Annotated in this window: 55 protein-coding genes, 1 tRNA gene and 1 pseudogene (1 of these 57 running past the window's edge); 24 read left to right on the top strand and 33 right to left on the bottom strand. The window is 59.6% G+C overall.

What is annotated here, in order from left to right; genetic code table 11:
* Positions 1-17: 17 nt before the first annotated feature.
* Positions 18-94, top strand: a tRNA-Met gene (locus BUC08_RS18520).
* A gap of 118 nt (positions 95-212) precedes the next feature.
* On the opposite strand, the gene BUC08_RS18525 is transcribed toward BUC08_RS18520, so the two are convergent.
* From BUC08_RS18525 to BUC08_RS18555, 7 genes are all read right to left on the bottom strand, one after another.
* On the bottom strand, positions 213-908 hold the full coding sequence (locus BUC08_RS18525; RefSeq protein WP_037932104.1) for a DUF1989 domain-containing protein: 696 nt from the start codon (positions 906-908) through the stop codon (positions 213-215).
* Positions 905-1804 (bottom strand): polysaccharide deacetylase family protein, encoded by a 900-nt coding sequence (locus BUC08_RS18530; RefSeq protein WP_037932107.1) that lies wholly within the window; start codon positions 1802-1804, stop codon positions 905-907. Before BUC08_RS18530 ends, BUC08_RS18525 begins: the two co-directional genes overlap by 4 nt.
* Complete coding sequence (locus tag BUC08_RS18535) at positions 1801-3051, bottom strand: amidase family protein (RefSeq protein WP_073194361.1); 1251 nt, start codon at positions 3049-3051, stop codon at positions 1801-1803. Before BUC08_RS18535 ends, BUC08_RS18530 begins: the two co-directional genes overlap by 4 nt.
* On the bottom strand, positions 3051-4151 hold the full coding sequence (locus tag BUC08_RS18540; RefSeq protein ID WP_037928244.1) for an ABC transporter ATP-binding protein: 1101 nt from the start codon (positions 4149-4151) through the stop codon (positions 3051-3053). Before BUC08_RS18540 ends, BUC08_RS18535 begins: the two co-directional genes overlap by 1 nt.
* Complete coding sequence (locus BUC08_RS18545; RefSeq protein ID WP_037928247.1) at positions 4148-4969, bottom strand: ABC transporter permease; 822 nt, start codon at positions 4967-4969, stop codon at positions 4148-4150. The genes BUC08_RS18540 and BUC08_RS18545 overlap by 4 nt, the downstream gene beginning before the upstream one ends.
* A gap of 1 nt (position 4970) precedes the next feature.
* Positions 4971-5837, bottom strand: coding sequence for an ABC transporter permease (locus BUC08_RS18550; protein WP_037928249.1), 867 nt, complete (start codon positions 5835-5837; stop codon positions 4971-4973).
* A 78-nt stretch (positions 5838-5915) separates the two neighbouring features.
* Entirely contained in the window at positions 5916-7028 is a 1113-nt protein-coding gene (locus BUC08_RS18555; protein WP_037928252.1) for a polyamine ABC transporter substrate-binding protein, read from the bottom strand.
* A 108-nt stretch (positions 7029-7136) separates the two neighbouring features.
* On the opposite strand from BUC08_RS18555, the gene BUC08_RS18560 reads away from it, so the two are divergent.
* Entirely contained in the window at positions 7137-8054 is a 918-nt protein-coding gene (locus BUC08_RS18560) for a LysR family transcriptional regulator (RefSeq protein WP_037928256.1), read from the top strand.
* A gap of 479 nt (positions 8055-8533) precedes the next feature.
* Here the strand turns inward: BUC08_RS18560 and BUC08_RS18565 are convergent, their stop codons facing one another.
* The 5 genes from BUC08_RS18565 to BUC08_RS18585 all read right to left on the bottom strand — a co-directional run bounded on the left by BUC08_RS18565 (position 8534) and on the right by BUC08_RS18585 (position 13177).
* A complete protein-coding gene (locus BUC08_RS18565; RefSeq protein ID WP_037928259.1) occupies positions 8534-9475 on the bottom strand; it encodes a fumarylacetoacetate hydrolase family protein in 942 nt (313 codons plus the stop codon).
* 13 nt (positions 9476-9488) lie between these two features.
* Positions 9489-10259, bottom strand: a complete 771-nt coding sequence (locus tag BUC08_RS18570; protein WP_037928261.1) for a cyclase family protein — start codon at positions 10257-10259, stop codon at positions 9489-9491.
* 13 nt (positions 10260-10272) lie between these two features.
* Positions 10273-11574, bottom strand: coding sequence for a TRAP transporter large permease (locus tag BUC08_RS18575; protein ID WP_037928266.1), 1302 nt, complete (start codon positions 11572-11574; stop codon positions 10273-10275).
* A gap of 2 nt (positions 11575-11576) precedes the next feature.
* Positions 11577-12050, bottom strand: a complete 474-nt coding sequence (locus BUC08_RS18580) for a TRAP transporter small permease subunit (RefSeq protein ID WP_051694538.1) — start codon at positions 12048-12050, stop codon at positions 11577-11579.
* Between the two features lie 62 nt (positions 12051-12112).
* The gene (locus BUC08_RS18585) at positions 12113-13177 is read right to left on the bottom strand and encodes a C4-dicarboxylate TRAP transporter substrate-binding protein (protein WP_037928272.1); all 1065 of its coding nucleotides are present in this window, start codon (positions 13175-13177) and stop codon (positions 12113-12115) included.
* A gap of 136 nt (positions 13178-13313) precedes the next feature.
* On the opposite strand from BUC08_RS18585, the gene BUC08_RS18590 reads away from it, so the two are divergent.
* Entirely contained in the window at positions 13314-13991 is a 678-nt protein-coding gene (locus BUC08_RS18590) for a TetR/AcrR family transcriptional regulator (RefSeq protein WP_037928275.1), read from the top strand.
* Positions 13992-14181: 190 nt separating this feature from the next.
* On the opposite strand, the pseudogene BUC08_RS24385 reads toward BUC08_RS18590, so the two are convergent.
* Together BUC08_RS24385 and BUC08_RS18600 are read right to left on the bottom strand one after the other, a co-directional pair.
* Positions 14182-14262 (bottom strand): annotated as a pseudogene (locus BUC08_RS24385) (ATP-binding protein); the annotation flags it as partial.
* 107 nt (positions 14263-14369) lie between these two features.
* Positions 14370-15743 carry a DHA2 family efflux MFS transporter permease subunit gene (locus tag BUC08_RS18600; RefSeq protein WP_037928278.1) on the bottom strand — a complete coding sequence of 458 codons (1374 nt, stop codon included), beginning with the start codon at positions 15741-15743 and terminating at the stop codon, positions 14370-14372.
* An 80-nt stretch (positions 15744-15823) separates the two neighbouring features.
* Between BUC08_RS18600 and BUC08_RS18605 the strand changes: the two genes are divergently transcribed.
* A complete protein-coding gene (locus tag BUC08_RS18605; protein WP_037928280.1) occupies positions 15824-16453 on the top strand; it encodes a TetR/AcrR family transcriptional regulator in 630 nt (209 codons plus the stop codon).
* A gap of 27 nt (positions 16454-16480) precedes the next feature.
* On the opposite strand, the gene BUC08_RS24210 is transcribed toward BUC08_RS18605, so the two are convergent.
* Together BUC08_RS24210 and BUC08_RS18620 are read right to left on the bottom strand one after the other, a co-directional pair.
* A protein-coding gene (locus BUC08_RS24210; RefSeq protein WP_143186781.1) for an IS5 family transposase occupies positions 16481-17238 on the bottom strand; the annotation gives its coding sequence in 2 pieces (ribosomal slippage) (positions 16481-16902 and positions 16902-17238; 759 coding nt in all).
* A gap of 119 nt (positions 17239-17357) precedes the next feature.
* On the bottom strand, positions 17358-18569 hold the full coding sequence (locus BUC08_RS18620) for an MFS transporter (protein ID WP_051694562.1): 1212 nt from the start codon (positions 18567-18569) through the stop codon (positions 17358-17360).
* A 56-nt stretch (positions 18570-18625) separates the two neighbouring features.
* Here BUC08_RS18620 and BUC08_RS18625 point away from each other — a divergent pair, with 56 nt between their 5' ends.
* The gene (locus BUC08_RS18625) at positions 18626-19627 is read left to right on the top strand and encodes an AraC family transcriptional regulator (protein WP_203219094.1); all 1002 of its coding nucleotides are present in this window, start codon (positions 18626-18628) and stop codon (positions 19625-19627) included.
* Between the two features lie 575 nt (positions 19628-20202).
* Positions 20203-20412 carry a hypothetical protein gene (locus BUC08_RS24390; RefSeq protein WP_143186782.1) on the top strand — a complete coding sequence of 70 codons (210 nt, stop codon included), beginning with the start codon at positions 20203-20205 and terminating at the stop codon, positions 20410-20412.
* A gap of 458 nt (positions 20413-20870) precedes the next feature.
* Here BUC08_RS24390 and BUC08_RS18630 read toward each other — a convergent pair whose 3' ends face one another.
* The 5 genes from BUC08_RS18630 to BUC08_RS18650 form a co-directional block, all read right to left on the bottom strand.
* The gene (locus tag BUC08_RS18630) at positions 20871-21344 is read right to left on the bottom strand and encodes a GrpB family protein (RefSeq protein WP_073194372.1); all 474 of its coding nucleotides are present in this window, start codon (positions 21342-21344) and stop codon (positions 20871-20873) included.
* Positions 21345-21608: 264 nt separating this feature from the next.
* On the bottom strand, positions 21609-23399 hold the full coding sequence (locus tag BUC08_RS18635) for an SLC13 family permease (protein ID WP_037928289.1): 1791 nt from the start codon (positions 23397-23399) through the stop codon (positions 21609-21611).
* A gap of 180 nt (positions 23400-23579) precedes the next feature.
* Positions 23580-26039: a protein translocase subunit SecD gene (gene secD / locus BUC08_RS18640; protein ID WP_051694540.1), complete on the bottom strand. Its 2460-nt coding sequence runs from the start codon at positions 26037-26039 to the stop codon at positions 23580-23582.
* Positions 26040-26084: 45 nt separating this feature from the next.
* On the bottom strand, positions 26085-26423 hold the full coding sequence (locus tag BUC08_RS18645; RefSeq protein WP_037928292.1) for a hypothetical protein: 339 nt from the start codon (positions 26421-26423) through the stop codon (positions 26085-26087).
* Between the two features lie 17 nt (positions 26424-26440).
* Positions 26441-27361, bottom strand: a complete 921-nt coding sequence (locus BUC08_RS18650) for a calcium/sodium antiporter (protein WP_037928579.1) — start codon at positions 27359-27361, stop codon at positions 26441-26443.
* A gap of 356 nt (positions 27362-27717) precedes the next feature.
* Here BUC08_RS18650 and BUC08_RS25175 point away from each other — a divergent pair, with 356 nt between their 5' ends.
* Together BUC08_RS25175 and BUC08_RS18655 are read left to right on the top strand one after the other, a co-directional pair.
* The gene (locus tag BUC08_RS25175; protein WP_327194709.1) at positions 27718-27867 is read left to right on the top strand and encodes a hypothetical protein; all 150 of its coding nucleotides are present in this window, start codon (positions 27718-27720) and stop codon (positions 27865-27867) included.
* Positions 27864-29558, top strand: a complete 1695-nt coding sequence (locus BUC08_RS18655) for an acetolactate synthase large subunit (protein ID WP_318173656.1) — start codon at positions 27864-27866, stop codon at positions 29556-29558. Before BUC08_RS25175 ends, BUC08_RS18655 begins: the two co-directional genes overlap by 4 nt.
* Before the next feature lie 38 nt (positions 29559-29596).
* Here BUC08_RS18655 and BUC08_RS18660 read toward each other — a convergent pair whose 3' ends face one another.
* From BUC08_RS18660 to BUC08_RS18675, 4 genes are all read right to left on the bottom strand, one after another.
* On the bottom strand, positions 29597-30853 hold the full coding sequence (locus tag BUC08_RS18660) for an NAD(P)/FAD-dependent oxidoreductase (RefSeq protein WP_037928297.1): 1257 nt from the start codon (positions 30851-30853) through the stop codon (positions 29597-29599).
* Positions 30854-30865: 12 nt separating this feature from the next.
* Positions 30866-31597, bottom strand: coding sequence for an amino acid ABC transporter ATP-binding protein (locus BUC08_RS18665; protein WP_037928300.1), 732 nt, complete (start codon positions 31595-31597; stop codon positions 30866-30868).
* Entirely contained in the window at positions 31594-32250 is a 657-nt protein-coding gene (locus BUC08_RS18670; RefSeq protein WP_037928304.1) for an amino acid ABC transporter permease, read from the bottom strand. Before BUC08_RS18670 ends, BUC08_RS18665 begins: the two co-directional genes overlap by 4 nt.
* Before the next feature lie 67 nt (positions 32251-32317).
* A complete protein-coding gene (locus tag BUC08_RS18675) occupies positions 32318-33055 on the bottom strand; it encodes an ABC transporter substrate-binding protein (protein WP_037928307.1) in 738 nt (245 codons plus the stop codon).
* Between the two features lie 244 nt (positions 33056-33299).
* Between BUC08_RS18675 and BUC08_RS18680 the strand changes: the two genes are divergently transcribed.
* Positions 33300-33911 carry a cupin domain-containing protein gene (locus tag BUC08_RS18680; protein WP_037928310.1) on the top strand — a complete coding sequence of 204 codons (612 nt, stop codon included), beginning with the start codon at positions 33300-33302 and terminating at the stop codon, positions 33909-33911.
* A 507-nt stretch (positions 33912-34418) separates the two neighbouring features.
* Here the strand turns inward: BUC08_RS18680 and BUC08_RS18685 are convergent.
* A complete protein-coding gene (locus BUC08_RS18685; RefSeq protein WP_037928311.1) occupies positions 34419-35048 on the bottom strand; it encodes a GntR family transcriptional regulator in 630 nt (209 codons plus the stop codon).
* A 2-nt stretch (positions 35049-35050) separates the two neighbouring features.
* A complete protein-coding gene (locus BUC08_RS18690) occupies positions 35051-35968 on the bottom strand; it encodes an isocitrate lyase/PEP mutase family protein (protein ID WP_073194375.1) in 918 nt (305 codons plus the stop codon).
* Positions 35969-36049: 81 nt separating this feature from the next.
* Here BUC08_RS18690 and BUC08_RS18695 point away from each other — a divergent pair, with 81 nt between their 5' ends.
* The 12 genes from BUC08_RS18695 to BUC08_RS18750 all read left to right on the top strand — a co-directional run bounded on the left by BUC08_RS18695 (position 36050) and on the right by BUC08_RS18750 (position 47427).
* Complete coding sequence (locus tag BUC08_RS18695) at positions 36050-36634, top strand: VOC family protein (protein WP_318173655.1); 585 nt, start codon at positions 36050-36052, stop codon at positions 36632-36634.
* A 27-nt stretch (positions 36635-36661) separates the two neighbouring features.
* Positions 36662-37825 (top strand): alpha/beta hydrolase family protein, encoded by a 1164-nt coding sequence (locus BUC08_RS18700; RefSeq protein ID WP_037928317.1) that lies wholly within the window; start codon positions 36662-36664, stop codon positions 37823-37825.
* Positions 37826-37852: 27 nt separating this feature from the next.
* Positions 37853-38875 carry a TRAP transporter substrate-binding protein gene (locus BUC08_RS18705; protein ID WP_037928319.1) on the top strand — a complete coding sequence of 341 codons (1023 nt, stop codon included), beginning with the start codon at positions 37853-37855 and terminating at the stop codon, positions 38873-38875.
* Positions 38838-39428 (top strand): TRAP transporter small permease, encoded by a 591-nt coding sequence (locus BUC08_RS18710; RefSeq protein ID WP_159436705.1) that lies wholly within the window; start codon positions 38838-38840, stop codon positions 39426-39428. The genes BUC08_RS18705 and BUC08_RS18710 overlap by 38 nt, the downstream gene beginning before the upstream one ends.
* Positions 39418-40725, top strand: coding sequence for a TRAP transporter large permease (locus BUC08_RS18715; RefSeq protein ID WP_037928325.1), 1308 nt, complete (start codon positions 39418-39420; stop codon positions 40723-40725). The genes BUC08_RS18710 and BUC08_RS18715 overlap by 11 nt, the downstream gene beginning before the upstream one ends.
* Positions 40726-40729: 4 nt before the next feature.
* Positions 40730-41263 carry an NADPH-dependent FMN reductase gene (locus BUC08_RS18720; protein ID WP_073194379.1) on the top strand — a complete coding sequence of 178 codons (534 nt, stop codon included), beginning with the start codon at positions 40730-40732 and terminating at the stop codon, positions 41261-41263.
* Positions 41264-41712: 449 nt separating this feature from the next.
* Complete coding sequence (locus tag BUC08_RS18725; protein WP_037928328.1) at positions 41713-42936, top strand: branched-chain amino acid ABC transporter substrate-binding protein; 1224 nt, start codon at positions 41713-41715, stop codon at positions 42934-42936.
* A gap of 39 nt (positions 42937-42975) precedes the next feature.
* The gene (locus tag BUC08_RS18730; RefSeq protein WP_037928331.1) at positions 42976-43923 is read left to right on the top strand and encodes a branched-chain amino acid ABC transporter permease; all 948 of its coding nucleotides are present in this window, start codon (positions 42976-42978) and stop codon (positions 43921-43923) included.
* Positions 43923-45149 (top strand): branched-chain amino acid ABC transporter permease, encoded by a 1227-nt coding sequence (locus BUC08_RS18735; RefSeq protein ID WP_051694548.1) that lies wholly within the window; start codon positions 43923-43925, stop codon positions 45147-45149. Before BUC08_RS18730 ends, BUC08_RS18735 begins: the two co-directional genes overlap by 1 nt.
* Positions 45146-45904, top strand: coding sequence for an ABC transporter ATP-binding protein (locus BUC08_RS18740; RefSeq protein WP_037928335.1), 759 nt, complete (start codon positions 45146-45148; stop codon positions 45902-45904). Before BUC08_RS18735 ends, BUC08_RS18740 begins: the two co-directional genes overlap by 4 nt.
* Positions 45901-46599, top strand: coding sequence for an ABC transporter ATP-binding protein (locus BUC08_RS18745; RefSeq protein WP_037928338.1), 699 nt, complete (start codon positions 45901-45903; stop codon positions 46597-46599). Before BUC08_RS18740 ends, BUC08_RS18745 begins: the two co-directional genes overlap by 4 nt.
* A gap of 45 nt (positions 46600-46644) precedes the next feature.
* Complete coding sequence (locus tag BUC08_RS18750) at positions 46645-47427, top strand: SDR family oxidoreductase (protein WP_037928341.1); 783 nt, start codon at positions 46645-46647, stop codon at positions 47425-47427.
* Between the two features lie 301 nt (positions 47428-47728).
* Here the strand turns inward: BUC08_RS18750 and BUC08_RS18755 are convergent, their stop codons facing one another.
* From BUC08_RS18755 to BUC08_RS18775, 5 genes are all read right to left on the bottom strand, one after another.
* Complete coding sequence (locus BUC08_RS18755; protein WP_037928344.1) at positions 47729-48775, bottom strand: L-idonate 5-dehydrogenase; 1047 nt, start codon at positions 48773-48775, stop codon at positions 47729-47731.
* Positions 48776-48785: 10 nt separating this feature from the next.
* Positions 48786-50063, bottom strand: a complete 1278-nt coding sequence (locus BUC08_RS18760; protein ID WP_028956971.1) for a TRAP transporter large permease — start codon at positions 50061-50063, stop codon at positions 48786-48788.
* A 4-nt stretch (positions 50064-50067) separates the two neighbouring features.
* On the bottom strand, positions 50068-50571 hold the full coding sequence (locus tag BUC08_RS18765) for a TRAP transporter small permease (protein WP_037928347.1): 504 nt from the start codon (positions 50569-50571) through the stop codon (positions 50068-50070).
* An 82-nt stretch (positions 50572-50653) separates the two neighbouring features.
* Positions 50654-51625 (bottom strand): TRAP transporter substrate-binding protein, encoded by a 972-nt coding sequence (locus BUC08_RS18770; protein WP_037928350.1) that lies wholly within the window; start codon positions 51623-51625, stop codon positions 50654-50656.
* On the bottom strand, positions 51622-52368 hold the full coding sequence (locus BUC08_RS18775) for a GntR family transcriptional regulator (RefSeq protein WP_037928354.1): 747 nt from the start codon (positions 52366-52368) through the stop codon (positions 51622-51624). Before BUC08_RS18775 ends, BUC08_RS18770 begins: the two co-directional genes overlap by 4 nt.
* Positions 52369-52470: 102 nt before the next feature.
* On the opposite strand from BUC08_RS18775, the gene uxuA reads away from it, so the two are divergent.
* Together uxuA and BUC08_RS18785 are read left to right on the top strand one after the other, a co-directional pair.
* Positions 52471-53679 (top strand): mannonate dehydratase, encoded by a 1209-nt coding sequence (gene uxuA / locus BUC08_RS18780; RefSeq protein ID WP_037928356.1) that lies wholly within the window; start codon positions 52471-52473, stop codon positions 53677-53679.
* Positions 53676-55127, top strand: coding sequence for a mannitol dehydrogenase family protein (locus BUC08_RS18785; RefSeq protein ID WP_037928357.1), 1452 nt, complete (start codon positions 53676-53678; stop codon positions 55125-55127). Before uxuA ends, BUC08_RS18785 begins: the two co-directional genes overlap by 4 nt.
* 463 nt (positions 55128-55590) lie before the next feature.
* On the opposite strand, the gene BUC08_RS18790 is transcribed toward BUC08_RS18785, so the two are convergent.
* Positions 55591-56628: a zinc-dependent alcohol dehydrogenase family protein gene (locus BUC08_RS18790; protein ID WP_037928361.1), complete on the bottom strand. Its 1038-nt coding sequence runs from the start codon at positions 56626-56628 to the stop codon at positions 55591-55593.
* A gap of 140 nt (positions 56629-56768) precedes the next feature.
* On the opposite strand from BUC08_RS18790, the gene BUC08_RS18795 reads away from it, so the two are divergent.
* Positions 56769-56783, top strand: the 5' end (the start) of a protein-coding gene (locus BUC08_RS18795) for an Lrp/AsnC family transcriptional regulator (RefSeq protein ID WP_037928364.1). It continues 462 nt past the right edge of the window; the window shows 15 of its 477 coding nt (coding positions 1-15); the start codon lies at positions 56769-56771; the stop codon falls past the right edge of the window.

Below are 56783 nucleotides of genomic sequence, written 5' to 3' on the forward strand. Positions count from 1 at the left end.
CACCAAAAACCATCTGGCGCGGGATGGAGCAGCCCGGTAGCTCGTCAGGCTCATAACCTGAAGGTCGTAGGTTCAAATCCTACTCCCGCAACCAAATTCCAGCATAGATTACAACACCTTACGCCTCGCTTCACGCGGGGCTTTTGCGTTGCCGTGCGCCAACTGGAAGCACTCTGGAAGCAACACAGGTAAACTCAGACAGCTAAGCTGAATCAGGCAGCTGAGACGGTCAGCGACAGGCTGCGCGGCACCGCATCTGCGCCATTGATCGGCAACAGATCCATCGGACAGGCGGAGACCACGGCGATCAGGTCCATCTCAGCCCGGAACATCACCGCGTCACCGGCCCGCGAAACCGGCGGCAGCCAGACCATCTCGCCCCCTGCGCGGGCGGGCGTATTCATCCACAGGTTGAACGGGCAGGGCACCTGCGGCAAGGTCACGCCAATCGCCGCCATTGCCATGCGCAGATTGTCGGTGCAATTGTCATGATACCCCTGATGGCCCAACTCGTGATACCGGTGAATGTCGCAGGAGGCGACAAGCGTGTCATGCACCCCCTCGGAACTGTCAGAGGCCAGGGTCAGGATCGCCCGCCTGCGGTTGGTCACCAGCGCATCACCGGCAGAAGGGCAGAGTTTGCGCAGGTTCGGGCGCATATGTTCCATCGACAGATGCTCGCCGGGGTCGGCGGCGCTGAAGGCCCAGAAATCCGCCACCTGACTGCCGTGGGTGTTGGTAACGGTCAGCATCTGCCCGCGTTCCACGCGGACGGCACGGCCCTGACGTGCGGGCACATCATAGGCAGTGTCCAGATGCGGCCGACCCAGATCACCCAGAGTTTCAATGGCCGAAGGGTTGCTGCCATCGGGGCGGGCGGGGTCAAAGGGAAGGGAGAAATCGCTCATCTTGATACTCCTTGAAAGACGGCCGAGGGATAGGGCGCTGCCGGTTCCACATGCGGTATCCAAGCACCGCTGTCGCGCAACTGCAGTACATGTGCGGCAATGTCTTCCAGAGGGGCGAACCAGACATCGGGGCGGGACAGAACACGTTCCAGCCAGCGTTCGACCACACGCCAGCGCGCCAGCCGCCCGGTCAGGAACGGGTGCCAGATCCCGACCCACAATCCACCCGCTTCATATTGCGCCTCGAACTCGGCAAAGGAGGCTTCCAGCCCCTGCTCGGGGCTCATCACAGGCATCATATAGCCGATCTCGGCATAATGGGCGAAGGGGGGCCAGTCGTCGCTGCCCCAGTGGACGGGGACTTCGATCAGATCCCCTTTGGCCGCGGACAGGACATAGGGCAGGTCGTCGGCCATCATGGATGAATCATAGGTCATCCCATGGGCGATGGCCAGGTCGATCACCTTTGGCGTGACGTTGTAGACTGGCGCGCGGTAGCCGCGCGGGCTCTGGCCGGTGGCGCATTTGTGAACATCAAGCGCGCGTTCGAACCAATAGCTCTGCTCGGCATCGGACATCTCTGCAGGGTCCTCGTGCAGATAGCCATGCAGCCCGATTTCATGGCCGTCTTTCAGAATCGCCTCGACGGTTTCGGGATAGGTTTCCATCACCCAGCCGGGCATGAAAAACGACTGTTTCAATCCCAGCCTGCGATAGGTTTCCAGAATCCGCGGCACCCCGGCGTTGGGGCCATAGCGGCCCATGCTGATGGGGTACAACCGCCGGTGACTGTCGGTCGGGCGCGCGATGTGGATCAGGCTGTCGGCATCGACGTCAAAGGTGATGGCACAGGCGCAGCGCGCGCCATTGGGCCAGGGGATCGGGTTGCGGATCATGGGCAAAGTCCTTTCAAGCCTAGGGCGCGTTCCAGCCTGCAGGCGGCCATCAACAGCGCACGGTCACAATGGGGCGCGCCGACCAGTTGCAAGCCGATCCACTGCCCCACAGCGCTCTGCCCGACAGGCAGCGTGACAGCGGGCAGGTCCAGCAGGCTGGCGGGCATGGTCAGGCTCAGCACCTGTTGATTAATGCGCGCATAGGTTTCGGGATCGGACAGCAAGGGTTCAGCAAATGGCGCGCCAAAAGGCACGGTTGGCAGGGCGATGAGGGTATCGGGGGCGGGCCAGAGTCTGCGCAGATTTGCCGCGCTGACGCGGAGCCTTGCCATTTCGTCAGGTGCCAGCCGCGCCGCCCTCTGCAGCCGCGCGGCCACCAACGGGTCAACCAGCGCAAAGGCCTCGGACCGGCGCAGGTCGTGGTAAAGTGCTGCGGCATCGGCCCCACCGGGCCAGCCGTGGTGGGCAATCAGCTCCATCGCATCCGACAGCAGGCTTCGCGGCTTTTGTGCCATGGCAAACCCCTGGCCGCGCGCGGTTTCCACGGCATTGCGAACCGCAGCGGCAACTTCCGATGTGGCCTGCGCCGTCGCAAATTGGTCCAGCCATATCTGCGGCGCGCTTTCGGGTTCATCCGTCTCGGCACTCAGCACCGCATCCAGATCAAGCAGATCACGGGCAGTGCAGGTCATCAGCCCAACGGTGTCATAATCCGGCGCCAGCGGCAGCACGCCTGTCATCGGATACCGCCCGCGCGTGGGGCGAAAGCCGAATAGCCCGTGAAACGCTGCCGGAACGCGGCAGGACCCGGCAGTATCGGTCCCTACTGCCAGCCGCACCAAGCCACGCGCCACCGATGCCGCCGCCCCGGAAGAGGACCCGCCCGGCACCCGCCCCGCGATCAGGGGAGTGCCGAAATGCGGGTTCTGGCCGATGCCGGAGAAGGCGAATTCCGACAGGTTCGTGGTGCCGATGGTGATCAACCCCGCCGCCGCCGCACGGCGCACAACCTCGGCGTCTTCGGATGCGGCGGGTGTGTTCAGGCGGGTTTTCGACCCCGCCGTGGTCACGACACCTGCCAGTGCGATCATGTCCTTCCATGACACCGTGGCCCCATAGAGCGCCCCTTGCCGGCTTGGTGCTGCGAGGCGGTCGGCCTCGCGCCTTGCGCGTTCCCCGGTGACCGTCAGAAAGACATCGGGCGCAGCCCGCGCCGCCGCCAGCGCCCGGTCAACCGGCAGGGCCATCACGCCACCGCCTTCAACGCAGGGGCCCCCAGCAGCACCCCGTCCTCGGGGTGCCATGAGGCATAGACCTGCTGCCCCGCCCGTGCCGACAGCCGCTCAAGATCGCGCTGCTGAAGCTGGGCGACAATCCCGGTGCCTGCCGCCGTTTCCAGATGCAGGTTGACGACGGCCCCCGCAAATTCTTCCGACATCAGGGTGCAGGGCACCTCGTTGGTGCCCCAACCGGGCTGGGTGGTCACATTGATCCGGTCGGCGCGCACCGCGAGGTCGCATCTGGTGCCACTCTGCGCGCTGGCCGGGTCCGCGATCTGCAGCAACCCATCCGCGCTGTCGATCCCGATCTTGCCCTCTTTGGTGGTTTTCAGCATGCCGCTGAAAAGGCTGATACCGCCGACAAACTGCGCAACGAACCGCGAGCGGGGCCGCAGGAAGATGTCCTGCGGGGTGCCCAATTGCTCGATCCGGCCCGCGTTCATGATCACCACGCGGTCAGCCAGCGAAAAGGCCTCTGAATGGCTGTGGGTCACATAGACAAAGGTGATGCCCAGCTCGCGCTGCAACCGCTTCAGCTCGCCCTGCATGCGGATCGACATATGCGCATCCAGCGCCGACAGCGGCTCATCCAGCAGCAGCACCTTGGGCTGCAACACCAGTGAGCGCGCCAGCGCCACACGCTGCCGCTGCCCGCCGGACAACTTGGCCACATTGCGGTCGGCAAACCCCGCAATGCCCAGCCGGTCCAGCCATTCGGCACAGCGCCGTTGCCGTTCGGGGGCAGGCACCTTCTTCATGCGCAGGCCGAATTCGACGTTTTCCCGCACGGTCATATAGGGAAACAGCGCCAGATTCTGCCAGACCAGCGGCGTCTCGCGCTGCCAGACCGGCAGGTCGTTGATCTGCTGACCCTCCAGCCGGATATCGCCACGCGTCGGCTCCTCCAGCCCCGCCATCATGCGCAATGTCGTCGTCTTGCCGCAGCCCGAGGGGCCCATGATGGCAAGAAACTCGCCCGCATCCACACTCAGGTCGATGTCCTTGACGGCCGCGAAGGTGCCGTAGGATTTGTTCAGGTTGTGCAATTCCAGAAGCGGTTGGGTCATGGCGACACCTCCTTGTTTTTGTGGGATTTCGTGCTGCGCAACAGCAACAGCTGCGCGGCAAAGACCAGGCTGAGCGTCGCGGCAAAGGCCAGCGTGCCGATCACATGGATGGTCGGGTCGACCTGTCCTTGCAATGTGTTCAGCACCGTGACGGGAACGGTCTGTTCCAACCCGCCGACAAACCAGGCGATGGCATATTCATCCAGCGACACGGCAAAGGTGATCAGCGCCGCCGCCCCGATGGCAGGTGCCGCATGCGGCAGCACGATCAGGCGCAGGGCCTGCCCCGGCGTCGCGCCCAGGTTTTGCGCGGCGGTCTCATACTCCTGCGGCAATTGTTCCAGCCGCAGACGGCAGATCGCCATTGCAAAAGGCGTGGCGACAACCACATGGGCCACGATGATCGCCCCCACCGTGCCCGACAGCCCGACCCGCGAAAAGAACGCCAGCATGGCAAGGCTCAGCACCACAATCGGCACCGTCGGCGGCAGCAGTGCCAGAGCCAGCACCATGCGCTGTCCGAAGAACCGGAACCGGAAGTCGGCATAGGGGGCAGCAAAGCCCAGCGTGGTGGCAACCAGCGCCGTGCTCAGCGCGATGGTCAGACTGTTTTTCAAAGCCTCCAGCACACGGGCATCTGCAAAGACCTGGGCGTACCATTTCGTGCTGAACCGCGTGATGTCGAGGCTGGGAAATCTGTCGGCGCTGAAGGAAAAGACTAACGCAGACTGGATCGGCGCATAGAGGATCACAAAGACCAGCATCAGCCCTGTGAACCAGACCCATGCGGGCAGCGCGTGTTTCAGATGGGTGTTCATCTCAGTTTCCTTTCTGGCGATAGGCCCAGGCCACGGTGACCAGCGATGTCAGCAGCAGCACCGCCATCATCAGCAGCGATACCACCGCCGCGCGGGGCCATTGTTGCCCGCCCCGGATCAGGTCGGTCAGCAGGATCGGCAGGGTCTGGAAGACACCGCCGCCCAGATAAGTGGCGCTGACGAATTCGGCATAGCTCAGCAAAAAGGCAAACAGCACGCCAAGGGTCAGACCCGGACGGGCGGCGGGCAGGATGATGTGCCGCAAGACCTGCAACGGACGCGCGCCCAGATTGACCGCCGCCGACATCTCGGTACGGTCGACATTGCCCAGTGCCAGCGTTTGCAGCACCAGCACCACCGGCAGGGTCAGGGTCGCGTGGCCCAGAAACAGCGCGGTATAGCTGTTCAGCAGGCTGGCCCCGGACAGGCCGACGCTGTGGAACAATTGCGGCAGCACACCGCCTTCGCCCAGAAATACCTGCAGCGAATAGATCCTGACCAGATAGCTGGTGAAAAACGGTGCCAGGGCGAGCCCCAGAAAGGTCAGCCTTCTGGCAGGCGAGATCAGAAAGGCCATCGCGTAAGAGGCCGGAAAGGCCAGCAGCGACACCAGAACAGCGCTGAGCAGGGACAGCCCGTAGCTGCGCCAGAAGGTGGACCACAGAAAATCGAGCGACAGCACATAAGTCCAGGCCGACAGCGAAAAGTCGGGAGTCAGGCGGTAGTTCTGCACCGACCAGAACGACATGGCGATCAGCAGCAGCATCGGACCCAGAAAGAACAGCGCGAACCAGACCGGCAGCGGGGCGGCCCAAAGGGCAAACCACCCACGCCGGCGCAATCCCAGCTTTGCGGATAAGACAGACATCGGATTTCCTTTGAAAGAAGGGCGGCCCGTCCCGCGCCTGTCAGTGGCGGTGCGGGGACGGACCCTTGGCGGCACGGCTCAGGCGTTTTTGTAGCGCACCCAGGCGTCGTTCCAGCTTTCCAGCGATTGCTGGACGGGGAGGCGTCGCAGCTGAATGCGCCCGGCGCGGATTTCATCGAGCGCGTTGGCCCCGGCCAGGTTCATGTTTTGGCGCGCGGCCTCATTCGGGTTGGTCTCGTTCAGCATCGCCCAGCCCGCCCGCGTCGGCACCATCGCGGGATATGCCTTGAGCGTGGCTGTCGCCACCTGGCCGCGCGGGCTCATCATGTAGCGGATGAATTCCTTGGCCAGATCCTGATTGCGAGACCCTTTGCCGATTGACAAGGATTCGGTCCATTGCAGACCGCCCTGTTCGGGAATGGTGGTGGCAACATTGGCCCCGTCACGCTGCAAGACGCCGGTGATCCAGTCGCCAATTCCCGGTATCGCCGCCACCTCGCCCGAGCGCAGGGCAGACAGCGTGCCGCCGTAGTCATAGAACCCCCGCACCTGGGGCCGCAGCGTCAACGCCGCATCCTGCACCTGCTGCCAGGCGCCGGCATCCAGATCAAAGGGGGCCGCATTGCCCTCGATCAGACTCATTGTGCCAAAGTTGGGCAGATGCCAGTCGAATTGCCCGACCTTACCGCGGAGGTTTTCCTGCCACATCGCCTTGTAGTTCCGCGCCTCTGATACGCTGATCGCGTCCAGATTGTGCGATAGCCCAAGAAAGCCAAAGCGCAGGAACACCGCGTAAAGCCTGTCGTCGTACCAATGGCCTTCGAACTTCTGGAACTCGGGAAAGAAATCATCAAACGGGTAATCCGCCGGGTCCAGTTGCTCGATGTAATCGGCCTGATACAGCTGCGAGACATATTCGGCGTCGGCCAGAATAACGTCGTAGGTGCCAACCGGAGATTGGGCAAATTGCGCCAGCATCTGGTCACCGCCGACATATTCCTTGGCGCGGATACGGACATTATGTGCCTGCTCAAACGGGCCGACGACCTCGGGATCGGCGTGGCCTGCCCATGTCAGCATGGTCAACTCGCGCACCTCTTGGGCCCGCACAACCGAAGGGGCGGCCAGAACCGCGCCCGCAGTCAGCCCGTTTTTCAGCAGCGCACGTCGTGAGAATTGAAAATTTGACATATCGTTTTTCTCCCTGTTTTGTGGCTGCCACCCTCTGCCAAACGCACCTTTCGGGACAAATTCGTTTATCTCAGGGGGGCTTGAGAAAAACTTCATGAAGGACAAAGGATGCGACGGCTTCCGCCCCTGAATTCGATCCGCGCCTTCGAGGCGGTTGCGCGCTGCCTCAGCTTTTCCGCCGCCGCGGACGAACTGGGTGTGACCACGACAGCCGTCAGTCATCAGATCCGCCATCTGGAAAGCTATCTGGGCTTCAAATTGATTGTGCGAAATCCGCGCGACATCGCATTGACCCCTGCGGGCGCGGAAATGTTTCCGAAACTGCGCGACGGTTTCGACCTGTTGGCCGATGCTTTTTCGGTTCTCAATGTGGACATTGAACAGAACGTCTTGCGGGTCACCACAACGCGGGCCTTTGCCGACAACTGGTTGCTGCCCCGGCTGTCGCATTTTCTGGTCGAAAATCCCAAGATCCAAGTCGAGCTTATCACCGACGATGCGGTGCGGGACCTGTCAACCGACCGGCTGGACGTGGCGATCCGGTACGGTCGGTGTCCCAGGGGTGCAACGGACAACATTCTGTTCGCGGATACCTATACACCAATCGGTCGCAAGGATGTTGTCGAACAGGGTTCTGGCACCTATCCGGTGATTGGCTTCAATTGGAACAACAAGGATTTGAATGGACCGGTTTGGGCGCGTTGGGCGAATGACGCCACGCAGAGTTTCGAGGTGGCGAGCGTCTTGAACTGTAGCGATGAATCTTCGGCCTTCGAAGCATTGGATCAGGGCTTGGGACTGTTGTTGTGCAGTAACATCCTTGCGGCGGATCGGCTTGCTGCAGGGACCCACCAAAGCCTATCAGTGTCGCCTATTGACGGTTTCGAGTACTATGTCGCTGTCAATCATGCCTCTCGGGCCAAGCTTGCAACAAAGGTTTTTGTGAACTGGCTGCAAGTTTATGCACGCGAAACTGACCGGAATATTAACCCTGTTCGCAACCACACTCGTAAAGAGTCTGAATGAACTGGATCGCCTATCCGTCGCCACATGAAATAGGACATCAGAACGGCTTGAACATTGGAGGCTCTGGTTCGGTTGTGTGATTGATTACGCTGCTTGTTTTTGGTGATGCAGGCTGCGCTGTCCACTGCCCGGCAGGTTTGTGCGCAGGATGATTCCATGAGGGGGATCTGTTGAATTCTACGAGGAAATGATCCTGCTTCTGAAACGCCGTGACCGACCGATATCAACAATCCCGTCTGGCTTTCATGAGATTTCATGTTTCAGATGGGTGAGCACCAACTGAAAAGTGGGTCAATCCGACACGAAAATCAAAAGCTTTTTGGCGCTGCTGCCGATCTAGCAAAAGCCTAACATCAGCACGTGAAGCAGACATTGGATGCTGATCGGGTTAAGATGTTTTGCCCCGCTGGGCATAGGAAAATACAGCCAGAGGCTCCGCCCGCATCGGTGACCGCGGGGCCTCTGGTGAAAGGCTAGTTTCAACTGTTGCGCACAACTGTATTCGTCAACGTACCTATGCCCTCGACTGTGAGTTCCACAACATCACCGTCTGCCAGAAACTCGAACCGCTCCAAACCGCAACCGTCATCGACCGTGCCCCCTCCAATGATTTCGCCTGCGTGCAGGGTCTCAGCATTCGAGATAAAGGCGATCATGTCCTCGAACCCGTGGAGCATCTCACCCAGACGGCTGTCAGTGACCGTGCGCCCGTTGATCTTGGCCACGCAGCGCAGGTTTCGGTAATCCGCAATCTCGTCCGTGGTCACGATCCACGGGCCGAACACGTTGCCAGCGTCGAAACTTTTACCTTTGGCGGGGCCAAGCATGCCTTGCATCTCGCGCAGTTGCGTATCGCGGGCCGAAAAATCGTTGAAGATGGTGAACCCGAAGATGTGGCCCAACGCATCATCAGCCGCGATGTCACGCCCGCCCTTGCCGATGACGACGGCGACTTCCAGTTCATAATCCATATAGCTGGAATAGTCCGGCCAGACGATCGTGTCGCCATGTCCGGCGACGCTGAAACGGTTGGTGATGTAGAAAATTGGTTGTGCCTTGTAGATATCGGGAACCGAACCTTCTGCATGACCGGGATCAGGTTCGCCTGCCATGACGGCCGCAAGGCGGCGCATGCCGACCGGAGCATGTGCGATGTGACGTGGCGCGGTGGATGCGTCGCGGATCTGTTGCGGGCATGGCAAAGGTGCCAACAGCCGCACATCGGCCAGCGACACCGAAACGCCCGCTGCATCCAGCGCTTCACGCGCGGCAGCGAGACCCTCCGTCCCGGCATCAATCAGCGACTGCATGTTCGCCAACGCAGCCGTCCCGGTGGCGGTGAGATCGATCAGGTCTGTTCCAGACGCTGTCAGCGCCCCAAGGCGCGGACCCTGCCCGCTATCGAATGTTGCAAGTTTCATAGCAAATTACTCCTTAATCCCTGATGATCGCGACAGGGCGGCACCAGCCTGCCGAGGCGCCTTTGATCTTGACCGGAAAGCACTGCACCTCGAACCCCGTCGCAGGCAGGGTTTCGAGATTGGCAAGCTTCTCCATGTGGCAATAGGCGCGGTCCATGCCGGCGCGGTGCCCTTCCCAAATGAGGGAGGCGTCGCCGGTTTCCGCGACTTTTTTTGCTGTATGCACAAAGGGCGCGTCCCAACTCCATGCATCGGTGCCGCATACGCGCATACCACGCGCGGTCATCCAGTTTGTCGCTTCGCGCCCGATGCCGCAGCCGCTGGGGACATAAGCGGGCGTGCCGTAATGGGCGGCCGCTCCGGTGTTGACCAGAACGATGTCGCCCGCCTGCAAGTTGTGGCCGATCCGGTCGAATTCGGCCTCCACTTCTTTGGCAGTGACAACGTGGCCATCAGGCATCGACCGGAAGTCCAGCTTGACGCCGTGCCCGATACACCAGTCAAGCGGCACCTCGTCGATGGTGATGGCGCGCTGGCCGCCGTCCATCGTGGAATGATAATGGTAAGGCGCATCAAGATGCGTGCCGTTGTGTGTCGAAAGCGTCACCTGTTCGACCGCCCAACCTTCGCCCCCCGGCAGGCCGTCTCGACCGACACCGGGAAAGAACGAAAGCACCTGATCAGCGGTTTCATCATGGGCAAGGTATGTGATTTTAGGCGCCAATCCCGGCGGATCTGCATATTCGGTGTTTTCCAGAGGTCGGGCGAGATCAATCAGTTGCATTTCGTATCCTTGTTCAACGGCCCAGGAGGCCAGTCGCAATTTGAGGGATGAAGACCAGCGCGACCAGGGTCAGCGCCATGATGAGGGCGAAGGGGGCCGCACCGCGGAAGACTTCGCCGAGGGTGATGCCGGTATCTTTGAGCGTGGCGTGAACCACAAAGACAGACAGACCCAGCGGCGGCGTCAGCAGGCCCACTTCAACGGCGAGCACGGTAATCAGGCCGAAATGCACGATGTCGATGCCCATTTGCTGGGTCACGGGAAAGGCCAGAGGCACGGTGACCAACATGATGGAAGAGCTGTCCAGCACCGTGCCCAGCAGCACTAGAAGACCCGCGAACATAAGCAGAAAACCGGTTGGCCCGATGCCGGAATTTATTGCCATTTCAGTAATCGACGCGGGCAAACCCGAATAGGCCAGCATCCGGCTGTAGATGGATGCCCCGATAATCAGAAAGCACACAGCTGCCGTGATATGGCCGGTCTGCACCGCAATCCGCCATCCCGCAGTCGTTCCGATCCGGCGCATGGCGAAGCCGATGGCCAGTGCCGCAGCGGCGCCCACGGCTCCGGCTTCGGTTGGTGTGAAAAAGCCCATGTAGATTCCGGCCAGAACCAGCGTGGCCAGACCGAACACAGGCAGAATGGCCCAAACCGGCGTGCGCTGTACCTCTTCGGGGGCCTTGATTCCGTCGAACAGATGCGGGCGCACAATGCCGAGCCCGCTAAGATATACGATATAGGCAAACGCCAGCAGAACTCCTGGACCGATGCCACCGATGAACAGATCGCCGATGGACGAATCCGTCAGGATCGCAAACAGGATCAACAGAAGCGACGGCGGAATAAGCATGCCCAGAACCGACGACCCCGCCACAACGCCCACCGCAATGCTGCGGTTGGTGCCTGCGCGCACCATTTCCGGCACGGCAATCTTTGAAAACACGGCAGCCGAAGCAATTGAGATTCCGGTGATGGCCGCAAACACGGCGTTCGACAGCACGGTCGCCACGCCCAGCCCGCCACGCCAGCGCCGCAACCCGCGCGAGATGACGGCAAAGGTGTCACGTCCCATGCCGCTTTCCGATACGGCCAGCCCCATCAGCACAAACAGCGGCACAACACCGAATGTGTAATCTGCAATGCTGTCTGTTGCAGCAAGCGCCACGAAATTCATCGCCAGCGACAGCTTTCCCGTGATGGCCCAGACACCAAAAAGAGACACGCCCGCCAGGGCGATGGCAACATGAATACCTGCGTAAATGGCCAGGGCAATCGCACCCAGCGAAAGATACCCAACGATAATCGGGTCCATGTCTAGACGCCCCGCTTTTCATTTAATGTTGCAAGGGCCGTCAGTAAAAAAGACAGCGCCAGCAGTACGGAGCCCAGGACGATCAGCGACAGAAAGGGCCAGACCGGCAGTGTGAAATGCCCCTGCACGCCTTCCATTTCGCCGCGTTCATAGGCGCGTACTGCCTTTGGCCAGACCGCCCATGCGAGCGTCGCGGCAAAAGCTGCACCGCAAAGTTGTGCGACAAGGTCCATCACCAGGCCAACTGAGGGCCAGCGACGGCGCGCCACGCCCAACACTCCGTCAGAGCGTATCATCTCGCCTTTGCGGTGGGTGTGGGCGATTTGAAGGAAAACAATGCCGACGATCGAATATTTCACCATCTCGGGCACCCCAGCGATTGGGCGGCCCAATGTTTCGCGCCCAAGGATGTCGCAGACGATCAGAACCATTAATCCGAGTATCCACAGGGTCGCGATCACGTTGGCGGTGCCCATGACGGCGTCCGCAGTCCGGACAAGGCGCCCGCGCGCCTTATCCCTTGATGTTGCATCGTGTGTCATTCAACAGACCAGTCACGCGGCAGCGAAACGCCCGCAGCCTTGAGGTGGTCGATATAGGTCGTCAGAACCTCTGTGCCGGGCAATCCTTTGCTGTCTAGATCTCTTGCCCAATCCATAGCGATATTCGGCAGGGTGTCCGCCCATGCAATACGCTGTTCTTCGGACAATTCGCTGATCTGCGCTCCACCTTCTTCCATTGCCTTGAATGCACCGGCCACACGGGTTTCCAGCCCCGAACGATAGTCTGCGGCAAACACATCGGCGCTGTCACGCAAGGCTGCCTGAACCACCGGATCCTGTTCGTCAAACCAGCTTTTCTGCGCCACGATGCCGCCAGCAAACTGCGCACCGAAATGCACACGCGTCACATAGGGGGCAACTTCGTGCAATTTGGCTGCCGCTGCCGCCGTTGGGAACACGATAACACCCTCTGCGACACCGGACTGGATGTCGTTGTAATAGGTCGTAAGGTTCCCCGAAACTCCAACTGCACCCGTATCCTTCAGCCAGTTTACCGCAGGTCCGGGCGCGTTGATCTTGCGCCCCTGAAGATCATCCAGGCTTGTGACGGGAAATGTTGTCATCAGCAGATAGTCTTCCAGTCCGAAACCACCGCCAAGGTACTCTAGATCAAGATCCTCCCAAAGCTTGCGCATGGCGGGGATTTCATCGTGCATTCCGTCAACAGTGGACAGAACCAGGTCAACGTCGGGCGAACCGAAAGGTGTAACATAGGTGACGTTTTGCAGGCTCAGCAACGACGGCTCGAACAGCGACGACACGATGCCGACCTGCGCCAGGCCGTCTTCCATCGCCTCACGCTCACCTCCGACCTTGGCCAGGGTGCCGCCATAGGCTTCGGTCCAATTAACGGAAAAATCGGTGCCTTCCAGTGCAGCATCCACCGCCGGGATATAAGATTCCGACAGGGTTTTCACCCACAAGAACACCGGCGGATGCCCGGCCACCGCCGTCACGTCCAGTTCTTCGGCGTGCAGCACAGGGGCCAGCGACATGGCGACAGCCAATGAAGTGCTGGCCAGAATCGTATTCAGTCTCATCATAGTTTCCTCCCAGTTGCGCCGGAGCCTCACCTCCGGCATTCTGCCCTCAGGACAAACTATCTGAACGTCCGTATAAAAAGTCAATCCGTGGTTTCTGTTTTCGCGACACGAGCCCAAACAGGAGACATGCCAAGTGCCTCAAGCGCCTGATCACAAAGAGCCTTCCGGCAATACAGACGGAAGACTCGCGCGTGGAGAAGCGACCAAAGACCGCGTTCTGGATGCTGCCGAACGCTGCTTTGCCGCCCACGGGTTTGCCGCTGTCACGATTCGACAGATCGCCCGCGAGGCCGAGGTGACATTGGGCGTTGTCAGCTTTCATGGCGGATCGAAAGAGCTTCTGTTTGGCACCGTTCTTGCCCGACGCACCGCCACACTGAATGCATTGCGCACCGATGCGCTCAACGCCCTGCAAGGCCGGGGGGGAATTACCATCAGGGACTTGGTCGACGCCTATCTGACCCCCTATCTAGAGATCGCATCGCGCGGAGACCCGCAGTGGCGCGCCTATGCGCAGCTGATCGCGCGGATTGTGTCTGACGATCAGTATTATATGCAGGTGCGTGATCTCTATGATCCGGTCGCGCGGGATTACATCGCGGAAATCAGGCGCATCCACCCAAATGCTTCGGCCAAGGCAGTTGCAACTGTTTTGACGCTGACGGTCGCGTCAATGCTGTCGATCGTTGCCAGTCGCGTCAGGATTGCTGGACTGTCAGGCGAACCCGCCAGCGAAAGCGCGCTCGATTACCGTTCTACTCTCGTGGACTTTTGCACCGGGGGTATCGAACAGGCGCTGGCCGCGCACTGAAGCGAGGACGTTTTTCTTTCGGGCAGGAGCAAGGGGTGACGATAGAGCCAAGGCCAGGTTCGGTTTGCATCCTGATCTGTCAATCGGCGCGCAAATTTGAGCCCCTATCGGCATGCAAAAATACCCCCGGTGGATACGTTCGGGTCGCTGGTCCGATACAGCGAAGTCCTATCGGGTCAGCGGGTTTTGGTCATTCGCGAGTCTTGAAACGCCAGCTCTCGTTGCCGGTTTCGACGACGTCGCAGTGGTGGGTAAGTCGATCGAGTGGCGCTCGTAGATGCGTTAGATTGGCGACACGAGAAGAATGCGCAGGCCTGACGATGTCTGCGCACCGGATGGGCAATCTGTCCCGCGTGCGAAACGACCACTCCACGCCCATCACCTGTCGGATTGTGACAATGGTCGTTTCAGTAGCATCGACGTGACCATTGATCCGGCGGCGAAGGTGACTAAGAGAGCAAAACCCCATCGATATGCTAACTGGTTGTCAGCATTAGCGGTTTTCTCGAGAACGACGACAGTTGTGATGGCGCCCAGAGCGCCACCAATGCGCTGTGCGATGTTGACAATTGTAGCTGCATCGCCGATCTCGTTCTTCCCAACAGCCAGGTAAGCCGCTGTCATCGAAGGCATTTGAGCCAATGCCAACCCGCCTCCACGAGCAAACAGCAGTGGCGCCCATGCAAGTGACAGCACCGAAGGCCAAAGGAAGGCTGTTGTGCTCAGCAACAAAATGGCGCTGCCGATCAAACTGACCGCGAGAGCGCCATAGCGGTCTGTCACGTTGCCAGCAACTGGCAAGACGACTGCCGCTCCCATACCCATCATGAACAACATCAGGCCAGCATCGGTCGCCGATAGGTTCAAACTGTCTAGCAGAAATAACGGTATAAGAAGGAGGCCGCCATACATGGCTGCACCGGTAAGACCCGCGGTGCATACGGCTGCGGCAAAGCCCGCTCGCCGGAATAGTCGAATGTCGATTAGCGGTGCTTGTGAACGGCGTGCATGTATAACGAACGCAATGATAAGGGCCAATCCGGCTACCAGCGAAGAGGTCGATGAGAGAGTAAGGCCCGATGCGCCGATTTCGGCGCTACCGAACAACACGAGCGGAAGGCCCAGCCCAACCAATATCAGCCCGGTGGTGTCGAGCCGGTCTGCGCTTGATGCTTCGCGCAGTGGAAGCACATATTTGGCGGCAACCGCCGCGCCGATCCCTATCGGGACGTTGATCCAAAACAACCAGCGCCAAGACAGGCCGTCAATCAACACCCCGCCAAGCCCCGGACCAAGCGCGGGACCAAGTGCAACTGCAAAACCTACAGTTCCCATCAATCGGCCGAGTTGTTGACGACTGGCGGCCTCGCTGAGAATCGCCTGTCCAGTCGGCACCATTAAACCGGCAGACAGCCCCTGCAGGCATCGGGCGACGGTTAGTGTCGCCATGTCGCGCGACAACGCACACCATACTGACGCAGCCACGAACGTAAGGAGAGCAGCGACCCAAACGCGGCGCGATCCAAATCTGCGTGCGAGCCATGCGGACAGCGGAAGTGATAGCGCAAGTGCGACCAGATAGCTGGTAGCGACCCACTGCGCGTCCTCCAATGACGCTCCAAATTCTCTTCTGATTGCGTCGATTGCGAGATTGGCGACAGTGGAATCGAGCATCGCTATGAACGCGCCGCACCCCGTGACTGCGGCGACAATCCAGAGACGAGACGAAATGGTGGGCGGAGCTGACGACATTTTTTACGGCACCAGAAGACTCAATTAGATTTTTATGATACAAGTGTACCATGAAAAACACAGGAACCAAGGACCCCTGCATGCCAAAGACTGTTGACCACGATGAGCGCCGATCAATGATCTTGGGCGCATTCGTCACCTTGGTCGTACGAGACGGGTTGCACGCTGTCTCCATGCGCTCTGTCGCTGCTGAAGCGGGGATCTCGCTTCGTCTCGTGCAGTATTACTTCAAGACCAAGGCTGGACTGAAGCAGTCGGGCCTCGCGATGCTGGAAAAGCTGAGCAGCGAACGCTGGGAGAAACGTGTCGGCGGTTTGCCGGAAGCATCTACCGTCATGGAAACCTTGAGAGCTTTGTTCGTAGAAGCTTTGCCCACAGATAAACAGGGCCGCGAATTTCATCTTCTTTGGACGGCTTATGCAGTTCTCGGTGAGACGGACCCGGAAATTCCGAACCGCATGATCGTTGAAGGTCCCCATCGATTGCTTCGACGCGTAGCGTCATTATTGAAGCAAGGTCAGTCGCTTGGTGAATTTGATGCCGAACTCGACGTCGATAGCGAGGCCGTCGTTTTGATTGGGCTAATCCATGGCCTCGGCACCGCCGTAATGATCGGGTTAAAAAGCGGAGATGTCGCATTGAAACTTCTCATCTCTCACCTTGATCGGCTGAGAGCGCCAAGGGGGCCTGATCCTAGGGTTCTGCGCTGATTTTTTCTAGGCTCTAGACTTGTTTACTTATAGCCAAAACAGGACGGTTGCCGCGAGAGCTATTGCAGATAGGAATACCTTGGGACAATGGCCGTATCGGGTGGATATCCTACGCCAGTCCTTCAGACGACCGAGCATGATTCCGATCCGGTTGCGCCTTTTGTAGCGGCGCTTGTCATGCTTGACGGGTTTGTCGCGCGGCTTCCATCCGGGAATACAGGGCCTTATTCCCTGGTCTATCAAGGCCTCGCGGAACCAGTTTGCATCATAGCTCCGGTCGTCCGGCAACCGATCCGCCGATGGCAAGCTGCCCGCCACGGCTCTGGCCCCGGTATAATCGCTCACTTGACCGGGAGTCGTGAAGAACCGGATCGGGCGCCCTTTGACGTCAGTGACAGCAAGTAGCTTCGTTTTTATCCCGCCTTTCCTCCGCCCTATCAGCCTGCCACGCCTCCCTCCTTTAACCGTAAGCTGGACGCCGTGCGGTGTGCTTTGAGGTAGGTTGCATCGATTGATATCGTCTTCTTGTCAGGCGCCTCTGCCGCCAGTCCCGTCGTCATCCTGGCGAAAACGCCCATGTCGCTCCATCGCTTCCACCGGTTGTAGAGGGTCTTTGCTGGCTCGTATTCCTTGGGCGCATCGCACCACCGAAACACCTTGCGATTGAGGAACATAATTCTGCCGAGTACGCGTCTGTCATCCACGCGTGGCACGCCGTGGCTCTTTGGGAAATACGGAAGAAGCCGTGCCATTTGCTCTTCGCTCAGCCAGTAAAGATTGCTCACTAGTACCCCTCAGTTCGAAGGAACTTGAATCTTCCAGACCTGACAGCCTCAAGCCGATTAACGGGTCTGGAACCTAGGTTTGCATATTTCCCACAGTGGAGGCTTGGTTCAAGCGTTGATCATTCGTCGTTACCCAGCGGCTTGATCTTAAGAATGATCGTTATGACCGCCGCGACGAGGATAAGCCCACTGATCAGGAACACACCGCGCGGCCCAGAGATTTCCAGTAGCCCACCACCCAATCCTGCTCCTGCCGCGATCGCAAAGTTGATGGCGGCAACGATGAGCCCACCGCCTGCCTCGGCTTGGTCCGGCATCGCGCGAGTGATCCATGTGGACCATGACACGGGTACCCCCGCAATGACGAGACCCCATACCGCAATCAACAGCGCATCAACCGCCGTGACGCCGCCAAAGAGGGTCAGAATGAGTGCAAGCCCCGCCATGACCGACGGCATCATGATCAGCGCAAGCCGCAGCGACCGCTGAATGACAAAGGCAATCAGGTAAGTTCCGAGAAAATTGGCAAGTCCAAAGCCAAAAAGGATTGCAGTTACGCCGTCAACGCCCACGCCTGTTACGGTTTCCAGAAACGGTCGGATATAAGTGAAGAATGTGAAGTGGCCGGCGAACACCATCAGCACTGCGATCATCCCGATGCCAATGCCCGGACGGCGCAGAACCTCGAACAGGATCGTCATGCGTGCTTTGCCCTGCGCTGGCAAAGACGGAAGCGTCAGCATCTGGACCAAAAGGGCCAGCACGGCAAGTCCGGTGGCCGCAACAAAAACGCCCCGCCAGCCAATCATGGCCCCAAGATAGCTGCCAACCGGCACCGCAAAAACAGTCGCCGCAGAGACCCCCAAGAACATGATTGATATGGCACGTGGGATGTCACGCTCTGGCACCAATCGCATCAATGTGGCGATCGACAAGCTCCAGAAACCGCCCAAAGCAATCCCAATTAAAACACGCCCGAACAGCAATGTAAGAATACCCGGCGCGGTTGCGACAGTCAGGTTGGAAATAATCAGCAGAACCGAAAAACCCATCAAAATCCATTTGCGATCAATGCCGCGTATTGCAACTGAAATGAACAGGCTGGTCAAAAGCGCCACAAGCGCGGTTACGGTTACGGCCTGTCCAGCGGCCCCCTTACTGATGTTCAGCCCCTCGGCGAGCGGCGTCAAAAGACTGGCGGGAAGGAACTCTGCCGTCACCAGCGAAAAAACACCAAGTGACATTGAAAAGACGGCGCCCCAAGCGGGACGCGTTTGATTTTTGTCTGATATGTCTGGCTGAACATTTGTCGCGAATGTATCTGATGGCATAGGGCGCTCCATGGCGTTGTCTGTTGGTTGGACAGAGATATAGCTGGAAATATCGGATGAACTGTGCCAGTTTCTCCAACATGTTTGATCCAAACGCCGAAATGCATGAATCACACGATGCCGTGAGCGAGGTGCTTCTTGGCATGCGCTTGCGTGGTGCGAACTATTGGCGACTGCGGCTTACACCGCCCTTTGGGGTGGATTTCACCGCCAGTGACGACGCGCGATTTCACTTCATCGGCCAAGGGAAGGCGCTGCTGCTTTTGCCTGATGTCGCGCCGCGCATCATGTCTGCGGGTGATGCCGTTCTGATCCCGCGTGGGCATCCCCATCAGATACTGTCAGGGCCGCGCGTCGCGGCGCGCGATTTCGACCGCTTTACGCCCGAACCAGTTTGCCAGGCGTTCAGCGAGATCCGTGACTGTGACGATGCCGTATGTCGCAGCACCGATACAACGATCCTGACTGGCGCTATGGAGTTGGATCTCGCCACGGTGCATCCGTTGGTGGCGTTGATGCCTGAGGCGATGTCAGTGGGCGCTCTTCTAGATAGCCAACCGGAAATGCATGCAATCCTTGCTGCGATGGAGATTGAGATGCAGTGGAATCGGCCGGGATCGGCGGGTATCCTCGCGCGTCTGGCGGATGTCATTGCAGCTCTGATCATTCGGGGCTGGGTTGAATGCGGCTGCGATAACGCCTCTGGCGTGATCACCGCACTGCGCGACCCGCGACTTGCAAGGGTATTGGTTGAGTTGCACCGAGATCCCGGGAGGGACTGGGACGTTGCAACGATGGCGGGTTTGATGGGTGCGTCGCGTTCGATGTTTTCTGATCGCTTTGTCGATGTGCTGGGCGTCAGCCCGTTGCGCTATCTGACGGATCTACGAATGCGTGTCGCTGCACAGTTGCTGGAACAAGAGGGCAATTCGGTGATGTCCGTTGCTTTTCGCCTTGGCTATTCCTCGCAAGCGGCGTTCACCCGCGCATTCAAACGTGTGATCGGCACGTCCCCCGCCGCACACAGGCGAAGTGCGAGACAGCAAAGCACCAGCTGATCAATTTCTTAAAATACCGAATGTGACTGACACATAGAAGTGCTCGATGCCCTTTGAACCTTTTGGAGTGTCCTAGCAGTTTGCGCGAGATTTGAATTGGTTACTGTCAATGGCAATGCGCGGACGCTCAATCCTATCGAAATATGGCGTCGCGTTGGATTGCCGGTAGAGCATCATATCATTTCGCGAGCTCTGGCATTGCGTGTTGCCGGCGCCTCGTCCTTCAATTTCAAGATCCGGCCTGCGTGAGGAGCAGACTCTCGCCCTGTGGTGCGAGGACGGCCCAGCAGCCCTGCTTGTCGAACCGGGTGTGATCGACAATCTCTTCAAGGCGCTTCATCAGCCCGCTAACGGCGTATTAGTCCGGCGGGCGCTCCCGTCCGCCGTCGCAGAGCGCCACGTTGCGGAGTTTGCGATTAGGATTTCAGCAACTCAATATCCAGCTTTTATTGCACTTCTTCCTATCCTTCAGGCGCATCAATTATTGTGATGGAAAGTACAATAATTATTCGTTTGAATGAAGTGTGGCGGCGCACCAATTTAGAGATGAGAGAAATCCAGAAGAGGATGCTGCCATGAATGCGCTTATTTCGGCAGGAGCAGTGCTCATATTCGGAGGCATGCTCGTGCTTACAGCTTCGTTCAATGACGGGCGAACAAGAAACCATCCATGTATGAGCCAGCAGGATGTATCCTGGTATCAGGAGCGCAGCAGAAGCGGGGTCTCGCTGACCTGCACCGAGGAAATCATGTTGCGCAACCTACGTGAAAAGGTGGAACGGTGATGACTGTTGAATCCTGCGAGAAATTGCCCCTGTTTTCTGAAACGCCATGAAATCACTGATATCAACAATTCTGCTCACTTTTCATGAGTTTATCATGTTTCAGATGGGTCGGCACCAAATGAAAAATGGGCCAATTCGACGCGTAAATGAACACTGATCGGACCCATCGCACTGAACAGGAAGAACGTAATGTTCGCAGGAATGACGAAGGCGGGCGCGCCTGAGGGGCCGCGCGCGCCGCCCGTCCGCAGGATCGCCAGTGCTCAACAGCGATTCTGTCGCCGTCGCAAGCTGAAGGCGCTGCGCTGCTGTACGCCCGCTGAACCCAGCTGCAATCAAGTTCTGAAACCGAGACCGCAGCGCATCTGGCGAAGGTCCTGACATGATGTGAGCGCGCGCTGACCTCACTGCGGCCTACGTCGGATGTTTACTAAGCGTCCGGTCTGACTGCCCGTTAATCAGCTGTGTTTTTGTAACACTGATTTCACGAAGTCTGTTTCCCCGTCGCCGTATTGGCCTCGACCTCTGTCACCAAGGCTTCTGACGAGGCTTTGTTTGAGAGCTGCAAATTGCGTCCTTAGCTTTGGTTCGGATCGTAGCGCGTTTCGGAAGGTAATTTGGTCAATGCAGTTGAGATCGTCGGGGTGGTTCAGATGTAGGTTGTGGGTCCGTACATCATCATCGCGTGACCGTATGAACAGGCGGCCACTGCGGATGCCACGGTCGACATAACCTAGTTTGACGAGCGCGGCAGCAATTTGAGCGTCTTCAGTCGATCGTAGAGCGATGTCTAGAACGGGTTTGGCCTGTATTTCTGACACAGCGGTGCTGCCGATATGATCAATCTCGAAGGTCACACCAGCAAATGCCTTGGATATCAGAGAGGCCTCCTTCTCAAAAAGGTCGGACCATCTTGGATCGTGCTCGCGCAAGGACGGGGTTGCCCGACAGAGGCCACGGCCAGTGGCTCAGGGCCTTGTGCGAGGAATGCATCCAGCTCGCGCTTCTCACCTTCCAATTCCGCCAGCCGGTCCTTCATGCTGGGTTGGTACATTCTGGACCTGTCGCTGAAGGCGTGGAAGCATCATAACATGGGCTGTTTTGATAAAACGGCCCAGAGCGGCCATTAACGCAGAATTTTTCATGATGCTGTGCGGGTGTTCAGACCGCACCTTATTCGAAAGAAGCTATCCTGGCTAATGTGCCAAAGGCCAGATCAGCGGGATCAGAAACACCGTCGCTGCCCCGATGATAATGTTCATCGGCAGGCCGATCCGCAGGAAATCGGTGAATCTGTAGCCCCCGGCGTTGTAGACCAGCGTATTGGTCTGATAGCCAATGGGTGTCGCAAAGCTGGCGCTGGCGCCGAACATCACGGCGACGATGAACGGGCGCGGATCAAGGCCCAGTTGTACGGCAACGCCCGTGGCGATCGGTGCCAGCAGCACGGCGACGGCGTTGTTGGTCACAAGCTCCGTCAGGATTGAGGTCAGCGCGTAGACAAGGGCAAGCGCGACCAGCGGCGGCACACTTTCCAGCACCGGCGACACCTTCGCCACGATCATCGCTAAACCGCCGGAGTTATCCAGCGCGCTGCCCAAGGTCAGCATCGAGACGATCAGCAACAGCAATCGTCCGTCGATGGCCCCCACACCTTCATCGGCATCGATGCAGTTGGTCAGCAGAACGACCGCGACGCCGATCAGGGCGAGTGTCAGGATCGGTGCGAAATCCATCGCCGCCAAAACGACGACGGCCAACATGGTGGCCACGGCGATGGGTGCCTTCTTGCGGCGAAAGCCCCGCGAGGTAACGGGGGACAGCAGGATCAGCCGCTCTTCTTCCGCCAGGCGCGCGATGTCGTCCGGTGCGCCGTCGAGCAACAGCGTGTCACCGACCGCCAGCTTGACCAGCGCCAGACGCATATCGACCGCAGCCCCGTTCCGGTGCAGGGCTATCGGATAAACGCCGAAGCGGCGCCGCCAGTGCAAGCGCCCGACGAGCCTGTGCAGCGCCTTGGAGTCCGGGCCGATGAGGACCTCGACCACGGACGTGGGGCGTGCGGTGGACGGCTCGGTGCCCAGAACGGCGGTGCCGACTGCCGCGCCGTCGCGAAAGCCCATGATCTCGGTGTCGGTCGTCTTGATGACGACGACATCGCCTGCCGCCATCCTTGACGTCGCCAGCGCATCGCGCCGGGACAGGTCACCCGACACCAGATCGACCACGCGCTTGTCGGCGCTCCTGAACGCGTCGACTTCCTGCACGGTCCTGCCGATGAGTGGGGACCCAGCGGGGATGAAGAGTTCCACCAGCCACGTCCGTTGATCGCGCTTGGACTGCACCTCTCCGACCGTGTGGCGGTGGGGCAGCAGGCGCGGCGCGGCAATCGCCAGAAAGGTACCCCCGATGAGGGCGACTGCGATGCCGACCGGGGCAATTTCGAACAGACTGAACGGTTCGAGGCCCAGGTCGCGGGCGATGCCGTCGACGAGAAGGTTCGTCGAGGTGCCGATCAGCGAACAGGTGCCTCCCAGGATGACCATGTAGGACAAGGGGATCAGCAGATGCGACGGCGCCATCTTCATCTGGCGCGCGAGGGTAATAACCACCGGGATCAGCACGATGACCACCGGGGTGTTGTTCATGAAGGCTGAGGCGCAGGCCGCCGTGCCGAAGAACAGCCCCAGGGTCAGCACCGGACGGGCCGAGGCGTGACGGCCCAGCAGATCGCTCAGCGCCTCGAGCACGCCGGTGCGGACCAGTGCCGCGCTGAGGATGAACATCGCACCGATTGTGGCCGGCGCCGGGTTGGAAAGGGCGGCCAGCACGTCTTTGGTCCCAACAAGACCAATTGCAAGCGCTGCGGCAGCGCCGCAGAAGGCCACGACATCCGGCGACCGAAGTTCGAGCACGAAGGCCGCGAACACGCCACAGAACAAGAGAACGGCCGCGAGGGGGGCCAGGGTTGCAAGGTCGAGTGGCATGGCGATGTGAGGCTCCGGAAGACCGCCGACGGCGGGGGGCGGGACGTGTCGAATCGCACAGGTCCCTTATAGGCGGACATTACATTGGCTTGCAGATCTGGGTGAGTGGGAGTTTGCGCCCTGGACCCGTCGAAAACGGTCTGCGCCGGGAAGGCCTTGTTCCCCGGCGCGAGGGGGGCATCAGGTCACCGTCCTGGCAGGCTTCGGCATCAGCGCGGGACCGTTGCGCTGCGCAAGCCAGGCCAGCACCGGCCCGGCCACGAACAGCGACGACGCCGTGGCAATGGTCACGCCCGCGATCATGGGCCAGGCGAACCCCGCCACCGCCGGCCCGCCCCAGATCGCCATCGGCACAATCGCCGCGAGCGTCGTGCCCGAGGTGAAGATGCAGCGCGCAAGGACCTGGTTGAGACTGCGGTCGATCACCTCGGCCAGCGGCGCATCGCCGAGAGCGAGATTCTCGCGGATGCGGTCATAGACCACCACCTTGTCGTTGACCGAATAGCCGATCAGCGTCAGCAGGGCCACGATCGTGGTCAGGTTCACCTCCCAACCCATCAGCGCGATGACGCCAAAGGTCTTGGTGACGTCGAGAAACAGCACCGCGATGGCCCCGGCGGCAAAGTGCCATTCGAACCGGACCCAGATATAGGCCAGCATCGCCAGCACAGCGAGGCCAAGCGCCAGAAGCCCGGTGCTGGCCAATTCGCCGCTGACCGTCGGGCCGACAAGGTCGATCTGATGGAACACGGCATCGGGGATGACCTGCAGCGCGGCCGTTTCCACTGCGACCACGGTTTCCTGACCGGTTTCTCCCTGCACGCGGATCAGTGCCTCGTTGGGCTGGCCGAAGGCTTGCAGGCTGGCGTCGCCCGGAACCTGTGCGGAAAGCGCGCCGCGCAGGTCTGACAGAGGCACGGGGGCGTCCGAGTGAAGAACCATCTGCACGCCGCCGGTGAAATCGATCCCGAGTGACGGTCCCGGCGTCACGAGAAGGGCGACAGAGCCAACGGACAGCACCGCCGATACTGCAAGTGCCAGCCGCCCGCGGCGCATAAAGGACAGGTTCCCGGGCGCTGGCACCTCTCCGATCAGCGGCGCGATGTCCAGACGCTTTAGTTTGCGGCGACGGACCGAGGTCTCCATCAGGAAACGCATCAGCACAACGGCGGTGAACATCGAGATCAGGATGCCGAGACTCATGGTGACTGCGAACCCGCGAATGGCGCCGGCCCCGAACTTGAACAACAGGATCATCGCCAAAAGCGTGGTGATGTTGGCATCGAGAATCGTCGCCCAGGCCCGCCCATAGCCCTGTGTGAGCGCCTTGATCGCAACCGCGCCCTTGGCGGTTTCCTCGCGGATGCGGCTGAAGATCAGGATGTTGCTGTCGACCGCGATGCCAAGGCACAGGATGATCCCGGCAATTCCGGGCAAGGTGAGAGTCGCCCCCAGCAGTCCCAGCGCGGTCAGCGTCAGCATCACGTTGAGGCCGAGAACGGCGCTGGCCAGCAGGCCCCAGCCGCCGTAGAGCGCGACCATGATCGTAACCACAAGCGCCAGCCCGATGGCCCCGGTGATCAGCCCTGCCTTGATCGAATCGGCGCCAAGGGCCGCGCCGACGCTGCGTTCCTCGATCACGTCGAGCGACGCAGGCAAGGCACCGGAAGTCAGCAGCACGGCCAAGGTCTGCGCCTCTTCAGCTGTGAAGTTACCGGTGATCTGGCCCTGACCGCCCGGAATCGCCTGTTGGATGACCGGAGCGGTCAGGACTTCGCCGTCCAGCACGACCGCAAACCTATGGCCGATGTTGGCGGCTGTGATGTCGGCAAAGGCCGCGCCACCCTGCCGGTCAAAACCGAAGGTGACAACGGGGCGTCCCGTGTCGGGTTCGAACCCCGCTGCCGCTGTGTCCAGCCGATCACCGGACAGGGCGACACGGTCCTCGACCGGGATCGTCCCCGTGCCATCGCGCAGCGGCAGAAGCGTCACGCCCGGACCGGGCCCGGGCGCCACCATCTGAAAACTCATCTTCGCGGTGGACCCCAGCAGCGCGCGCAACTGGGCGGGATTTTCGACGCCCGGCATCTGGACGAGGATGCGGTCGTCGCCGACCCGGCTGATCACCGGTTCGGACACGCCGACCTGATCGACGCGGTGGCGGATCACCTCAAGGCTGGCATCGGCGGCGGCGCTGGCGGCGCGGTCCAGTCCGGCCTTGGTCAGGGCCAGTCGCAAAACGCCGTCGGACAGATCGACGGTAAAATCCGTCGGGCTGCCCGGCGGGGCGGTGGAGGCCGCCGCCGTTTGCAGCGCCTTTTCAAGGGCGTCCGTCGCCGGTGCGGACACGCCAGTGCGATCTGCCATGATAGTGCTCGGATTCAGGTCTTGGTCGCGCATCACGTCGGCGAGCATCTGGCGCAGGTCTTGCACCCGCGCCGCAGTCAGATCGTCGCGGTCGACCGCCAGCAGCAGGTGCGCCCCGCCTTGCAGGTCAAGACCGAGGGAAACGGTCTGATGAGCCAGCCAAGGGGGCAGTGTATCGCGCATATTCTTGGGGAAAAAGTTCGGGAGGGCTGTCGCAACTGCAAGAAGCAGCAGGACGGCATAGGTCATGATGACCCACGCAGGTCGGCGCATGTTCGGTATCCTTCGGTGTCTGGGTTTCTGTCTGACGTCGGGGTGTCAGACAGTCGGCGGACCCCGAACCGGGTGCAGGATGGAAACGCACGACGTAAGGTGGAAGGTTGACGGACTCCACGCCACCGACGCCGCCTGTGTCGGCAAGGGTGCCGGAGCGACCTGGGCAGTGGGGGCCGCGGGCGGCGTGTCGCTCTCTGGCAGGTCCGCCCGTGCTATGTGGCACTGCGCCGTCAGGATGACAGGCGTAAAGGCCGCTTCCATGGCCGCAGAGGGTTGGGTTTCCGAAACCGCCGCGTGCCGCTCTGCCTGATGTCCACCGAAGAGCACGACCGCCAGCACAATAATCAGCCGCGACAGCAACGTCGCAATGGCGGTTGACATGTGCCCGCCCACGCGCCTCACCCCTGCGCCCCCCAGACGTAGGCAATATAGCCCGCCAGCATCGCGACACCAACGCCGCGCCCGATCACCGGACGAGTCATCAGCAGGGCCGTCAGAATGAGAGATACCGCAATCATCACCGGAAGATCGAAGGTCAAAAAGCGCGACGCCACCGGGATCGGTGCGATCAGCGCGGTGACACCGAGAATGCCGAAAACGTTGAAAATGTTAGATCCGATGATATTCCCGATGGCGATTTCCGACTGGCGGCGGAACGCGGCGATCAGCGATGTCGCCAGTTCAGGAAGGGAGGTGCCCACGGCGACGATGGTCAGGCCGATGAATGCCTCGGATATCCCGTATCCGCGCGCGATGGACACCGCACCGTCGACCAGAAACCGCGCGCCAAACATCAATGCGACAAGCCCGCCGATCACCCATGCGACAGACACCAGTGTCGATGCAGGCGGGGTCACATCGTCGCCTTCCGGCTCGGCGTCGCCAGGCTTGAGATAGGCCCAGACCAGATAGGCCACGAGCGCCGCAAAAAGGGCCGCACCCGACAGGCGCGTTATCTGGCCCAGGGCGAAGACAGGGATCAGACAAAGGGTTGCGGCTATCATCACGGCGGTGTCGCGCCGCAGCGTGGCCCCCATCACCCTGATCGGCCAGACCAGCGCCGACAGGGCGGCGATCAGCAGGATGTTGGCGATGTTGGACCCGACGATGTTGCCCAGGGCGATATCGGGAACGCCGCGCAAGGCTGCATCGACCGAGACCAGAAGCTCGGGCGTCGAGGTGCCAAAGCCGACAACGGTCAATCCAATCAGCAGCGGCGGGATGGACATCCGCCGGGCGATGCCGACACTCCCCCGCACAAGCGCCTCGCCCCCGAAAAACAGGCCGATGAGACCGGCCAGCACATAAAGATAATCCAAGATGCCCCCAAGTGAGCAAGATTTCTGCTCATCGTGTGACATCTGTGAGCGAGGCCTGTCGCCTGCAAGGGGGGTGGCAAGCATATTTGTGAATTGGTGCGCCCTGCAAAGGAAACCCGCGGCACCCTTGCGGCTTGGGGTCCTGCATATGATGTCGGGCAAGACGAGTAAGGCACCTGTAAAGCCCGAGTTGAGCGTATCCCGCCGTAGGGGTGCGTGTTGAATTTACGAGGAATTAACGTATCAGTCCCGGCTATATTTCTCTGGGCTGTCGGGGTAGCGCTCCCCCCAATTCGGGAATGATATAGGTAACCCAATCAACGAAAAATCTTGCATTTCGGTTCCTACATTGGTCTTTGGCCGATCTGCTAAGAGCGGATTTCAGCGAAAGCCTTTACGGGCGCGTTATCTTTCCAGTCGCTCGGCTGCGGCGGCTTGAATGTGTGCTGGAAGCTCATAAGCTGGTGGTTTTCGTACTTTTACGGATTGGCATGCATCCGACGTGATCTATGTCGTAGTCCAAAATGAAGGGATTGAAATCATGCCCAAAGGGTCGGACCTGTTTGTCGCCGCGCTGGAAAACGAAGGAGTCGACCGCATTTTTGGTGTGCCCGGCGAGGAAAACCTCGACATTGTGGAGTCGTTGCGCACCTCTCGCATAGAGCTGATCCTGACGCGTCATGAGCAGGCGGCGGCCTTCATGGCGGCGACGCATGGGCGGTTGACCGGCCGGCCCGGCGTCTGCCTTGCCACGCTGGGGCCTGGTGCGCTCAATCTTGCGACCGGGGCGGCCTATGCACATCTTGGCGCGATGCCGATGATCCTCATCACCGGACAAAAGCCGGTCATGAGCGCCAAGCAGGCCCGCTTCCAGATCGTCGATATCGTCGCTTCTATGAAGCCGCTTACCAAGATGACGCACAGGATCCTGAGCCCGACAGCCATTCCCGCGACCGTGCGCGATGCGTTTCGCGTCGCCGAGGAGGAGCGGCCGGGGCCGGTTCATCTCGAACTGCCCGAGGATGTCGCGGCAGCGGACGCCGAGGACGCCGTCGTCATTCCGCGCCACCCCTACGACCGTCCCGTCGCCGGGGCCGCAGCACTTGATCATGCGGCCGAGATGATCCTTTCCGCCCAACGGCCCCTGGTGATGATCGGCGCGGCAGGCAACCGGCCCGCGCTGGTCGAGCCTGTCTCGGGCTTCATGGTGCGCACCCGGCTGCCGTTCTTCAATACGCAGATGGGCAAGGGGGCCGTCGATGGAGGCTCCAACCTCTACGTGGGGACCGCCGCGCTTTCCGAAGGGGACTATGTTCATGAAGCCATCGAACGGGCCGATCTGATCGTCGCCATCGGCCATGACACGATCGAAAAACCGCCGTTCCTGATGAAGAGCCAGGGCGGCCCCAAGGTCGTTCATGTCAGTTATGAGTCCGCAACGGTCGAACAGGTATATCATCCGGATTTTGAGGTGATCGGCGACATTGGCGCATCCGTCACGGGCTTGGCTGAGCGACTTGAAGGCAGAATTTCGCCTGACGCGGGGATGCCCGAGTTGCGCCAGAGAATCCTGGCCAAGCTCAACGACCGTGCCGAGGAGGACCGCTTTCCGATCACACCGCAGCGCATTGTCCACGATGTGCGCAAAGTCATGCCGGAGGATGGGATCGTCTGCCTCGACAACGGCATGTACAAAATCTGGTTCGCACGCAACTACCGCACCCATGTGGCCAACACGCTGCTGCTTGATAACGCGCTCGCCACGATGGGCGCGGGACTTCCTTCGGCGATCATGGCGTCCATGATTTATCCCGACCGACGCGTGATGGCTGTCTGTGGCGACGGCGGGTTTATGATGAACTCGCAGGAGATGGAAACGGCGGTGCGGCTTGGGCTGAACCTTGTCGTGGTTATTCTGAACGACAGCGCCTACGGCATGATACGCTGGAAGCAGTCGGTCGATGGCTTTCCGGATTTCGGCATGACCTTTGGCAACCCTGACTTTGTGCGCTACGCGGAGTCCTACGGCGCGAAAGGATCGCGCATAAGCGCGGTCGAAGACCTTGTTCCGGTGCTCGATGCCGCCTTCGCGGGCGGCGGTGTCCATCTTGTTGAAGTCCCGATCGACTATTCAGAGAATACCCGGGTTCTGGTTGACGAGTTGCGCAACCGCACGCCGGATGTGGAGTGTTCATGATAAAGGGGCTGTCGGCGCAGACTTGCGAGAACGAAGGTTCACCGATCAAGCGCGTCGCGCAAACGATAGTACTGGATGCCGAGGCCACCATAAATCCGGTGCAAAGCATGGAATGGGAGGACCGGAATGGTCGAGCTCGGCGGGATGGGAAGCGGTAGGCCTTTCGCCAGGTGAGCCGCCATAGCCTTCCCGAGCGATACCGAAAGCGCCACGCCGCGGCCGTTAAAGCCGGTTGCCGCCAGCAACCCCGGTAGCGGTTTGCAAATACGGATGCGGTGATCGGGGGTCATGCCGACCCGTCCGAACCAACGATGTGTGATCTCGAAACGCTCACCGAACACCCGCGAGAGTTCTGCCTCGATCCGTGCGAAGGCCTCGGCGCTCTGGGGGTCGGCGAAACTGCCACGGCCGCCGATCATGAGCCGATTGTCCGGACCGCGCCGGAAATAGGTGCCGACGCGGCGCACCTCAGAGACGACCTCACCGTCGGGCAGAATGCGCGCCAGTTGTGCAGCGCTCAGCGGCGCGGTGGCGACCTGAAAGCTGTTCGCAGGCACCGTGGCGCGTGCGAGCCGTGGCTCAAGCGCGGCAGGGGTGTAGACATTGCTGGCAAGGATCACCTGATCTGATGTGATCTGCGCGCCGCCGGGAAGCCGGGCCTGCCAGCCCGCGCTGCTCCGCGTCAGTCCGGTCACCGGTGTCCGGGCAAAGACCCGCACGCCCGCCGCTTCTGCAGCCTGTGCAAGCCCGCGTGCCAGCTTCAACGGGTGGACCCGACCGGCACGCGGATCACGCCAACCGCCAAGGAAGCCGCGCGCACCGGTCACCTGTGCCATTGCCGCTGCGTCCAGCCAGTCGGCGGCCACACCACGCGCCTGCCATTGCCGCATGCGCGCCTGCAAGGCAGGCAGATGCACCTGGCGGTTTCCGGCCTGAATCCAGCCCCCCTGTACCGCGTCGCAATCGATCCCAAGCCGTGCCACCAGCGCAAAGAGCGTGTCTGCGGTGCCACCGGCAAAAGCCGTGGCCTCGGGCCCCCAGAGCCGGTCAAGCGTGTCGGGATCATCCTTCAGTCCCGGGATCACCTGCCCGCCGTTGCGCCCCGAAGCGCCGAAGCCCGGCTCCTTCGCTTCGACCAGCACGACATCCGTTCCGGCCTCGGCCAGATGCAGCGCCGCCGACAACCCCTGAAAGCCGCCGCCGATGACCAGGACATCGCAGCGCAGGCTGTCACCCAGTGACGCAAAGCTTGGTGCCGCGGGGGCGGTATCGGCCCAGATGGATTGGAATGCCATGTCGGGCTCCGTTCAGACGGGGTGGGTAACGCGGCGCAGAAAATCCTGCGTCCGCGGATGCGTCGGCTTTGACAGCACCGCTTCGGCGCTGCCATGTTCGGCGATGCGCCCCTGATCGAGGAAGATCACGCCGTCCGCGACCTCGCGGGCGAACTGGATCTCGTGGGTGACGATCAGCATGGTCATGCGCTCCTGTGCCAGGTCGCGCAAAACCGACAGCACCTCCCCGACCATTTCGGGGTCCAGCGCCGAGGTCGGCTCGTCAAGCAGGATGGCGTCAGGGCGCATGGCCAGCGCGCGCGCGATTGCGACGCGCTGTTGCTGCCCGCCGGACAGGGCGGTGGGATAGAAATCCATCTTTTCCGCCAATCCGACGCGGCGCAGATGCTCCTCAGCGCGGGCACGCACCTCGTCGCGGTTCTCGCCCAGCACATGGATAGGCCCTTCCATCACGTTCTGCAGTGCTGTCATGTGCGGGAACAGGTTGAAGCGCTGGAAAACCATGGCAACACGCGTCCGGATCGCATGGATCGACGAGGAATGGGCATCGACCGTCTCTCCGTCTATGCTGATGCGCCCGGACTGGTAATCCTCCAGCCCGTTGACACAGCGCAACATCGTCGACTTGCCCGAGCCAGAGGCCCCGATCAGGCACATGACCTGTCCCTTGTCGACCTCGGCGTCGATGCCCTTGAGCACTTCGTGCTTGCCAAAGGATTTGTGAACATTCTCGAAACGGATCATGTCGCGGCTCCCATCTTGAGTTCGACACGGCGCATCAGGATGTTCAGTGGGATCGTCAGGCAAAGATACAGCGCAGCAACCATGGTAAAGACGGTCATGTTGTCGAAGGTCGACGAGGCCAGCATCTTGCCCTGCATGGTCAGTTCGGCAACCGAGATCACCGAGACCTGGCTGCTGTCCTTGAGCAGCATCACCATGTTGTTGCCATAAGGCGGCAGGGCAATGCGAAAGGCCTGCGGCAGCACGATGCGCCGCATCATCTTGCCGTGTCTCATGCCGATGGATTTCGCCGCCTCGACCTGCCCGCGATCCACCGCCTCGATCCCGCCGCGAAAGGTTTCACCGATATAGCAGGAATAGGTCAGAGCCAGGCCCACCACCCCGGCCTGGAAGGCGGTCAGGTCGAGTCCGAGTTCGGGCATGACGAAATAGATGTAGAAGAGCACCACGAGGATCGGGATGCCGCGCAGGAATTCGACGATGTAGCGCGCAGGCAGGCTCAGCCAGCGGGTGCCCGAACTGCGCATCAGCGCCCAGACCAGCCCAAGCGCCGACGCGAGAACAAGCGACAGCAAGGTGACGGCAACGGTCTGCCAAAGTCCGGTGACGAGCAGCGGCAGATATTCCTGGATCCGCTCAAATAGGGGGGACATGGACGTCTCCTGTCAGAAAGTCATGGGCCCGGCGCAATGACCGGGCCCGTAAGATATCGCAAAGGGTTCAGAGGCCGTATTTGCCGAAGATCTCGGCCAGCTCACCACTCTTTTCCATCTCGGCGATGGACGCGTTCACCTTTTCCAGCAACTCGGGGTTTTCCTTCGACACGGCCAGCGCAACTTCGCCTGTGCCCATGGGGGTGTAGCCCTCGACCAGTTTTACCCCGAGATTCGGGTTCTGTGCGATCTGGTAGGCGATGATCGGCTTGTCGCCGAAACCTGCCTTGATCCGGCCCAGCTGCACGTCGCGCATGATATCGACGAGACTGTCGTAAAGTTTCACCTCGCTGAAGATCCCCTTGGCCTGAAGCTGGTCTGCGAAGGTGGTGCCGATCTGCGCGCCAACAACCTCGCCCGCGAAATCTTCAAGCTGGTAGCTTCCCGCGTCGTCCGCTTTGACAAAGGCCACATCGCCGTAGCTGTAAACCGGAGTGGAAAAATCCACGACTTCCTTGCGTTTGTCGGTGGCGAACATGCCTGCCGAAATGACGTCGATCTTGCCGGTCTGAAGCGCTGGGATCAGCGCAGAGAACTGCGAAACCGCGAAATCCGGCGTCATCTGCAGGTCTTCGGCGATCGCGGCGGCCAGGTCGACCATGGCGCCGGTCGGCTGCTGGGTGGCGGTGTCAACGAAGGTGAAGGGCACGCCGGTTGTCGTGACCCCTACGGTCAGGTCTTCGGCCTGGGACTGTGCGGCGCAAAGCGCGAGCGCCCCGGCAATGGCAAGCGAACGGAGTTTCATTGGCAATCTTCCCTGTGTCTTGCGTCACGCTTGACGCCGGAGCGCGGTGACGCGGTTTAATTCCGTTCTTCACGATAATGAAGAAATACACATATGCAACCAATATTGTTGAAAACCTTCACTTCCGTGAAAAATTTGCGTTTCGGTTCGGTTTTTAATCGTTTTTCCTTCAGAATGCGGGTAAGCAGAAGAATACCGAAGGGCAAAATCGCCCGTTTCCGTTCACCAAGATGAAGAATCGCCGATGACCTCAGCCGAAAATGAAGCAAAGCTGCTTTCCGACCCCATGAGCGGGATGGATGACACCTCTCTGGGAGAGGCGGTGCGGCAGGCGCGCAAGGGGCGCGGCCTGTCACTGCAGATCGTGGCCGAAGGGGTCGGCATCTCGACCGGCTTGCTAAGCCAGATCGAGCGCGGCATTTCTTCGCCTTCGATCCGCAACCTCAGGGCAATCTGCGAGGTGATTGGCATTCCCTTTCTGTCGCTTTTTGCCGACGCCGACAGTGCGGACCGCGAGGCGGAGATTATCGTCCGCCAGGGGCGTCGGCGCACGGTCGACTTTGGCGACAAGGGTATGGTGAAGTCCTTTCTGACCGCGCATGACGAAGGGGCTTTGCAGGTCATGGAGATTGTTCTCGATCCGGGTGGCAGCTCGGGAGAGGAATCATATGCCCACGAAGGCGAGGAATGCGGCGTCGTGCTTCACGGAAAGCTGGAGCTTTGGGTCGAGGATGACAGGTTCGTTTTGGGCGAAGGCGATGCATTCCATTTTGAGAGCCGCCGCCCACATCGCTTTCGCAATCTGGGCAACGATCAAACCCGGGTGCACTGGGTGACGACACCGCCCGTCTGGTAGGTGACATGAGGCGGGACAGCGCGGATCGTGGCGTGGACAGGCAGTAAGACCGCCCTTGTCGCAATGCATCTGTTGATAAGCATCGGCGTTTTCATACTCCTGCTCACCAACGCCGAGGCCTTCGTCGCGTCAACGGTGATCGCGGGGGCATTATCCACATCAGCGTAAGGAGGGGCATTTTTTTGGGGTGCCGATCACCCGTTACGCGATCAAAATTACATGCCCGTTCACACCGTGCCATTTGCTCTTCGCTTAGCCACTAGAGATTGCTCAAAAGCCCTTGGCTCGGAGGAACTTGAAACACGCAGACCTGACAGCCTCGAGCCGATTAATGGGGTGGGGGCCTAGACCTTTTGTCAGTGTCCAGTTTTCGCGGACCACCTCAGCAGGGTGCATGCTTGCGCGGCAGGGCCGACTTCTTCAATGCCTCGGTTGTGCGGGCTGCCTAATTTTGGCCAACTCTCGCACATCTGCGTCGTCAATGCGGGTTGTTCCGGCGGTTTCCGGTCAGGCAACCTGCTCTGCACTGGCGAGAATGTGAGCGCGCATTATAGCGCTCGCCCAATCGGAGTCACCGCGCTCAAAGGCTTGGATCAGTTCACGGTGGTCACTCATCGAGCGCGCAAGACGGTTGCTGTCAAAGGTCGAGAACTTGCGCTGAACCAACAGAGGGTGCGCAAGATTTCCAATCACGTCGGCAAGCCGCGCGTTGCCGGAGGCTGCGATGATGGCCATATGAAAACGGCTGTTCAGCTCAGTTATCCGTTCGAAATTGGCAACAGTCGGCTTGGCAGACGCATCTTCCATCTGTTGGCTCAATTCGCGCAACTCATCCAGATTTTCGGCGTTGATCCTCTTGGCGGCAATTCCCGCGCCAAATGCTTCGAGGACGGCGCGCAGTTCGGTGATCTCGCGAGAGTCCTCGCTGGACCAATTGGCGACGCGTGCGCCCTGATTGTGTAGTATTTCGATAAAGCCCTGCGCTGCCAGTCTTTGCATCGCCGTACGGATTGGCGTCCGGCTGATCCCGATCTGCTCGGCGACAAGTTCTTCCTTGACGCGGTCACCTGCTCGAAATTCCCCGGACATTACCGCGGATTTGATAAATTCGTATGCAAGATCTGCGGCGCTGGACATCACTAAAGTATAATTGGATTCGAAACGCTTGTCAGCCGCTCTTCTGGCTCTGAATAAGGTAGGGCTGTGGGAAGAAGTTCATCCAAGCCAATGGCAGTGTTATAACCGGAAAAGCTCATCCTGTTGGTATCGTTCGGTAACTTTCCTGCCTGTCTCATTGCGGCGTAGGTCTCCTTGAGCAGTTGCGCCGTCGCGAGCAGCGACGATACTGGGTAGAGCATTAACGCGTATCCCATTTCCCCGAGCTCCTGCGCGCTGAGATACGGGGTCTTGCCGTCTTCCACCATGTTGGCGACCAACTTGTGGCCCCCGAAATGCTGTGTGATGGTCTGCATCTCGGTCAAAGATTGCGGCGCCTCGATAAACAGAAGGTCGGCACCTGCGGCAATGAAATCCTCGCCTCGTTGCATCGCTTCGTCAAATCCCAAAACAGCGCGCGCATCCGTGCGAGCGATCACCAGAAATCCGTCAGATCGCCGTGCAGCAACCGCGGCGGCAATCTTGTCGCGTGCTTCGATCCGGTCGATCACGTCTTTGGATGCCATGTGGCCACAGCGCTTGGGAAATACTTGGTCTTCCAGCTGGATCGCCTGAACACCGGCCTGTTCATATAGCGTGACCAGCCGTGCCACGTTCAACGTGCCACCATGGCCGGTATCGGCGTCGGCAATCAACGGCACCGGTGCGGTCGCCGACGCCATTGCCCTTGCGCGATCGGCCATCTCGGTACCGCTCATCAACCCGATGTCAGGCATTCCAAGTGTGGAGCCAGCAACACCAAAACCGGTCATATACACCGCTTCAAAGCCGGCCTGCGCTGCAAGTTTGGCAGAGAGTGCGTCAAAGGCACCAGGAACCATAATAGGCCTGTTCTCACCCAGCAAAGACTTAAGTGAGGGTGTTCCTGCTCCGTCGTGCATCCTGAATTCCTTTGATGAGATTCGTAATAATGTATACAAAATCTATGCAATAACCCAAAATGTTGCAAGTTAATTATTTTATTGTATACATTATCGATATGGGCGATAAGAATCATCATTAAGGAATGGAGGACGATCATGGGAATTAGCGGGCTTCACCACGCAGCCTACCGCTGCAAGGACGCCAAAGAGACGGTTGCGTTTTATACAACGCTGCTGGATCTGGATTTCAATATTGCGGTCGCAGAAAACAAAGTGCCGTCAACGGGCGAGTTTTCACCACATATTCATATTTTCTTGCAACTTGCAGACGGCAGTTTTGTTGCCTTCTTCGAGTTGCCCGAGGACAAAGGGAATATGCTTGATCCCGAGACGCCTGCATGGGTGCAGCATTTGGCACTGAAAGTCCCGGACAGCGAGACACAGTTGAAATACAAAGCGCGGCTGGAAGAGGCGGGCGTCAAGGTCTTGGGGCCCACTGATCACGGCATTTGCAAGTCGATCTATTTTTTCGACCCCAGCGGTCACCGGTTGGAGCTGGCCGTGGATACAACATCCGCGGATATGGCCGAAACCCTGCGCAAGGCTGCTCCCGAGACATTGGACGTATGGTCGCGGACCAAGCGCGCTCCGGATGTTGATCCGATGCACGCCAAGGCACACTGATTAACCAGGTTTGACGGAGTGTTTAGAGTGCCAGGCAGTTTTGATATCAGACGCGAGCCGGTCATCGTTTCGTTCGAGGAGAAGTCCGTCTTTACCGAGGTTTACGGTTTCGTCGGATCGCAAGGCAAAGTTTTTCTCGAGGGGCAGCGCATTCTGCCGGTCGGGTGCGATTCAGACACTGTTCTGGTGTTCATGCATCCGGCAACCACGTTAAACCTGATGCCGCTTCCGGCAGCGCTTGCGCGGGCTGGACGGCATATCCTGTGTTGCGGGTCGCGCTTTGCCAAGAACGATACTCCGCTGATCATGGAAAAGGTTGCCGCGGATTTGGGGGCCTATATCCGCTACGCGCGTGAGGAGTTGGGATATGACAAGGTCGTTTTGTGCGGCTGGAGCGGCGGTGGCTCGCTCAGTACCTTCTATCAGGCGCAGGCCGAACGGACGACAATCACTGAAACGCCTGCAGGTGATCCCTATGACCTGACCGCGATGGATTTGCCCCAAGCTGATGCGCTAATGTTTGTCGCTGCCCACATTGGCCGGGCGCACACCCTGTCGGAGTGGATCGACCCGTCGGTTATCGACGAAAGCGATCCGGACGTGCGTGACCTGGACCTTGACCTGTATGCCGGTCCGGTCAAACCGCCATATTCCCCTGCCTTTGTCGATGCGTTCCGAACGGCTCAGCTGGCTCGGGTGCGTCGCATCACAGACCGTGTGCTTGAGCAGATCGAGGCTCTGAAGCGCAGTGGTGGTGGCGAGATCGAGCGTGGCTTCATCACGCATCGCACGATGGCCGACCCCAGATTTCTCGACCCTACGCTGGAACCGAACGGTCGCAAGCCGCAATGGTGCTACATGGGCAATCCGGCCACTGCGAACAACGGTCCGGTCGGTCTTGCACGGTTCTCGATGCTGCGGGCTTGGCTGTCGCAATGGTCGCCGGATCACACGAATGCAGATGCGTTGCGGGCAATACCTGAAGTCACTGTGCCGCTATTGGTCGTTGAGAACGAAGCAGACGACGCAGTGCCCCCATCCCACCCGCGCGGAGTGTTTGCCGCCGCGAGGATGCAGGACAAAACCTATCAGGTCATCGAAGGGGCGACCCACTATTACAAAGATCAACCCGAGCACGAGGCCGAAGCTGTGGCTTTGCTTGATCGCTGGCTGAGTGAAAGAAGCCTATAAAATTACACTGCGTTCTGGGAGGACAAAATGCAAAAAATCATTAAATCAATCACGGCAGCCTTGATGGCCAGCGCCGCAATGACCGCGCCGGCCAAAGCGCAAGAGATGACGCTGAAGCTAAGTCACTTCTTTCCAACCTCTATTTTCTTGCACACTGAATTCATCGCGAAATGGGCCGAGAACCTGAAAGAATGCACAGGTGGCAAGGTCGATGTCGAAGTGCATGGTGCAGGATCGGCTTTGGGCGATCCCAACCGTCAGTTTGATCAGGCCCGTGCCGGAGTCGTTGACGTGGCCTTTGGGCACACAGGCTTTCCACGCGGGCGTTTTCCGCGGTCTTCGATTATTGAATTTCCGTTTCTGACTGGGTCGGCCAATGCCAACAGCTTTGCGCTTTGGAACATTGCTGAAGAACATCTGAAGCCGGAATATCCGGACGTTCATATTTTGGCGATGATGAGCCACAATCCCGGCTTGATCCACGCCAACGCCCCCGTGGAAAAGCTGGAAGACATCAAGGGCATGCGCCTGCGGACGCCCAACGCGACGACCAGTGCGGTATTGGAGCATTTCGGCGCGGAAGCGATCGGAATGGGCCCGGGCGATATTTATGAGAACCTGCAAAAAGGTACGATCGACGGCATCGCTATGGAATGGACTGGCATCGGTGCCTACAAGCTGACCGAAGTCCTGAAGTATCACTTCGAATTGCCGCTGTTCACCGTCGGTTTCTATTTTGTGATGAACCAGGCGAAGTATGACAGCCTGCCGGAGGACGTGCGCGCCTGTGTCGACGAGGTGTCGGGCGACAATCTGGTCGCGACCTTCGGGCCTATGTGGGACGCATCCGGCGTGGCTGGATACGAGGCGGAAAAAGCCAGTCCCGACGATGTGATCCTGCAAGCCACGCCCGAGCAGATTGAAGGCTGGAAGGAAGAGCTGAAGCCTGTGACTGAAGCGTTGATGCAATCGCTTCGCGACAATGGTGTCGCAAATCCGGAAGAAATTCGCGATGCGCTTGAGGCGGAAATTGCAAAATACGATTCCTGATCGCATCGCTGGCAAGGCATCCGCGCGTACCGAGATGTTGCGAGCGGACAGGTCTGCTTGGGCCCGGATCGGGCGAGGGGTGACCTTGATGCTTGATGTGCTGGCCGTCTTTTCGATGACCAGCATCGGTGCTGCGGGTGTCTTGACCTGCGTTGATATCGTGTTGCGCCATATGACCGATATGTCGATCCGCGGCGTTATCGAGTTGACCCAGCTGGCGATGATGTATTCGGTTTTTGCTGCAATCGCCTATGCCTTTGGCAAGCGGGCGCATGTTGCCGTCACCGTCTTGACGGACCTGATGCCCGAGCGCGTTGGCCGAACCTTTGCGATCCTTGGCTGGCTGGGTGGCATTGTGCTGCTGGGCTGGCTGGTGGTGGCCAGCTTCGATCAGGCGCGATTGGTGGCGCAATATGGCGACGTCTCACAGAACCTGAAGATCCCCATGATTATCTATTGGCTTTCAGTGATCGTTGGCCTGGCGCTGTCAGCTTGTGGGTCCTTGTGGGCAATCCTGCAGGACTGGCATGAAGGAGTGGAAAATGAGCGTTGAACTCATCGGTGTTCTCTGGGTTGCTCTGTTTTTTGTCTTGCTGGCGGTGCGGGTTCCTATCGCAATCGCCATGGGCCTGATCGGTTTGGGGGGCGGAGCCGTTTTGAATGGCTGGTCTGCCACCGCGTTCATCACCGGGGGGCTGCCATTTTCTTCAGTTTTTCCTTACGGGCTGTCAGTCGTTCCGCTGTTTGTCCTGATGGGGACGCTCGCTTTGGAAACTGGTACGTCTCGCAACCTTTATGATGCAGGCAACGCTGCCTTTGGCAATATGCGGGGCGGGCTTTCCATGGGCACGATTGCAGCCTGTGCCGGCTTCGGCGCCATCTGCGGATCGTCGCTGGCCACTGCGGCTACAATGGGCCGCATTTCCATACCCGAGATGCGCGCGCGCGGATACGATGAAGGTTTCGCCGCGGCCACCGTCGCCGCGGGCGGCACGCTTGGCGTGCTTATTCCTCCCTCGATCATCTTGGTGATTTATGCACTTTTGACCGAGCAAAGCATCGGGCGTCTATTTGTGGCCGCTTTGATTCCGGGGCTGATCGCGACGGTGCTATATGTGATTGCTATCGTGATCACTGTCCGGTTGCGGCCTGCCCTTGCGCCGGTCCACCCGCTGGGTGATCTGCGCAGCAGGATCGCAAAGTTCGTGGCGGCGTGGCCTATTGTGCTGATCTTTGGCGTGGTTCTGGGGGGGCTGTTTGCCGGTCTGTTTTCCCCGACCGAAGCTGCGTCTGTTGGCGTGGTCGGGATGCTGACATTAGGATTTGCACGACGTTGTCTGGGTCTTGACGCACTGCTGAGAGCGGCGCGGGACGCTGCCCAGTTGACGGGGATGATTTTTCTGATCCTGATCGGTGCTGCAATCTTCAATTCATTTGTCGAAGCGTCACAGGTCACGGCTCGGCTGGCCGAGTTGATCATCGGGGCGGACCTGACGGCTTGGCAGGTCATCACCGTCATCTTGCTGCTTTACATCGTTTTGGGGTGTTTCATGGATTCTGTATCCATGATCTTTCTCACGCTGCCTTTCGTGTATCCCATCGTTCAATCCTACAACATGGACCCGATCTGGTTTGGCGTCCTGCTGCTGTCGGTTGTCGAGATTGGGCTGATTACGCCGCCGGTTGGAATGAATCTCTTTATCGTCAAGGCGTCGACGCCGCAGTTGCCAATGCGCGAACTCTATGCCGCCATCTTACCGTTTCTTGCAGCCGATATACTGCGGCTGATTCTGATCGCGGCGGTGCCGGCCTTGTCGCTCACGCTTGTTGCCGTGTTATACGGAGGTTAATCCGATGAAGCTTGTTTCCCTTGTGGCCTCCACACGGCCCGGCTCGGTCAACTGTGCCTTGTATTCGAAAGTGGCTCATAAGTTGGAATCCTGTGGGCACACGTTGGAAGAAATGCCCTATGCGCAGGTCGAAAACCTGCCTCAGTACACTCCGGTGCGCGAGGAGACCTCTGGCCTTCCCCCGTTTATTGGCACGCTTTCGCGTTCCATTTTGCAGGCAGACGGCCTTGTGATTGCATCTCCAGAATACAACTTTTCCATTCCCGGTCCGCTAAAGAACGCCATCGATTGGGTCAGCCGGATAAAGCCCTACGTGATGACAGGCAAACCCGTATTGCTGATGTCCGCTTCGGGATCGCCAGTGGGTGGCTGGCGCGGTCTGGCTGCGCTGCGTATCCCGCTTGGCTGTCTCGGTGCGCGTGTCTTTCCCTGGGAGATCACGGCGGGTGCTGTCGCCTCAGTAGAAGCGGTTGAAGCGCTTTCTAAAACCGAGGCTTTCCGAGACAGGATTGACCTTGCGATCAGCCAGTTCGGCTGACGCCCCTTTCAAGTTTGAGGATACCATCGGTCTGCGGTTCGGGTGAACTTGCGGATTGTATTTTGGTGCCAACGGCGTGGTTACAAGAAATCTACTAATTCCAATTTTGTATACAAAAATATGTTGCGGGGTTTAGTGGGTTCTCTGATTTTAGGAGGGTAAGGGCGCTCTTTCCTAAAATGTTTTCGTTTTCTGGGTTGCCCCCAAGACCTTGTTGTTCTAAGGAATTATTCCCTGAAAATAATAGATTAAGGTCTTTTTTTGGGCCGATCGACTGCCTGATCTTTAAGCAATTTCTTTAAACATCAAGGCCGATTTAGAGAAAATTCTGAATGGGTACGCCGCCTGCCTGCATCTTAAATTTTCTCAATATCGTATACAATTTTATTGACGCGCGCTGAGTCCTGCGCCAAGCTGTCGAAACGAATTGCGCACTTTGGGAGGATGTGATGCTTTTGAAATTCAAGCCTATCGCCATTGTGGCGGCACTGTTGTTAGGGGGCCAAGTCCACGCGGAGGAGGCGTTAAGGCTCGCCTTTGTCGACCCGCTGTCTGGACCGCTTGCCAGCTCTGGGCAGCTAGGTCTGAAGCACTACCAATACGCTGCCGCCGAGATCAACGCAGCGGGTGGCGTGCTGGGCGGGCGTATGATCGAAATCGTGCCTTTCGACAACAAGGCGAACCCGCAAGAGACCAGCTTGGTGCTGCGCAGGCTGGCCGATGAGGGCTTCAGTTTTGTCAGTCAGGGAAACAGCTCGGCGGTGGCTGCTGCGATCATTGATGCGGTTGAAAAGAACAACAGCCGCAATCCTGATCACAAAATGATGTACATGAACTACTCGGCGGTCGATCCCGCCCTTACAAATGAGAAGTGCTCATTCTGGCACTTCCGCTTCGATACTGAAGTCAACATGAAGACCGCTGCCATGACGACCTTCATGGCGACGCAGAAAGATTTGAAAAAGGTCTATCTGATCAATCAGGATTATTCTTTCGGGCGTGCGGTCGGCGAGGCGTCCCACAAGATGCTGAATGAAAAGCGGCCTGACATCGAGATCGTCGGGGAAGAGTACCACCCGCTCGCCAAGGTCAAGGATTTCTCGCCTTACATCGCCAAGATCAAGGCTTCTGGCGCACAGGCGGTCATGACCGGCAACTTTGGTGCTGACCTGACATTGCTGGTCAAGGCTGCGCGTGATGCAGGTCTGGATGTGGATTGGTACACGTATTATTCGAGCCTGCTTGGCACTGTCACGGCGATGGGTGATGCAGGTGTCGATCGGGTTTATGAGTTGGTCGAGTGGCACGAAAACATCGATAACGCAGAACTGACCGAATTCGCGGAAGGGTATAAGGCCGAATATCAGGACGATTGGCGTTACATGCGCGTGCGGACCATGCTCCATATGTTCGCAAATGCTCTGAACGCTGCTGGAACAGACGACCCAGAGGCTGTGGCCAAAGCATTGGACAATGCGTCCTACGACAGCCCTCTGGGACCGGTCCGAATGCAGTCGGAAAATCATCAGATTATCATGCCACAATATGTGACGCTGCTGTCCAGGGACGTTGAACACGACCTGGAAGGTACAGGAATCGGTCGTAAAACTGTCGCCAGTTTTCAAGCCGAGCAGGTCAAGCTGCCGACAACCTGCGACATGAAACGACCCTAAACACATCTCCTCTGAACCCCTGGCATCTGGAGCTTAACAGTGGCCCTGTTCCTGCTATTTTTGGCCAATGGTCTGGCATACGGCCTTACACTTTTTCTGCTAAGCAGCGGTGTGACGCTTATTTTCAGCATGATGGGCGTGCTCAACTTTGCCCACGCAAGCTTTTACATGCTGGGGGCCTATCTTGGTTTTCAGATATCTCAAGTTACGGGGTTCTGGGGAGGGCTTGTACTGGCCCCGCTGATGGTTGGAGTTATCGGCGGGGCGGTCGAGCGATATGGCCTCAGAAGGGTTCACGCGCACGGTCACGTGGCAGAGTTGCTATATACCTTTGGTCTTGCCTTCCTGATCGAAGAAATCGTGCAACTGATCTGGGGCCGTTCTGCCGTCAATTACGTGTTCCCCGACCTCCTGCGCACGCCGATCTTCGCGATAGCTGGTCTGGATTACCCGGCCTTTCGCGTCGTGATGGCCGCAATCTCGGTCATGGCCTTTCTGATGTTATTGCTGCTGCTGTTGCGAACCCGCGTTGGGCTGGTGGTGCAATCCGCCCTGACCCATGCACGCATGACAGCGATGCTGGGGCACAATGTGCCGATGGTTTTCATGAGCGTCTTTGCTGTCGGCTCCGGTTTGGCTGGCTTGGCCGGTGTGTTGGGAGGCGCGGCGCTGGTGACAGAACCGATGATGGCCCAGCAACTGGGGCCGATTGTCTTTGTGATTGTGGTTATCGGCGGGCTTGGATCGCTGTTTGGCGCTTTCGTGGCCTCGCTGGCGGTGGGGTTGCTGCAAACATTCGCCGTGGGCTTTGACCGCTCGCTCGGCCAACTCGCATCATCTGTGGGACTTGCGCCTGATGCTTCCGGCAACTTTGCTGAGCTGTGGTCAATCAGCCTCTCACAGATCGCTCCATTGCTGCCCTACATGCTGCTTATTCTGATGTTGGTTGTCCGCCCGCGCGGAATTGCCGGAAAGCGAGATTTGTAATGGCACGAACCCTCTATTGTATCGCGGGGATCGCGCTTTTGGCGGCTTTGCCGCTGGTTCTGACATCCAACTACGCCATGGCTTTGATGTGCCAGATCGGCGTGTCGATCGTCTTTGCGCTGTCCTACAACCTACTGATGGGTGAAACAGGAATGCTGTCTTTTGGGCACGCGGTCTATTATGGCACAGGCGCTTTCACGGTCATCCACTACATGGCGCAGGTGAATGAAGGCCAGCTTGCCTTTCCGATTGCCGTTTTACCTGTATTCGGCGGCATCGCGGCGCTGATCCTCGGGCTGGCATTCGGGGCTGTTGTGACGCGCCGGGCCGGAATTGCTTTTGCAATGATCACACTCGGCCTGGGAGAAGTCGCCATAGCCGCATCCCACATGTTTCATGGACCCTTTGGGGGCGAGGCAGGCAAATCCGCGGACCGCACTATCGGTCCGACCTTCGCGGGCTTGGATTTCGGACCGACCAACGAATTGTACTGGTTGGTTCTTGCTTGGGTGCTGGCCTCGGTCGGATTGATGTACTTCTTGACCCGCACACCGCTGGGGCGTATCGCCAATGCCGTGCGCGACAATGCGGAACGTGTGGCGTATCTACGCTTTAATCCGCGCCTTGTCCGTTTGATCATGTATGCTTTTTCCGCCTTTTTTGCAGGGATCGCAGGCGGGCTCTCGGCCATTATTTTTGAAATCGTCACCTTCGAGGTTTTCTCGCTCAACACCTCTTCCATGGTCGTCCTTGCCACCTTCATCGGGGGCACCGGGAACTTTTTGGGTCCGGTTCTGGGGGCAACGCTTGTGACGTGGCTGCAATCCAGCCTCAGCCAGTTTACCGATGCATGGATTTTGTATCTGGGCCTGTTCTTCATGTTCATGGTTTCGTTCGCGCCTGAGGGCCTGATCGGTTTGCTTCATAAAATCCTGCGACCGAAAGCTGGATTTAAGCGGCGCTTGCTTCTGCGTCAGGCCACCGCTCGCGCAATTCGCCTGATCCCTTTTGGGGTAGGAGGCGTGGCGATCGTCGAACTGACATACCGAATTTCCCCCATTAGCACCCGTAGCACCGATTTCGTCATTGCAGGGCACCACTTTGACGCACAAACGCCGTTGCCGTGGTTGCTTTCAGCGGCGATGTTGTTGCTTGGCCTTGTGGTCCTGTTGCGCCGTCCAAGGGCTGCGGAAGCTCGGGCAAAAGCAAAGGGCCAACGCACATGACTGATGCAATCACCTTGTGTAACGTCCAGAAAAGCTTTGGTGCTTTGCAGGTCATTTCAGGCGTCGATCTCGTTATTCAAAGCGAAGAACGCCATGCGTTGATTGGCCCCAACGGCGCCGGAAAGTCGACGCTTTTCAACATCATCAGCGGACGTACCGAACCTTCGCAGGGCAGTATCTCACTATTTGGTGCGCCCATTCAGGGACTTGCCCCGCACCGTATCGCGCGGCGTGGACTGTCGCGCAGCTTTCAAATCACACATCTGTTTCCCAAGCTGACCGTTCAGGAAACGCTTGAGGCAGCCTTATTGTGGCCTGGCGGAACGCACTACGCATTCTGGCGGACAATGCGCAGCCTGCCCAGGGTTCGTAGCGATGCCCGTGAAATGGCCGAATTGTTGTCGCTGGACGCGGTCATCGACGTGCGTGTCAGCGAATTGCCCTACGCAGATCAGCGCGCTTTGGAAATTGGTGTTGCCGTTTGCGGTGACGCTAAAGTGGTCCTGCTGGACGAGCCGACGGCAGGCATGAGCCACGCCGAAACCGAGCGTATGACTGACCTGATCAGACGCGTCACCCAAGGGCGCACGCTGATCATGGTTGAACATGACATGGGGGTGGTCTTTGACCTTGCGGACCGGATTTCCGTTCTCGCAGGTGGGCGAATTATTGCAACCGGAACACCGAGTGAAATCAGGGGAAATGCTGCCGTAAAAGAAGCCTACCTCGGGGAAGCCGAAGGGGAAGCAGAGTGATCCTGGAAGTCAAAGATCTGAACGCATGGTACGGCAAAAGCCACATCCTGCGCGGCGTTTCTTTCAACGTGAAGCCAGGTGAAATTCTGGCCATGCTTGGGCGAAATGGTGTGGGGCGGTCAACCACTGTCAAGGCGTTGATGGGGGATGTGGAGAAAACCGGAGAGATCACCTTTGAAGGCAATCGGATCGACAACCTGCCAACGCATGAGATCGCCAGGCTTGGTATCGGCTGTGTGCCCGAAGACCGTCAGGTATTTCCGACGCTCACCGTTCATCAGAACCTGATCATGGGCCTGCAATCGCAAGGCAGGGACGATGGATGGACACCTGATGATGCATTCCAACTGTTTCCCCGTTTGGCCGAACGCGCAGGCACCGAAGCTGGGTCTCTTTCGGGGGGCGAACAACAATTGTTGACGATGATGCGTACACTGATGGGCAATCCCAAACTTATCCTCATTGATGAGCCAACCGAAGGCCTTGCCCCGCGCATGGTGGCCCAAGTCAAGGACCTTATCCTGGAGATAGCAAGACGTGGTACGAGCGTGGTTTTGGTCGAACAAAAACTGACCGTTGCGTTGAAGATCGCCAATCGTGTTCTGGTGATGGGCCACGGGAGCATCGTGTTTGAAGGCACGCCTGCTGACCTTGCGGCACGTGAAGACGTCCGCCGCGATTACATAGAGGTTTGATCCGTCTCTGATGCGGCGGCAATGGTTTCAACAGGGTGGCATATCATGACGGACGACAAATTCTGGCGCGCACAGCGTGTCATCATTACGGCAGGCGCTGGTGGCATCGGACTGGCGATCGCCAAAGCCATGTTGCGCGTCGGCGCACAGGTTTGGGTCAGCGACATAGATCCCGAGGCACTGGACAAGGTCGCCACCGCAAATCCCGGGATTGGCACTTTGGCGTGTGACGTTGCGGACCCGCAAGCCTGCGACCGCTTTGTAAAACATGCAGCGGACCGAATGGGCGGGATCGACATTTTGATCAACAACGCAGGGATCGCAGGGCACACTGCACCCGTGCATGAACAGCCACTGGACGAATGGGTGCGCTGCTTCGATATCAATGTACATGGTCAGTTCTACATGGCCCGCGCGGCTATTCCCCATCTGAAGAGGGCCAAAGGCGGATCGATTGTTTGCATGACCTCTGTCGCAGGCAAATTCGCATTCGCTTTACGCGCGCCATATTCCGCATCAAAGGCCGCTGTCATCAATCTCGCGCGGGCGATGTCTGTCGAACTCGGACCCCATCAAATAAGGGTCAATGCCATCGCTCCGGGCGCCGTCGCTGGGCAGCGCATCCGCGATGTCATCACCAGCCGCGCCAATGCCCGCAATATTTCGTATGCCGAAATGGAGGCGCAGGTGCTTAGGGCCGTTTCGATGCGCACAATGGTGGAGCCCGAGGAGATCGCGGCCTATGTCATGTTCCTCTGCGCGCCCACGGGACGGGCCATAACCGGACAGGTTCTCAGCATTTGTGGTGGGATCGAATACGCTGAATAGGCCGTGAAACCTGAGGTGACGACACCTTCTCCACCTTTTGAGAGCAAAAGTTGCTTTCCTGCGTGAATGAACCGGTTCAGGACGGTACCCGTTCGGTAAACAGGTCCGGAATGGCAGCCGGTCGGGTGAGGCTCGATGCGATGGGAATTTCGGTGATGTCCATGGTCCAGACCAGGCTCGGCTACGTCACAGACAGGTTGCCGAGCAGGTAGGTCGGAACCGGTCTGAAGGTTTTCGGCTTGCGCGCCAGATCCTTTGTGCCCGTGCACCTCATCGCCAGACCTCGCAAAGCATCCTGCACCTAATCGGCGGAAAAACTGAGCTGAACCTTCACGGCACCCGACCTGTCGCCCGCAGCATCAAAGGCTTCGATGGCGCGGCTGATGGGGTAGGTGGCGGTTATGATCGGTTTGACGTCGATGCGCCGCTCAGAGATCATCTGAACCGCCTGTGCAAATTCAGCGTCGAACCGCTGGGTGCCGCAATAGGTGATTTCCTTGCCCACCAGCATGTTCAGGGGCACAGGTACATCACCCGCGACGCCGACTTGTACCAACCGGCCTTGAGGGCGCAGGCAGGTGATTGCGGTCTTGATCGCGGGGGCGGCTGAGGAGCATTCGAAGGCAACGTCGAACTGGCCTTTGCCCGCGGCATAGGCATCCAGACCGGCGGGATCGGTGGCGACGTTCACGGTGCGGGTCGCGCCCATGCGGGTCGCAACCTCCAGCGTGAAGTCCTGCAGATCGGTCACCACCACTTCGGCGGCACCGGCCTCGACCGCGACGGCAGCGCAGAGCGCGCCGATGGGGCCCGCACCGGTGACCAGAACGCGCGCACCGCTTAGATCGCCCGCACGATTGCGGGCATGCAGGCAGACCGCCAGAGGCTCGGCGCAGGCGGCTTCACCCAGGCTGACGCCTGTGCCGACGGGCACGCACTGGCGCGCCTCGACCACGATGTGATCGCGAAACAGGCCTTGTTCATGGGGCATCCGCATGGCCGACCCGTTAAAGCGCATTTCAAGGCAATGCACAGGCAAGCCTTTCTCACAAAATTCGCAGGTGCCGCACGGACGGCTGGGGTTGATCGCAACCACGTCGCCGGTGGCCAATTCTGTGACGTCGGGTCCCAGGGCGACAACCGTTCCCGATGCCTCATGTCCCAGAATGATCGGTTCACGCACCCGGATCGGGCCAAAGCCGCCCTGCTGGTAATAGTGCAGGTCGGACCCGCAAATCCCGCCCGCCCCCAGCGCGATCAGCACTTGGCCCGGCCCCGGTGCTGCGACGGTTACGGCTTCGATACGAATGTCGTTTTCACCATAAAGGCGGCAAACTCGGGCTTCCATGATAGGCTCCTTACGGGATCAGGACGGACGGCAGCCAGGTGGCCAGCGCCGGAATGTAAGTGACGGCCAGCAGCACAAGGATGTTGGTCAGCAAAAACGGCAGGATCGCCACGATCACCGGTGCCAGCGGCAACCGAGCGATACCGGCGCAGACGAACAGGCAGACGCCCACGGGTGGCGTGGTCAGCCCGATCATCAGGTTCAGCACGGCCACGGTGGCAAAGTGCAGCGGGTCAATCCCCACAGCGTTCGACAGCGCCAGCAGGGGGACGAACAGAATGATCAGGGCGGCGATGGTTTCCAGAAACATGCCCACGCACAGCAGCAGGATGTTGATCAGCAGCAGCACCAGGAACTTGTTGTCGGTGATCGACAGAACCGCGTCTGCGATGGCCTGCGGAATACGTTCCGACACCAGAATCCAGCCGAATACATTGGCAAAGCCGACCAGCGCCAGAATGCCCGCCGCCGATACGGCGCTGTCCACCACGATGCGCGGCACCGCAGGGATGGGCAGTTCGCGGTAGATGAAGGCCCCCACGACAAAAGCGTAGACGCTGGCCACGACGGCGGTTTCGGTCGGCGTCGCCAGACCGGACAACAGCCCGTAAATGATCAGGAACGTCATCGCCAGCGCCCACGCGGCCCCACCGAGCGAACGGATCACCTCGCCAAAGCCTTGCCACGGCTGGTGTGGAAAGCCCTTGCGCACCGATATGATATAGCAGGTGACCATCATCGACAGGCCCATCAGGATGCCGGGGATGGCACCGGCCAGAAACATCTTGCCCACCGAAATGCCCGACAGCGCCCCCACGATGATCATCGGCACCGAGGGCGGAATGATCGGCCCCACGGTCGACGAGGCCGCGGTGACGGCCGCTGAGAAATCCGCCGGATAACCGGCCTTTTTCATGCCGGGGATCATCACCCCGCCAATGGACGCGGCATCGGCCACGGCGGTGCCGGTGATGCCACCAAACAACATCGAGGCCGCGATATTGGTCAGGCCCAGACCGCCCCTGATCCAACCCACCAGCGCATTGGCGAACCTGATGATCCGTTGCGTGATCCCGCCACGGTTCATCAGGTTCCCGGCAAGGATAAAGCCCGGAATAGACAGAAGAACAAACACGTCCATGCCCGCGTACATCTTTTGCGGCATCACCACGATGGGGATGCCCACATAGGCCAGATAGGCCAGCGACGACAGGCCCAGAGTGATCGCCACGGGAATGCCCACGGTCAGACCAAAGACAAAAACGACAAGCAGAATGGTAACGGCCACGGGTCTATTCCTCGTCGGTTTTTTGGGGAGTGCCGTCTTCGGCGCCAGCCAGCATGGCGACACAGCGCAACACGGCAAACAGGGCAAGGCCCGCAAGCAGAACGAACATCGTCAGATGGGCATAATCCATACGTATGCCAAGTGCGGGCGCTGTCTGCATCCGGCCGATGGTGACGAATTTCCACGCGGGCATGAGCAGCACCAGCGCCAGTCCGGCGGTCGCGGCCGCCGCGAAAAAGCGCAGGAATTTTGGGACACCACCGGGCAGGGCTTCACTGACCACATCAACGTTGACCAGATCTCCGGTGCGAAACGACAGCCCCGCGCCAAAGGCGATCATGTATAGCAGCGCAAACCGCGTCAGCTCTTCCGTCCACACCGGCGAGCTGCCGGTGAAGCGACCGATGACCTGCACCAGCACCGCGACCATCAGCACGGCAAAAGCAATACCAGCACCCAGTCGGGCCAATACAGTCAGGATGCGAATGAGGGTTTCGGCATGTCGCATTTCGCAGCGCTCCAAACGGAAAATGGGGAAACCGGCGCCACATGCAGGCGGCGCCGGTTGATCGTATCAGGTGAAACGGGCCTTAGTCGGCGAACAGGCCTTCAACTGTCGGGCGGATTTCGTCGCTGACGTTGCTCAGAACCGCGTCTTTGGCCGCTGCGGCAAAGGCCGGGCCGTCCACTTCGACAAAGGTCATGCCGTTGGCTTCCAGATAGGCGCGGTCGTCGGCAAGGCTGGCTTCGAACAGTTCACGCTCATAGGCTTGGGCGCGCGCTGCCGCTTCCATGACGGCAGCCTGGTCCTCGGCGCTCAGCTTCTGCCATGTGCTTTCGGCAATGGTCAGATAGATCCATGACCGCACATGCTCTGTCAGGTTCACGTGGCTTTGCACTTCGTTAAAGCTGGCCGAACGGATCAGCGCCAGCGGGTTTTCCTGTGCTTCGATGGTGCCGTTCTGCAGCGAGGTGAACACCTCGGAAAACGCCATCGGGCCGGGGGCCGCACCCAGTGCCGACCACACGTCGATGAACAGCGGTACGTTCGGCACCCGCATTTTCAGACCGTTCAGATCAGCAGGCGTGGTGATGGGCCGGTTCGATGTCAGGTTGCGCGGGCCGCGTGCAAAATACGCAACGGGACGAATTTGTGCCTTTTCGACGATTTGCGCCTCGATCTGGTCACCGATTTCGCCCGATGCGACTTCGTCCATGTGCTCGATGGATTTATAGGCATAGGGAACAGCCAGAAGGGCAGCCATCGGCGCCCAGTTCTGCAGGCTTTCGCCGGTGATGGTCATGTCGACGGTGCCCAGCTGCATGCCGTTGATCAGGTCGATTTCCTTGCCCAGCGACTCGTTGGGGAACACTTCGACCACGATGCGGCCATCGGTCAGCGCGGACAGCTCCTCGCCGAATTTCACTGACGCCAGATGCCACGGGTTGTCTTCGTTGGCCAGGTGGCCAAGCTTCAGGGTCAGGTCTTGTGCGAACGCGGGCATGGCTGTCAGGGCAGCGATGGCGACGGCCAGTGCGGGCTTTTTCCAGTTAAATGTCATTGTAAATCTCCTCCTTGGATGGGTGCATTGACCGGCGTGGGAATTCCTCCCTCCGGCAATTCGAAAAATTCGGGATTCGCAGTGAGGATGCGCGGCAGATCGCCCAGCACTTCGCGCAGGTGGCCGCGAATGGCGGCATTGGCGGCGATCATCTTGCCGTTTTCGATGTTGTCCACGACCGCCTTGTGTTGGGTCACCAACTTCTCCGCCGGAAAATGCCCCAAAGACAGGAACCGCACGCGGTCCATCTGCGATTTCAGGCCTTCTATTCGCCGCCACGCACCACGTTTGCCGGCGCCGTCGGCCATCGTGCGATGAAACCGTTCGTCCAGTTCGATGAAATCGGACGGCTTGTCGCGCGCCACCGCTTGTTGTGCAGTCAGTTGCGCGCGCAATTCGCGGATCAATGCAGGGTCGGGATTTGCCGCCAGAATGGCCACGATGTCGGCCTCGATCGCCTCGCGCAGGAACCTTGCGTTCAGCACATCGGTATAATTGATCTTGGTGATGATGGTCCCGCGTTGCGGCAGGATCGCCAACAAACCCTCGCCCGCCAGGCGGATGAATGCCTCGCGCACGGGCTGACGGCTGACATCGCAGGTCTTGGCAATCTCGCTTTCTGAAATGCGGTCACCGGGGGCAAAGCGATTGCGAATGATGGCATCACGCAACTGCGCATAAATCTGCGGTGCGATCGGCGCGGATGCGTCCAGTGTTACGGCTGTGGTGCGGTCTGCTTTCATGATTCGCTTCTCTCCCCAGCTCTAACTACCATACTTCCATCCTAGTCAGCAATTGGCGAAGCTGATAGGGTCGACCGCAACGACGACTCGGAGGGATTCCAGATGAAACAGACATGGCGATGGTTCGGTCCACGCGACATGGTTTCGATTGACGACACGCTGCAAGCAGGGGTCGAGGGCATTGTTTCCGCCCTGCACCACGTTCCAACCGGCGCCGTCTGGACGCCCGAGGAGATCAGCAAGCGCCAACAAGAGATTGCAACCATGAAAGACGGCAGCGCGTCCGGTCTGGCGTGGGACGTGGTGGAAAGCCTTCCGGTGTCCGAAGACATCAAGAAACAGCAGGGCAACTGGCGCGCTCACATTGCCAATTACATCACCAGCATGGAAAATCTGGCTGCCGCCGGTATCGAGGTGATCTGCTATAACTTTATGCCGGTGTTGGACTGGACCCGCACCGATCTGGCGTGGCGTCTGCCCACCGGGGCAACTTGCATGCGCTTTGACCTAGCCGATTTTGCCGCTTTTGATCTGCACATTCTGGCCCGCGCGGGGGCAAAAGACGACTTTGACGCCGCCCTGCAAGACGAAGCTGCCCGCCGTTTTGCCGCGATGAGCGAGGCGCGCAAAACGCAACTGGCCGAGAATGTGGTTTTCGGCTTGCCGGGTGCCGCCGAGAACTTCTCGCTCGAGGACGTTCGCGGGCATCTGGCCGAGTATGACGGCATTTCCGAGGATCGCCTGCGTCAGAACCTGCTGGATTTTCTGGCTGAGATCATCCCCACCGCCGAACGGCTTGGCTTGCGTCTGTGCTGCCACCCCGACGATCCGCCCGTGCCCCTGCTGGGCCTGCCGCGTATCATGTCGACCGAGGCACATTATCAGGCACTGATTGATGGCGTCGACAGCCCCGCCAACGGCATCACGCTGTGTTCCGGGTCGCTGGGGGCGCGGCCCGACAATGATTTGCCTGGAATGATGGAGCGGCTGGGGGATCGCGTGCATTTCCTGCACCTGCGCAACGTCAAACGCGAGACCAACGACCTGCGCGGATCGTTCCACGAGGCCGAGCATCTGGGCGGTGACACCGACATGGTCGCCCTGATCGAAGCGGCCCTGCGCGAAGAGGCGCGCCGCCGCGCCGCTGGTCGTGGCGACTGGTCGATCCCCTTCCGTCCGGACCACGGTCAGGACATTCTGGACGACCACGGTCGCAAGGCCCAGCCTGGGTATCCGTTGATCGGACGGCTCAAGGGGCTGGCCGAGCTGCGCGGTATCGTGGCGGCGCTCTCGCCTCGGGTGCGTGCATGAGGCTGACCGGAACCGAAGGGGTGCCGGGCCACGTCAAATGTCCTGGGTTCACGCCGTCGGGCCATGGGGCAGGGATCGTGCATCTGGGTCTGGGGGCCTTTCACAAGGCACATCAGGCCGCTTATACCGACACCGCCCTTGCGCACAGCGGTGGCGACTGGCGTATCACCGGCGTCAGTCTCCGCAGCCTTGAACCTGCCGCGCAACTGGTCCCGCAGAACGGTCTTTACACCCTGATAGAGCGCAGCGCCAAAGGCAGCAGCGCGCGGATCATCGGGTCTATTGCCAACGCATATGCTCTGGGCCCCGACCGCGCCGCAGTGCTGGAGGCGCTGACCGCCCCCGCCACGCGCATCGTCTCGATCACCGTCACTGAAAAGGGCTATGGCATCGACCGCAGCACCGGCGGTGTTGAAACAAGCCACCCTGCCATCGCGCATGATCTGAATGAACCGGATGACCCTGTCGGCGTTGCGGGGCTGCTGGTCTGGGCGTTGAACGCGCGTCATGCTGCAGGCGTGCCGCCTTTCACCGTGCTGTGCTGTGACAACCTGCCTGACAACGGCAGATTGCTGCGTGGTCTTCTGGTGGACTTCGCCCGCCGGGCCATGCCTGAAATTGCCGAACACATTGCAAATGACGTCGCCTTTCCATCGACGATGGTCGACCGGATCACACCCGCCGCGACCGAGGCCACCCTGGCTGTCGCTGCCGAGATGACAGGCCGCGAGGATGCCGCCGCGATCGAGACCGAAGCCTTTTCGCAATGGGTCATTGAGGATCATTTCCCCACTGGCCGCCCGGCTTGGGAAAGCGCCGGTGCGATGTTTGTCAGCGACGTCAAACCCTATGAGGAAATGAAGCTGCGGATGTTGAACGGTGCGCATTCGATGCTGGCCTATGCGGGGTTCATTGCCGGATGCACCCATGTGTCGGACGTGATGGCGGACCCTGTACTGAACCGATTGGTGCGGCGCCATCTGTCAGCCGCCGCCGCGACCCTGCCGCAACTGGCAGGTGTCGATTTCGATCAGTACGCCGACGCTTTGGTCGCGCGGTTTTCCAACCCGCACCTGCGGCACCAGACCTATCAGATTGCGATGGACGGCACCGAAAAGCTGCCCCAGCGCATTCTGGCCCCTGCGGTCGATGCGCAGGCGGCGGGGCAGCCTCTGGCTCCTTTCGCTTTCGCCGTGGCCGCATGGATGCGCTACACCTTGGGCAAGACCGAAACAGGCGTAGCTTATGCGCTCCGCGACCCCCGCGAAGAGGAGCTGGCCCAGCTGACACGTGACCGGTCGGCAGGGGATATTGTCGCAAATCTCGTTGCTTTGCCGGGATTTTTTCCAAGCGTTTTGACCAAAGACAGCACGTTCCTGCAGATGGTCAGCGCGCGTCTGGGCATAATGTTGAACCATGGGATGCGCCGGGCGCTGGACGCCGAATAGGCCGAGAGTCCCGTATGGAGTGGGACGTGGTTTGCCGGTCTTACCCAAAGGTTTTCGGGGTGCCAGACGTGGCATGGGCGAGCTTGAACTCTCGCCTTTATGCCCGTCAATTGTTTGGATTAACAGATCGACAGCCAGCTTCGCAAGCGCGTCCACATGCAAATCCACTGAGGTCAGCGACGCCACCGCAACGGTTGATGCGATTTCCCTAAAGACCGCAAGCCGCGATGGCCCGGCTGCGGTTGGCTGTGCGCGTCTTCGCGATTGTCAGCGGTCTGTGTCTGATCCTTCGGTGAGCTGTGTGAGCAATCGGTTTTGCCGTCGCCCGGATTGATAGCCCGGGCGACATCTGGCCTCACGGCTTGGCGTCGAAACCTGTAGGGACTAATGGTGCTTAGCGCAGCGGACCGCTTTCATGCGCGAGCCTTCTCCTGTCATCGATGCTCCCGCTCGGTTGCGCACCTTAAAACCGGGTAATGACCGTGGCGCCGACGGACTGGAACTTGTCCATATTCATCAGGGCCTTGGGGGCGTCTGCGAGGCTGATCCTATCCCCGACCAGCCGCGCGGGGTCCAGTTTTCCGCTGGCGACCATGTCCAGCATGGCGCCGTAACGATGGGCCTGCATTCCGTGCGAGCCAAGCAATTCGATTTCCTGCCCGACGATCTTGGGCATCGGCACGGCGGGGGCAGCGTGTTCGCCAAGCATCAGGCCCACCTGGATGTGTTTGCCACGGGGCCGCAAACAGAGGATCGAATTGGTCATGGTCACGGAGTGCCCGAGCGCGTCAAGCGAGACATGCGCGCCGCCGCGGGTGATCTCGTGGATCGCCGCGGGCACGTCACCCTCTTGCCCATTGATCACGGCCAACGCGCCGAGTTCACGGGCCAGGTTCAGCTTCGCCGGGTCGAGATCGACGCCGATGACATTGGCCCCGGCCGCCGCGGCAATCATCACCGCCGACAGTCCGACGCCGCCACAGCCGTGAACCGCCACCCACTGACCTGCGCTGACGCGACCCTGATCGATGACAGCCCGGAAGGAGGTCGCGAAGCGGCAGCCAAGGCTGGCAGCCGTGGCGAACTCCATGCTTTCTGGCAAGGCCACGAGGTTCAGGTCGGCCTGATGGATGGCCACGTATTCGGCGAAGGAACCCCAATGGGTAAAGCCCGGCTGTTCCTGGTGGAGGCAGACCTGCTGATGCCCGGCATGACATTCAGAGCAGCTGCCACAGCCGCAGATGAACGGTACGGTGACCTTGTCGCCCGCCTTCCAGTTGGTGACGTCCTTGCCCACGGCCACGATCCGCCCGGCCAGCTCGTGACCCGGGACATGGGGAAGCTCGATGTCGCTGTCATGCCCCATCCAGCCATGCCAGTCGCTGCGGCAAACTCCGGTCGCCTCGACCTTGAGGACGACGCCATGCGGTTGGGGCGTCGGATCGGGGACGGTGACGAGTTTGGGGGGTTCTTGGAACGTCTCGAACAGGACGGCTTTCATCGGGTCATCTCCACGGAGGTAGGAACGGTTTGCGGCATCATAGTCATATCCCGGGGAAGAGCTTTGCCAATCTGTACATATTCGGCGAAAATAAGGGCAGAATCTGCCCGATAATTTCCCGACATAGGGGGTATTGCCTCATGACAAAACTCGAC

The organism is Pseudosulfitobacter pseudonitzschiae (assembly GCF_900129395.1).
GTDB lineage: Bacteria > Pseudomonadota > Alphaproteobacteria > Rhodobacterales > Rhodobacteraceae > Pseudosulfitobacter > Pseudosulfitobacter pseudonitzschiae.

Coding starts and splice junctions, on each gene's coding strand:
- BUC08_RS18725 (WP_037928328.1), top strand. CDS start 41,713: ATGCTTTTGAAATTCAAGCCTATCGCCATTGTGGCGGCACTGTTGTTA.
- BUC08_RS18765 (WP_037928347.1), bottom strand. CDS start 50,571: ATGCGACATGCCGAAACCCTCATTCGCATCCTGACTGTATTGGCCCGA.
- BUC08_RS18735 (WP_051694548.1), top strand. CDS start 43,923: ATGGCACGAACCCTCTATTGTATCGCGGGGATCGCGCTTTTGGCGGCT.
- BUC08_RS18775 (WP_037928354.1), bottom strand. CDS start 52,368: ATGAAAGCAGACCGCACCACAGCCGTAACACTGGACGCATCCGCGCCG.
- BUC08_RS18665 (WP_037928300.1), bottom strand. CDS start 31,597: ATGATCCGTTTCGAGAATGTTCACAAATCCTTTGGCAAGCACGAAGTG.
- uxuA (WP_037928356.1), top strand. CDS start 52,471: ATGAAACAGACATGGCGATGGTTCGGTCCACGCGACATGGTTTCGATT.
- BUC08_RS18535 (WP_073194361.1), bottom strand. CDS start 3,051: ATGGCCCTGCCGGTTGACCGGGCGCTGGCGGCGGCGCGGGCTGCGCCC.
- BUC08_RS18685 (WP_037928311.1), bottom strand. CDS start 35,048: ATGTCCAGCGCCGCAGATCTTGCATACGAATTTATCAAATCCGCGGTA.
- BUC08_RS18565 (WP_037928259.1), bottom strand. CDS start 9,475: ATGAAACTTGCAACATTCGATAGCGGGCAGGGTCCGCGCCTTGGGGCG.
- BUC08_RS18620 (WP_051694562.1), bottom strand. CDS start 18,569: ATGCCATCAGATACATTCGCGACAAATGTTCAGCCAGACATATCAGAC.
- BUC08_RS18600 (WP_037928278.1), bottom strand. CDS start 15,743: ATGTCGTCAGCTCCGCCCACCATTTCGTCTCGTCTCTGGATTGTCGCC.
- BUC08_RS18660 (WP_037928297.1), bottom strand. CDS start 30,853: ATGGCATTCCAATCCATCTGGGCCGATACCGCCCCCGCGGCACCAAGC.
- BUC08_RS18625 (WP_203219094.1), top strand. CDS start 18,626: ATGAACTGTGCCAGTTTCTCCAACATGTTTGATCCAAACGCCGAAATG.
- BUC08_RS18545 (WP_037928247.1), bottom strand. CDS start 4,969: ATGAACACCCATCTGAAACACGCGCTGCCCGCATGGGTCTGGTTCACA.
- BUC08_RS18585 (WP_037928272.1), bottom strand. CDS start 13,177: ATGAGACTGAATACGATTCTGGCCAGCACTTCATTGGCTGTCGCCATG.
- BUC08_RS18530 (WP_037932107.1), bottom strand. CDS start 1,804: ATGATCCGCAACCCGATCCCCTGGCCCAATGGCGCGCGCTGCGCCTGT.
- BUC08_RS18785 (WP_037928357.1), top strand. CDS start 53,676: ATGAGGCTGACCGGAACCGAAGGGGTGCCGGGCCACGTCAAATGTCCT.
- BUC08_RS18525 (WP_037932104.1), bottom strand. CDS start 908: ATGAGCGATTTCTCCCTTCCCTTTGACCCCGCCCGCCCCGATGGCAGC.
- BUC08_RS18575 (WP_037928266.1), bottom strand. CDS start 11,574: ATGGACCCGATTATCGTTGGGTATCTTTCGCTGGGTGCGATTGCCCTG.
- BUC08_RS18555 (WP_037928252.1), bottom strand. CDS start 7,028: ATGTCAAATTTTCAATTCTCACGACGTGCGCTGCTGAAAAACGGGCTG.
- BUC08_RS18710 (WP_159436705.1), top strand. CDS start 38,838: ATGCGCTTGAGGCGGAAATTGCAAAATACGATTCCTGATCGCATCGCT.
- BUC08_RS18635 (WP_037928289.1), bottom strand. CDS start 23,399: ATGCCACTCGACCTTGCAACCCTGGCCCCCCTCGCGGCCGTTCTCTTG.
- BUC08_RS24390 (WP_143186782.1), top strand. CDS start 20,203: ATGAATGCGCTTATTTCGGCAGGAGCAGTGCTCATATTCGGAGGCATG.
- BUC08_RS18540 (WP_037928244.1), bottom strand. CDS start 4,151: ATGACCCAACCGCTTCTGGAATTGCACAACCTGAACAAATCCTACGGC.
- BUC08_RS18550 (WP_037928249.1), bottom strand. CDS start 5,837: ATGTCTGTCTTATCCGCAAAGCTGGGATTGCGCCGGCGTGGGTGGTTT.
- BUC08_RS18715 (WP_037928325.1), top strand. CDS start 39,418: ATGAGCGTTGAACTCATCGGTGTTCTCTGGGTTGCTCTGTTTTTTGTC.
- BUC08_RS18560 (WP_037928256.1), top strand. CDS start 7,137: ATGCGACGGCTTCCGCCCCTGAATTCGATCCGCGCCTTCGAGGCGGTT.
- BUC08_RS18720 (WP_073194379.1), top strand. CDS start 40,730: ATGAAGCTTGTTTCCCTTGTGGCCTCCACACGGCCCGGCTCGGTCAAC.
- BUC08_RS18680 (WP_037928310.1), top strand. CDS start 33,300: ATGACCTCAGCCGAAAATGAAGCAAAGCTGCTTTCCGACCCCATGAGC.
- BUC08_RS18705 (WP_037928319.1), top strand. CDS start 37,853: ATGCAAAAAATCATTAAATCAATCACGGCAGCCTTGATGGCCAGCGCC.
- BUC08_RS18690 (WP_073194375.1), bottom strand. CDS start 35,968: ATGCACGACGGAGCAGGAACACCCTCACTTAAGTCTTTGCTGGGTGAG.
- BUC08_RS18790 (WP_037928361.1), bottom strand. CDS start 56,628: ATGAAAGCCGTCCTGTTCGAGACGTTCCAAGAACCCCCCAAACTCGTC.
- secD (WP_051694540.1), bottom strand. CDS start 26,039: ATGCGCCGACCTGCGTGGGTCATCATGACCTATGCCGTCCTGCTGCTT.
- BUC08_RS18645 (WP_037928292.1), bottom strand. CDS start 26,423: ATGTCAACCGCCATTGCGACGTTGCTGTCGCGGCTGATTATTGTGCTG.
- BUC08_RS18770 (WP_037928350.1), bottom strand. CDS start 51,625: ATGACATTTAACTGGAAAAAGCCCGCACTGGCCGTCGCCATCGCTGCC.
- BUC08_RS18675 (WP_037928307.1), bottom strand. CDS start 33,055: ATGAAACTCCGTTCGCTTGCCATTGCCGGGGCGCTCGCGCTTTGCGCC.
- BUC08_RS18670 (WP_037928304.1), bottom strand. CDS start 32,250: ATGTCCCCCCTATTTGAGCGGATCCAGGAATATCTGCCGCTGCTCGTC.
- BUC08_RS18570 (WP_037928261.1), bottom strand. CDS start 10,259: ATGCAACTGATTGATCTCGCCCGACCTCTGGAAAACACCGAATATGCA.
- BUC08_RS18605 (WP_037928280.1), top strand. CDS start 15,824: ATGCCAAAGACTGTTGACCACGATGAGCGCCGATCAATGATCTTGGGC.
- BUC08_RS18755 (WP_037928344.1), bottom strand. CDS start 48,775: ATGGAAGCCCGAGTTTGCCGCCTTTATGGTGAAAACGACATTCGTATC.
- BUC08_RS18740 (WP_037928335.1), top strand. CDS start 45,146: ATGACTGATGCAATCACCTTGTGTAACGTCCAGAAAAGCTTTGGTGCT.
- BUC08_RS18580 (WP_051694538.1), bottom strand. CDS start 12,050: ATGGGCACCGCCAACGTGATCGCGACCCTGTGGATACTCGGATTAATG.
- BUC08_RS18750 (WP_037928341.1), top strand. CDS start 46,645: ATGACGGACGACAAATTCTGGCGCGCACAGCGTGTCATCATTACGGCA.